This window comes from Rossellomorea vietnamensis (assembly GCF_008180615.1).
GTDB classification, from domain to species: domain Bacteria; phylum Bacillota; class Bacilli; order Bacillales; family Bacillaceae_B; genus Rossellomorea; species Rossellomorea vietnamensis_D.
Genome location: NZ_VTEH01000014.1, coordinates 1 through 57,671 on the forward strand (window position 1 = coordinate 1; position 57,671 = coordinate 57,671).

Consider the following 57,671-nt stretch of genomic DNA (forward strand, 5'->3'; position numbering starts at 1 on the left):
AGGAGGAGAATGAGATCCTAAAAAAGGCCATGCACATCTTCACCAAAAAAACCGAGTAAAGTTTGAGTTCATTGAAGCCCATAGAGATGAACATACGGTAGTGAAGATGTGTGATGTATTAAATGTATCCTCCAGCGGCTTCTATAAATGGCTGGAAAGACAGGCTATGGGCGAGACAGAAAGAGAGAAACGTAAGAAGGAACTCCTTCAGAAAATTAGTAAGTCCTATCATGAAAGCCTGGGGACTTATGGAAGCCCTAGAGTCCATGATGATTTAATTGAGTGGAACTATACGGTTTCCTTGAAAACAGTTGCACGTTATATGCAGGAACTTGGGCTGAGAGCCATTCCGGAAACAAAGTTTGTGGTCACAACGGATTCTAATCACTCGCTCCCTCTATATCCAAACGTGGTGAATCGACAATTTACTGTCGACACCCCAAACAAAGTGTGGGTTGCCGATATAACGTATGTCTGGACACTTGAAGGCTGGCTTTATCTAGCTTCAATTATGGATTTGTTTTCAAGAAAAATTGTGGGCTGGAGCCTAGGAAATACAATGAAAAAGGAACTAACCTTAGATGCTTTAAAAATGGCGTTTGATTCAAGGAAACCTGGCGAAGAACTCATCCATCATTCCGACCGTGGATCCCAGTATTGTTCAAATGATTACATTGATTGTTTAAAGGAAAGAGACATTCAGATAAGCATGAGCCGGAAGGGAGATCCATACGATAATGCCTGTATTGAATCCTTCCACGCCACGATTAAGAAAGAGCTAATCTATCGTTTCCGTTTTGAGACAAGAGAACAGGCTGCCAAGGCCATTAATTTCTATATATCAGCTCGTTATAATGAGAAGCGAAAACATTCGACATTAGGCTATCTTTCGCCTAACACCTTTGAAAGAAAATACCAACTGGACTCTTTGAAAAATATCTCATAAATGTACCATTTGCCTGAGGAATGAATGATTCGATTTTGAATCACTCATTCCTCAGGCCCAGCAAACGAAGTGCGGTAGCAAAGTCAGTTACAAAATACCTTTTTAAATTGTCCATTTTCTTGACAGAAGTCCAAGAAAGGTCCTTTTAACGGTCAGAAGTTCAGATAAGGTGATAAATAGAGGAAGAATATTCCCTTATTGATTGAATAGCGTTAAAAATTTCTTAAATAGAGGAAAAAACTTCCCTTAACAGCCTGAAAAGGTAGAAAAAAGGTGTTTTTATATGGTATAAGGGAAAACACTTCCCTTATTCAACAGCCTAATGAGTTTAAATCGTAATTAACGGAATAAAGTTCCTTTATTTTTTTCCGCTAGCTGCTCGATCAGAGGCATGACTTTAATTTTCACTTTTTGTAAAGGCTCTTTTAAAAGATTATTCCTTTTAAATGCTATTCTATCTTCATCCGCATGTTACCGGAGAAGGAGCGGAAATCCATTACTTTTAAATCAGCAGCAATCCTTGCTGTAATAACCTTTTTATCATAAAGCCCAATAAATAGCGGCTCATGTCCGGATCTAGTGAAAATAAGTATCCAGGCTGTATAAGGAAGTAAATCTCTTTTCAGAGGAATTATCGGTACGTAAACACTTTAGGGCCGTCTCCTATGTTTGCTTTAAGTATATTCTTTAAAAAACTTTCGGGTGATACTACTCCACGTGTCTCTCTACATCGTCCTAAGAGAAACTTCTTGCAAAAGAATGAACCAAGCTGTCTTCTCTCCCTTTCAAAGACTGTTTTTGCATCTATTGTTTCTTTCAAACATTTTCCCGGCTCTAATAGGAATGAGTAACCTGCTTACTAGGTTATTTCCGCCCAGTTATGGTTTTCAAAAATTTATTTGAATAGCAACAAAGTTTACACCAACGCAGCAGTTTGAAGAGTGTGTTCCAAAAGTACAGTTCACTCCTCAGCAGGAAAACCTGCCAATATGTAAAAAGCCCATCTCCTTGCAAGGAAATGAGCCTTCTATCAACCCTGGATGTCCCTCCGGCGGTATCCTGCAAATCCTGCTGCAGCTAGAATAACAGCCAGAATTGTTAGAAGGAAGACCTTCAGAAAATTCATTTCTTCAATCGGAAGTTCAGGTATGTGGGCAAACGGTGAAATATTTGCGACCCATTCATCAAATTGGAACAATCCGCCAAGGTAAACGACAAAGAACGAATAGCCCAAATACAGCCAGGCAAGACCTGTCAATTTTGGCGCGAAGCCGACCAGCAGGACTGCAATGGTGATGAAGATCCACATCGCTGGAAGATACACCATCCCAGCCTGCAGGAAAGTACTGAATTCAATACTGTTTTCCAACGTTGCATTTGCTGCTGCTCCAAGGGCGAGGGAGGCGGCACCTTGCATGACGATAGTAACAATAAAGGAAAGAAAGAGGTAGCTGCCAATCAAGCGGGTCCTTGAAACAGCTCGTGCCAGCAGGTGTTCGGTACGTTGAGCTTTTTCTTCCCCTTTTAATTTCAAAACCGTCATCAGAGCTGGTACTGTGCTGATCATTGCGACTATAGACATGATTTTGGCCAGGAATTGTTCTGTTAGTGAAAACCCATCTGCCGAGGGCAGGAGCTTCTGCATCATTTCAATTTCACTGAAGAAAGATTCCAAATCTCCAAATATCGAACCGTAGGATGCCCCTATTAACAGCATCCCGACTGTCCACGAAATCAGGCCAGTGCGCTGAAGACGTGCTGCCAGCCCAAATGGACTCAGCAATAAAGAAGATGCAAATCGCTTTCCGGGACGAGCAGGAAGAAATCCTGATCCTAAATCCCTTATGGAATTCAAGTAAATAGATATTAAAATCAATGCTCCAGATACAACCGCTGTCATGATGACCGGCCACCAATAATTATTGACATATACTTCTGAGCCCAGCACCCATCCCAGAGGGGAAAACCATGACAGGGTTTCGCCGCTGACATCTCCAATTGCACGAATTAAATAGGCGGCACCTAATACCGTGAAGGAATATCCGATTGTTCCCCTTGAAGTCTCAGATAACTGTGCAAACACAGCTGTAATTCCTGTGAAGAAAAGTCCGGTTACCCCAAGAGCTGCACCATATAGAAGAGAGCCGTTCAAATCCATACTCTCTATTTGAAGGGCATATAATCCCAAACCAGTAACAATAGCTAACATAAAATTGGTAAGAATCAAAGAAAAGTGAGCCGCCCCCAAGTTTGCCATCCGCCCGGCAGGCAGGGCCCTGATCATTTCAATTCGTCCGTCTTCTTCTTCAGCCCTCGTGTGCCGGGCAGTTAAAAGGATGCTCATCACAGCCACGACCATCGCTGTAAAAAGAAGCATCTCATGAGCAAACATCGCTCCATACGTATAATTGTCAATGCCATATGCTTTCCCAAGCATAGCGGTCATGGAGGGATTCATCATTGTTTCCGCAATCGCCTCTCTGCTCTCCTTAGTTGGATACAACCCTTTGAAGGATTGAGCCGTCATAAAGGACAACAAGGATAGTGATAGAATCCAAACTGGAATTCTTATCCGGTCTTGTCTCAGGATGAATCGAAACAGCATTTCGGTATTTTTCAAAGGAAGACCTTTCATTACATTCCACCTCCATCTCCTGTGTCAGATGATTTTGCAGAAGTATCGTAATGACGCATGAACAAGTCTTCAAGCGCAGGCGGAGCACTTTCCAGCCGTGTTACCCCAAAGCCGCTGACATACTGGATGACTTCTGACAGTCTTTCTGAGTCGACTTGAAGAGAAAGTTCAGCTCCATTTTGTTTAAGATTGTGTACCCCTTTTAACTCATTTAATGAAATAACCGGTTCCCTGGTTTCAACAATCAAGTTGGTGCGAGTCAAATGTCTGAGTTCCTTCAAAGACCCTGTTTCAATGATTTCTCCCTGTCTGATAATTCCTACTCTGTCACACAGTTTTTCAACTTCTGACAGGATATGACTGGATAGGAGCACACTTTTACCCTCTGCCTTCACTCCAGCCACACAATCCTGAAACACTCTCTCCATTAATGGATCGAGGCCTGATGTAGGTTCATCCAGAATATAAAGATCTGCACCTGAAGCGAAGGCGGCAGCAAGCGCTACTTTCTGCCGGTTCCCTTTGGAATACGTTCTGCATTTTTTTGTTGGATCAAGATTGAACCTCTCGATCATTTCTTCCCTCTTATTCTTATTTGCGGCTCCTCTTAATTTCATGAATAAATCAATCACTTCACCGCCGGTAAGATTGGGCCAGAGATTTACATCGCCGGGCACATACGCAATTCGTTTGTGAATCTCCACCGCATTCTTCCAGGCATCCAATCCGAATATAGCTGCTTCTCCCTTTGTCGCTTTTAACGCTCCCAGCAGAATGCGGATAGTGGTGGACTTGCCAGCTCCATTAGGACCGATGAATCCATAAACCTCTCCTTGATTTACTTCTATATTCACACCATTCAACGCCGTGAATTTACCAAATGTTTTGGTTAAATTGGTTGTTTCTAAAACGGCCATTCCCCATACCTCCCTTTTTTCAATGCCTATTTATAGAATGATTTCTTCAGGACTTTCAAGTACTCTTCCATTTCCAGAATGGTTTCCTCTATTCCTATCTCCTTTAAGCCCATCCCTTTCACTTTTGCCTGCGTCTTGTTTGAAAAGCCTTCCAATGACCAGGTGATAATATCTTTCGCTTTTTCAACATCTATCCCTTCTCTGAATTTGCTGGTATCGATGTCCCCCATCATTTCTTTGTAATTATTGCTGAGAAATTCATTCTTTCTCTTTTCCAATTCCAGATGAATGACAGGATCTTCTTCAAAAAAGATGCCATTAAAATAATCGAACACATGAGGATACTGATGGAACATTTTAATTTTGACTGATGACATTTCCATATGCCGGTCAAAAATATCCTTAATCTCCCAATCCACTTCTCTTTTCATTTTATCAATAAGCATTTGAACAAAATGATCGAATAGAAATAAATAAAGATCTTTTTTATTATTGAAATAATGGAAAATCAACCCTTTTGAGATCTTTGCTTCTTTCACAATTTCATTGGTAGAAGCATTTTTAAAGCCTTTTTGAGCAAATTCTTTTAATGCTGCATTCAAGATTCTGTCTTGCTTCTCTTGTTCAAGACTGAAAAATTTCTCATCCATATGTTCACCTCCACTGGGTCAAAATTCAAGTTGACCAACCCGGTCAATATCATCATACATCCGTTGACCAAACTGGTCAATAAGATTTTTTATTTTGTAACTTTAACTGCTAAACAAAAAAACAACCCGCATAGAGTTGTTCTTTAAAGCTATTTCTACTGCTTATCTATGAATTATAAGACCTTAACCATCCTCCTCATTAACCTCAACTATCCCGGTACGCTGAAAGAAAAGGGCAGTTCTCCTTGTGCATCTATAAAATCAAGTTTTCTTCCCTGCAGATCTCTCGGAAAGTTTTTTCCGATCAGCTGCGGTCGGCGGTTCTTCAAGCCAGCCATTGCTTATCATCATGGTTAGACCTTCATCCGCATACTTTCCAACTCCTGCTGTTAGAGAAATGAATTGGGCATGGATATCATGCCGAAGAATTTTAGATAAGGCCGCTCCATAATTCATAATTCCAGTCGCACTGGCCATTGAAGCGTGTGTAAGCATCAATCTATCAGAGAATGGGGAGCTGGTTGAATCGGTTACCTGGTCATCCAGGACACGGGGACTTGGAAGGTCTTCCCTCAAGAGAAAGGTACTTAGTTCTCTGATTTGCTTGTCTGCCAATTGAGAGCCTTCCCTGAAGAAATTACGCAGTTTTTCAGATGAGGCAACCTGGCTGAATCCCAGCATAAGGGCTTTTCCAAGCGCGTTCGTGTAGATATTCTTCTGCAAATGCTTGATCTCCAATGCGAGCAGAGGCCTGCTTTTACCCATGACGATTGAAATGAACGACTCCTTTTCGACAAAGTCCACTTTTTGCGGATATGGGATTTCAGGAGAAGTAATATCAAATCCTTTTGCCATCAACAAAGCAATACCTTTTTTATAGACTTCCTTTGTATCTTTCAAACACATCTCGAAATAAGTGATCACATCATGACGATAAGATGTACCTAAAGCAGAACCGTAAGCAGCGAAGGCTGCCCTGGCCATCTCTGTAGTATAAAATACCATGAATATATCACTGAAAAGCCTGGGAGATCCCATTCTGATGTCCTGGTCTCCAAACGCTGAAGGTATAGGGATTCCTTCCTGCTTGAAGATAACCTTGATTTGGTGAAGGTGCTTTTGGGAAATGGATTGTGACATTGAAATAAAATTTCTTATTTCATCGTCTTCGATTATGTCCAGAAAATAATTAAAAACACAATTATATACCGAATCTCCTTGATAATTGGCAAACAATTCGCCTAGCTCAGAAGATACCAGCTTCTTATTCTGCTGGTGTTCCCTTATGATTCTATCTATGGTTTCTTCAGTTCCATTTCCCATCAGGTCTCCTCCTGATTCGCTTCAGATGTGATTATGCTATTTTTGACAGCAAAAATAGAGTTTATTTCAAGCTTTCTTCGTACGTACACATGCTATCGGAAACTTCCATTAGGATGCTTTTTCCTGAGCACTTAACATTTTCTCTCGTCCAAGGGGAGCAGTTATTATCTTCCGTTATTTCACAGTGCATCCAGCTAGTTGTCCTTATTCGGCATCCCGGGCGGATAGTAATATGGCGGCACTTTGAGCCATCCCCGTTTTCTCATCAATGTTTTTAACGTGGTTCCAAAATTCGTCCATTCTGTATAAAAACCAAACCACATAAGCCCTATATCATTCCTGACAGCATCTGCCTGGCCCTTCGCGCATGTAAGCATACATGTGACCAACTTAAAGGCTATTCCATTTGTAATTTCATCATCGGTTAACTTCACTCCCATTGGAATGGAATTAGGCTGTGATTCTGGTTTTGATGAGGTGACGTCCGGCAAAGGAATTCCTTCTGTTTTCAGGAAACTGCTCATCTTCTCTACTTGTGATTCACATAGTCCTATAATATCTGTAAGCATCTCTCTTACTTCATCATCTACTGTGGTGTTCAGCCCGATTTCTTCATAACGGATAAACTCTTCCAACAAAGTGATATATTTCCAGCAATCTCCTGCTTCAATGATATGTAACGGGGCCTTAGGTTCATCTTGGTTATCAACCATGGTTTTAATTGTATTCCATACTGCTTCAAACGGGTTTGCCAATGAATACACCTCCTACTCCTTATTGTTTCTAATTAATTGAAAAAAATGTAAATGTTTTTGAATTCTACCTAGTAAATGTATGTAAAGTTCTCTATCAGGAAAAAATAAATTTAACAGGAGGGATACGATGACATCGATTTTCGATTCAATGAAAGAGTTTATTCAAATGAACCTGGATGATGAACCTAAAAATCCCCTGCATGTCGGTGAAGTAATGAGCTGCTGGATGTATATGGCGCTCATGGATGAAGCTGCAATTTACATCCAGATAGGCCTCAACTCTACCATTGATGATGAAGTAAGAACCATGTTGGTCAAAAGCCTTAAACAATGTGAAGCTCAAGGACAGCGCGTTAAGGAGTTCATGAAACAGGAAGGGGTGCATTTGCCCAGAACCAGTGAACCGAGGCCTGACTCGGATCCGAACAGCGTTCCTTTGGGAGTAAAGATGACAGACGATGAAATCATGAATGGAGTAAGCCTGAAGACAGTAGCGGCAGTCATGCATTGTGCAGCTGCAGCGAGCCAGTCCATCCGTAATGATGTCGGCTTGTTATTCACACAATGCATGCTGGAAAAGATGAAGTATGGCACAGAATTAAAAGGTGTAATGAGAAGCAAGGGCTGGATTAAAGTGCCTCCTTATTACTATCCTCCAGGAATGCCCAAAGAGAAATAAGGAAGAAAAATCCACACTGGGTTTTTCTTTTTTCTTTGGCTTCTTTCTGTATGCTAAATTCATGAATTTAGTTTAATTTCCTAATCATGTAAACAAAACCATCAGTTTAAACTGGTGGTTTGCTCTGCGGCTGGAAGCCTTCCTTACCAGCTTCGGGCTGAAAGGCCCAATGAATTATTTTCTTTGTCTATTTATTCCGTCTGAAAAAACGTTGAGAAATAAGCGGAGAAATTCCGCTTATTTAAGTTTCAGCGCGAAAAACAGCTAGAATAAGCGAAGAAATTCCGCTTATCTGTATAAAAGAGGTAAAAATGGTTCGTTTCGCTGTCCTTAAGCGGAAAAATTCCGCTTATATATCCCAAATCACATACAATTCTGAAGCTTAACCGGAAAAACTCCGCTTATTTTAGGCTTTAGTAATGCCCATCAGCAAGGATACCTCCCCCTCCTGCTGGAATGGCATGATGTGAAAGGGAACCGGCGGCTTATTCAATAGAAGGCGGGTATTCTATACCACGCTATAAGCTCTCTGGCCCCCACGGCATGGGCACGGGTTTTCAAGACAATTTAAAAAAGGAGTCTCTCCGTTTTGGAAAGACTCCTTCGGGCAGAATGATCAGCCGCCCATTTTTCTGCGCGTGACGCTCGCTTTTTTAGACTGCTGGCTCTTCATACGCTGATTACCGGCAAACCCGCCGCTTTGTTGTTTGCCATTTCCTTGTGCTTGTTTCTTTCTCTCAAGCTGCTGTTTCATAGCTTCTTGTAAGCTGACTTTCTTTTGATCCTGCTGTGTATTTTCGTTTTGGTTCATTTCATTTGTCATTATGCTTTTCTCCTTCACACGTAATGCATGTGTATAGTTATTACGTACACATCCATTATAATACAACCATCTGAATAAAACACCTTATATTTCACTACACCGCTTCTTCTCCTTACAGGGGACAGTCCCCTGTTACTTCAGCGCAGCAGAGTGATAGCTGATTGCTATACTTCAGATAGATGCCCGATCTGGTTGTATTCTTTAAGATTCCACTTATTATCCTGGAAGTGGATAGTATTGATGCAGGCGTTAACGAGGCGGGTTTCGCCATAGACAAATTCTCCGGGAGAAAGCTCAGCAAGCAGGAGTCCGATCAAAGCTCCATGTGCGACCAGCAGGACATTTTTATCTGGAAACCTTTGCTGAATTTCTTCCACTCCTCTTATTGCCCGATCTACCACTTCTTCTCTGGATTCCTGCCCAGGGCTTCCTCCATTAGGATACTTTCTACGGCTTTCTTCAATTAATAAGCCTTCAGCTTCACCAAAATATCTTTCAGCGAACTCTTCCATCTCCAGTAATGGAAGCTGCAATCTCTCATTAATGATCTCGGCTGTTCTTTTAGCCCTTTTCAAAGGAGAAGTGATTATTACATCCCACTCTTCGTTATGAAGATATTCTCTTGCATCTGCAGCCTGCCGTTCACCTGTCTCATTTAAGTCAATGTCAGTCCTTCCCTGCAATCTTCTTTCCTTGTTCCAATCTGTCTGGCCATGACGTACAATACAAATCTTTGTCATTCCTTCTCCCCCCCGTTGGTATTTCTGCTTTATAGAATACTTAACTTTCACATAGTACACTATCAAAATATATAAATTTTTTGAAGACCTGACCCTGCTCTATCGAAGACCTTATAAGGGTTTCCCCAACAGTCATAATGTGTGTTCTGCCCTCCATTTACTAATCTCTCCTGCCTCTCAATGATCTCATTGTACCTCAATGGCGGAATTTGATAGACACAAGATACTAGTCCACTATTTTTTTTATTATTCACATATAAATATAGTAATATATGAAAATTTGCTAGATTTTCTTTTCATATAAAACTAATTCATAAGGAGTGAAAGATTTATGTCTAAAAAATATTCCTTCCCTGGACACAGTAAAAAGAAACACTGTCAAAAAGCTAAGGTCAAGGATGTTTCCTGCCAAGCCGATTCTTATAATGTACCCGGGGGAACGTATGTCCCTGTCATTTTGGCCTATGTTAATCTGGAAACGGACATTGCTTCGCATGTGACATTGCCTTCTCCGGCTAAAGAAATTAAATCCATCAAGAAAAATGTATCACTTAAGCAATGTGAAGTATTGAAACATCCCGGTGCACGAGGAAAAGCGAAAATCTTTGTTAAAGGAACCATCCACAAGAATATTCAATATGTAGAATCCTGCAATGGATATTTAAGGGATTACAGTGTGGATGTTCCTTTCACTTGCATAGATGAAATATTCATACCTGGAGCTGACAGGGAATTAAAAAGTCAAAAGAGTTCTCTTACGCATGAATATAAATACTCTTCAAAAAATAAGCTTGGCGGAGACCCGCACAAATCCGGTTCTTATACACACGAATATTTCAATGAGCCTATTGAGTGTGTGTTGAAGTCTGCTGACATTATGGAAATCGACCTTTACAAGGATTATAAACATGGCCGATTTACCAATTTAACAGAAAGAATGGAAGTCAATCTATGGTTGATGCTTGTTCAAAATCAAGAGCGATTTGCTTATCATGATGAAGATGCGCCTGACTGCCCCCTTTTAGAAGATGAGGTGGAGGAAATGGAAGAACCCTCCTCAGAAAGAAAACCATCGAAAACGATTCTGGATCTTATACAAGAAAGAATCGATAGAATGAATAGTTAATTAAATGGGTGTCTATATTATAGACACCCTGTTTTATAGTACCAATGAAACCAATTGTTTCTGGACTGCTTCTATTGAAACTTTTGCTGTTCCTTGGACACCCAGCCGTGTCTTCCCTTCTTTCCCCTTTTGAAGTTCATCATGCCAGATTATGTTAAATGACCGACAATCAATTGTTATGGGCTGAGCCAATTTTTCTTCCCATACTCTGTGAGTGGAGGGGAAATGATCCTCTTTTTCTCTGAAATCATACTCGCCTTTGTTTGAATAAGAGAATTCAGGAGGAGATTTCCAATCAATCGTAACCGTTTTATTCAGAGGTATGAGCATTTTCAGTGATTGAAGGCTTCCATCCCTCTCTGAAACAAAATCAACATTTGCGGAAAGAATCAGTTCAAGAAAAACTTTATTGGAAGGAAGAAGAGCACACCCTTTAAAGCTTTTTACACTCCATTCAACTTTTGAAACGGAGGATAGCGGGCGCATAAGGGTAAAACTGTTAAATAGATCAATCTCCACTTCTTCTTGAATCAGAAGGACTGGAAGTATTACCTGTAATGGTTTACTTGGCAGCACATCTTCTGCTAATGGGCATTCTTTCTCTTCAGGGTGTTTTTCTGCTTGAATAGGGCTGTCACTATGAACAGTGGGTTTTTCCTCTTCTTCTCTTTTATCCTGCATTTCACAATCAATATGTTCTTCATCTTCTTCCGGGAGATCATCTTCTTTCAATTTTTCTATTACCGGTGAATCAATTAGACTAATTTCTTTTTCAAAAAGGAATTCATCATCATCTACTGGCACCGGAATAACTTCATCTTTTCTGCTATAATTCTCCGCCTTATGCTCTTCTTCCTTGTCAACCTTCTTCTGCAATTGTTTTGAAACGATTGGAGGCGGCGGCAGGATAAGGGGACCGCCAGTTTTTTTCTGGATTTTCTGTTGAGGTTTTACCTCGGTGTCTTCCCTGTTAACTTCTTTGCTGTAAAATGCACTCGGGTATACCTGGTCTTGCCCAAGTCCTTTTCTATTTCTTCTTAAGAAATGGGGCATCACTATATTTTCCTTGGATTCCAACATTTTCACCTCCTTCAACTAATTTGAAGCCTTCACTTTTTTCTGCCGCACTGACAGCAAAATCAAAATCTATATATTTTAAAAATGGAATAGGGATTACACTATGATCTAGTATAACCCCTGGCACATTTATTCTTAGTAGTGGTCATCCTCATCACAATCATGACGGTGGTGATGGTCATCATTCGTCGTGGAAGCCACACGTATTTGCTGGTCTTGGATGACTCTAAGGGTGAAATCCAGCACCATTTTTTCTTCGATTGTTCTAAAAACTCCTTCTGCCAGCGGAGCATCTTTTCCAATCATCTTTCTATCGATTGCTTCATCCCACTCGATGATTTTGCTTGAAACCAGCTCACAATATGGAAGTTCGTTGTAGTATTGCGTGCTGGATTGATGAAACTGTGATAAATCGCTTGATAATAATTCATCTTTTTCCGGGAATCCAGATGGAAGGGATTGAGATACGAAGAAATCAAACTCTTCCCTGGAATTCATTTGCGGCTGTACCGGAGAAGAAAGATAACGTTCGATCTCTGTGACCAATTGAAATGGAATGTCTACTGTATAAGAATGCAGGTCGGATGCAATTGATTTACTTGTTGCATGCTCGATGTCACCTGAAGGGCTGGCATATTGGATGTTTTTACGCACAAATCCGCTGACAAACAGCTTATTGGATGGAAGAAGGAGACGGCATTGCGTGATTTTTACCCTTTTCTTTACATCTTTGATCTCCAGCACTGGCTCAGGAAATGTAATTTTTGCTGTCATATCCGCAGTTAAAGCAAGTTCAGCCAGGACGACAGGCACCTTTGTAACCAATTTACCAATATTCACATTCGGATGATGATGTTTAGGTTTGCAGTAGCTTTCATTATTCTCTTTGTATGAATCAGACATTTATAGTCCTCCTTAAAAATCAAGATAATTCACATTATGTTGTGCATTCGTCTATGTATAGGCATGCGCCCATGGGCAAGTTGGAAATTTTTAGACGATTGTCATGACAGCAAAATGTTGAAGATTTGGATGAGCCAGGAAATATCATGAAGATGGCATTGAACAGCAATAAATTTTTGCTGCTCGGTAGAGTGTTGAGTACAACGGAAAGCTCACACTTTTACAAAGTGCTCTTCTGCTACATTCAATGATACAGCACAACCAAATGCATTCATCACATGAAAGTGTTAAGGGAAATTATCCCCCATTCCATATAGCTGCTTTTATCATTGTAATAAAAAAACACTATCCCTATTTAGGAATAGTGTTTTTTGATACATATTGCAGCCTATGCGTCGTCATCGTCGCCCGTTTCAATCACCATCTGTTGGTTTTGAAGCACTTTCACTGTAAATGTAACAATCATTTTCTCCACAATTTTAGTGAAGCAGCCTTCTCCTACCGGCCCCTCATTGTATTGATGACGATTTGTCGCCTCATCCCACTCCAGGATTGTACTGGATAACAGTTCACAGAATGGAAGCTGATTGTAATATTGAGTACTGAATTGATGGAATTGGGAGATATCACTGGATAGGAATTGGTCTTTCTCAGGGTAGCCTCTTCCAAGATCCTGCTCTCTATAAAAATCGAATTCACTGCGGGTGTTCGCCACTGGCAGTTGTACCGGAGCATCTAAAGGAATATTGGAAACGCACTCAAATGGTACTCTTACTGTAAGTGACTTGATATCAGAAGCCACACAATTTCCTTCTTTATTGTAAATAGGTGTAGCGTACTGGATATTTTTACGAACATAGCCTTTGATGACAAGCGGGAATGTTCCGTTATCAGAGAATGCCGGGGCTCCTACTGGAGGTGTCAAAAGACGGCATTGTACAATTTCAACTCTCTTTTTGACATCCTTGATTTCCATAACTGGTTCAGGAAAGTGGATATCCGCTACAAGGTTGGTCGTAACTTCTCTGACAGCCAATTGAACAGGAACTCTGATTGTTCTTAGGACGTCATCTGGTACGATTAATGTTTCGCCTTCAGTATTGGCACACTCCCCAACGTTAGCTGACTTGCTTACTTCGACACAATCACGTTTAGGATGATGATGTTTTTCACTCATTGTATTTCCTCCTTATGTTTTTTCCTTCACTTTATCCTATGCGTACGAGTCTATTAAGCTTGGTTATATGTATCAGGACATGCGTGGATTTTATTAGAAACTTCCCGGATTCAATACATTGTGCAAAAAAAAGCCTCTGGGTACTTGCACAGTGTTTCTCACTCACCCATAGGATTCAAGAGAGGAGGAGATAATGATGAAATCGTCCAATTTTTTCGCGGTTGATATCGGTAACAGCTGGTACAAAGTACTCTCATCAGATTGTGGTATCATCTCGGAATACCAAATGCCTAATGCCATTGCCTTATTCGACGACGAATTTTATGAAATGCCTTATGACGAAGAAGATGTGGAATTAGAAGAAAATCTGATCGTTGAGGTAAAGAGTCCCGCCGTCGATAATAAAAGAGAATTATATTACGCTGGAAAATCAGCAGCGAGGCAAAGAAATGTCAGCCTCACCTCTGTCAACAATCAAAAGGTTGATGAAATTCGTACTTACGTATTGCTTTTCTCTATTGCTGCCTATCACGCCCTGCTCATTCACGAAGATGCAACTGATATAGTTTATGAAATCGATCAACTGGCGGTCTCCCTGCCAACTACCCAATATAAAGAAAAGAAAGAGCAGTTGAAGCAGCGGTTAATCGGAACGCACTCCATCATCCTTCATAAAGTGCCGGGAGTTTCCGAGCCTAAGGAAGTATGTGTAAAGTTGATGATTAAAGATGTGATCGTCGGAGCTGAAGGAGCATGCGCTTACCTTGGAATGACCAGGGACCAGGAAACCCTGGGAATTAAAGACGATGAGCTTGTAAAGGATTCTGTTAAAGGAGTGCTGATTGGTGACCTTGGCGGGGATTCAGTCGATTTTGTAGGAATCAAGAATAATAAACCAGTGGCGTCCGTTGAAGGAGAACATTTCGGAATTAATCAATTTCTTGATATCATCATTCAAAAGGTCAGCAAAAATGAGTTGTATAAATTCGATTCCAGGTCAGAACTTGAAGAAAAACTCGCTGCAGGCCAATCGGAATGGTATGTTGAACCTTTTGCAGGAGTTCGTAAAGATATTAGTAAATATATAACTCCTCAATTAAAATCCATGGCCATCAAATATTTGGAACTGTTTGATAAAGTCAGGAGCAGTTCAAATGAAATTAAAGGGGCTTCACGCTATATAGCAGTTGGGGGTGCCGCCAAGCTGGCACAAAAGCAAATTCAGGAAGCAGCCGTAAGGTGGACAGATAAAGGGCGCCCCATAAACCTTTACTTCCCTGAAGACCTTGAAAAACTAAATGTAATGGGACTCATGATCCTGGCGAAAATGAATCATCTCAAAAAACAACATCAGGAAGAAACTAATGACCTAGCAGCCGCAAGGGGTTGATCGGTATGGGAGAAACGTACACGGATTATGTCAACCGAGTGGCCATCACAATTCCGGAGAAATACATCGATATCAAGACCGGCGATAGTCATACTGTTTCTAAGATTATTCAAGAACAGATTGAATACCATGCTCATAATCACACCCTGGCCCACCTTGTATTTTCCGCCCTCGATCAATACTTTAAACCTAATGCAAGAAACGGTACAAATGCCGAGATCCTTCAAGAACTCGAAACTATAAAAACCCTGCTGCAGCAAGGGTATAATCCTGGAACCGGAACCCCTATCGTCCCAGCTAAAGAGCAGCTTACCCCTAAACCATTGAACATGCGTGACCTGAACGATATACTCGAAGCCTTCGGGGGCTGACACCCTGGAGGTTTTTTATTTAGGCAGTTTTCATAAAGCAAGTTGATAGTCTAGCAGCGTTTCAAAATGCCTCGTCATTATTTACCGGCAATACCCCGGTATGAGAAAAAAGAGCTGCTTTTACCCGATGAGCATGGGAGAATCCGGCTCATCGGATTTTCCGAAGCAACATATATGCCAAAACAGCCTAGTAAAAGAACGAGTATTCAACACCTTTTATAGTAAGACACAAAAAAACCGGCTCCCCATCAGGAACCGGTTTTGTGATTGGTGGTAGTATGTAGGCCGCATTTGCCGTAAATCGTTTAAGAAAGTTTTAAACCACCACTCCTCAAAGTGGGTGTTTGCAGAAACGTTCTTGTCTTCCGCTATTCGAGGCGGCATGACATTCCGGTTTCGATGTAAAACTCCCTATTACAGTTTAAAGGTTAAAACTTTATTATCATTACGAACAACGCAGCTTATAGTAGTATATTACCTCATCAAGATTAGAATTTCAAGCACAGTTTTTTCCATTATTCCGTAATGGAATTTCACAGGCAGTTTCTTCATTACTCTTATGTCTCACTCAGAACTTTTTTCTCAAAACTCGGAGCACAGATTCTGTAAATGGGCAAAAAAAACCGGATCCCCATCAGGAACCGGTTTTGTGATTGGCAGTATGTACAGCCACAGTTGCCGTAAATCGTCTAAGAAAGTTTTAAACCACCACTTCTCAAAGTGGGTGTTTGCAGAAACGTTCCTGTCTTCCGCAATCATGGCGGCATGACATTCCGGCTTCGATGTAAAACTCCCTATTACAGCTTAAAGGTTAAAACTTTATTATCATTACGCACAACGCAGCTTGTATTTAGTATCTTACCTCATCCTTCTACGAATATCAAGCACATTTTCTTCCAGGTTTCGAGATGAATCCCTCACTGGCTCCTGGTTTAGATGTAAAAATTTACATGCTTTGGAGACCAATGATTCGAGACACTAAGGTAAGAGAGTTTCCTTTAAAGCGGTATGTCTGGTTTATTAATTACTAGTGCACTCGCCTAGAGACATAAGTTACCCGAAAATTGACTTCCCATGTACCCACCTCACTCTTCTGGGTACATGAGTTGCATGAAAAATGACTACACATGTATCCACCTCGCCCCTCTGGGTACATGAGTTGACTAAAAAATGACTACACATGTATCCACCTCGCTTCTCTGGGTACATGAGTTACATGAAAAATGCCGACTCATGTATCCAACTCGCTTCTCTGGCTACATGAGTTACTTAAAAAATGACGGCTCATGTATCCACCTCGCCCCTCTGGGTACATGAGTTGCCTAAAAAATGACCACTTATGTATCCACCTCGACCTTCTGGGTACATGAGTTACTAAAAAAATGCCGACTTATGTATCCACCTCACTCTTCTGGGTACATGAGTTGCCTGAAACATGACTACACATGTATCCACCTCGCCCTTATGGGTACATGAGTTCTCTGAAACATGACTACACATGTACCCACCTCGCCCCTCTGGGTACATGAGTTGCCTGAAAAATGCCGGCTTATGTATCCACCTTGCTTCTCTGGGTACATGAGTTGCCTAAAAAATGACCACTTATGTATCCACCTCGCCCTTCTGGGTACATGAGTTACCAAAATTGAGCTCTCTCATGTATCCACCTCGCCCCTCTGGATACATGAGTTGCCTGAAAAATGACCACTTATGTATCCACCTCGCCCTTCTGGATACATGAGTTGCCTAAAAAATGACCACTTATGTATCCACCTCGACCTTCTGGGTACATGAGTTACCAAAATTGAGCTCACTCATGTATCCACCTCGCTTCTCTGGGTACATGAGTTACTTAAAAAATGCCGACTCATGTATCCACCTCGCCCTTATGGGTACATGAGTTGCATGAAAAATGACTACACATGTATACATCTCGCCCTTCTGGATACATGAGTTATCAAAATAGATCCCTCTACTGTATCTACCCTACGCTTGTGGATACAAGAGTTACACCAAAATAAAACCCAGCCCTGTAATCTAAGCTCATTCTTTTATAAACGATAAAACTTAAATTCATATGTATAACGGTTATCCACGAGTACTTGGTGCTTTTAAATAATTCAAAAGCGAGCAGCTGCAAGACAATATATGTGACAAACTCATATAAGGAGGATATTCTATATTATATCCCATTGGAATAGTCTACTTTATTCCCTTTTACCTACAAGATAAGGAGGTGTAGTAAATGAAAGTTGTATTGGCCTCACCTGACTTTCATCAGCAGCGGGGAAATACCGTGACAGTTCAAAGGATTGCAGACGGATTGGGAAACGCGGGTGTAGAAACCGAAATTGTTTCAATAACGAAAGAACCTGAAATTTCTTCTTTTCCTGAAGCGGAGCTGATTCATGGTTTTCACGCTTATAAATTCTTTACATTCAAAAAGAAATTGAGTGAGAACCATATCCCCTTTGTCATCACTATGACCGGAACAGACATTAATCATGATTTATATGATTCACAGAAACGAGAAACTGTCCTAACATGTTTAATGGAAGCAGCCGCCATAACGGTTTTTGACAAAAATGCAAAAGAGACGCTCCTCAAAGAAATCGAGGGCATTGAAGCTAAGATTCATGTAATACACCAAGGAACCAGCTCACTGAATGCATCAAATATTTTTATTCCAAAAGAAGAAAACACCTTTTTATTTGTTCTTCCAGCCGGGATTCGTAAAGTAAAGAATATTCCATTCGCCATCCATGCATTAAAAAAGTTACACTCAACCTATCCTCATATCCGGCTGCTGCTTGTTGGACCTATCATTGAACATGACGAAGGAGAACGAGTAGAGGAACTAGTGAGAGAGAATCAAGAATGGATCTCCTATATTGGACAGCTTCCCCACCGAGAAATGGGAGCCGTCTATGAACATGCGGATGTTGTATTGAACACATCTCATTCCGAAGGGCAGCCCGCAGCCATTCTGGAAGCCATGGAAAGAGGTCTTCCAGTCATTGCCTCTAATAATTCCGGAAATCGGAACATTGTAACACATGGAAAGACTGGCTTGGTGTACACTAATGAGATCGAATTCCTTGATTATGCGGAGGATTTGCTCAATAATAACGAAATGAGGAAAGAATTTGGCAGTTCAGCCAAATCTTTCATACTTCAATATCATTCAAGGGAGTATGAAACGCAAACCCTGCTATCGATTTACAAGCAGGTCCTCTCTAATGCAGTACCTATTTCAAATAGAAATGACTAAGGAGTGATTCCGTTATGACAAATAAAGAAAAGATCAAATTAACATCTTTGTCTTCAAAGGGCGGTTGAGGATGCAAAATTGGTCCTGAAGACCTGGCGCAGGTTCTGCGTCATCTGCCTCGATCTGTAGAAGATCCCAATTTACTTGTCGGCCTTGATACTTCCGATGATGCCGGCGTTTACAAAATCAATGAAGAAACAGCACTCGTTCAAACCCTGGATTACTTTACTCCAATTGTGGACGACCCGTATATGTTCGGGCAGATTGCTGCTGCAAACGCCTTAAGTGATGTGTATGCAATGGGCGGTAAGCCCATCACCGTCATGAATATTGTCGGCTTCCCTATTTCCACTTTGGATAAAAGCATCCTAGCTGATATCCTGTCAGGTGCTTCCGATAAAGTCATGGAATCCGGAGCTGTTCTAGTCGGGGGCCACTCCATTGATGACCAGGAGCCTAAGTTCGGGTTATCGGTCACTGGGGTTGTTCACCCTGACCGGATAAGATCTAATGCTGCCGCTCAGCCCGGCGACAAACTAATCCTGACGAAACCGATCGGCGTGGGAATCTTGACGACAGCTATCAAGAACGACAAGCTTCCTCAGAAAAACATTGAGGAAGTCATGGAGACTATGGCAGCCCTGAACAAGGATGCAGCAGAAGTTATGGACTCCTTCCCTGTTAATGCATGTACAGATGTAACAGGATTTGGACTACTTGGTCATGCATTGGAAATCGCTGAAGGAAGCAAGAATGGCATTACAATTGAAAAGGATTCTGTTCCGCTTCTCCATATGACAAAAGAATTAGCTCAACAGAATATCATCCCGGGCGGTTCTCGTAAAAATCATAAATGGCTTTCAGACAGAGTTGATTATGATGAATCCATATCAGAAATCGACCAGTTAATCCTTTGTGACGCCATAACATCCGGCGGCCTTCTGATCTCTGTTCCTGAGGAACACGCAGAAGCGCTGAATAATGAGTTGAAAAACAGAAACTTAAACTCTGCGATTGTCGGGACCGTAACAGCAGAAAGACCCGGCAAGTTGTTTGTAAAATAAAAAGGGCTCCTATTGAGCCCTTTTTTATGGATATCTGACATGAAAAGACCTTTTTCTCATTGTAAATAAGAAGTATATAACTTTTAAAAGAGGTGCAACACATGAAAAAAAGCTTTTTCCTTACATTATTGATTTTCCTTTCCCTGATTATTGCGGCGTGCGGCAATACAAAGGAAAATAGCAGTGGGAATAATGGAAACACCGATAATGCAAACAATGCTAATGAAGCATCAGAAAGTGAAGCCTTTACCATCGGCGTCATCCCAGCCCAAACGGAAGGATCGATGGAAGGTGCTATGGAAAAATTGCAAACGATCCTTACTGATGAAATGGGCAGAGAGGTCAAGGTGGAAGTCTACCCTGATTACAATGGTGTCGTTGAAGCCATGAATTATGACAAAATCGATATGGCTTATTTCGGACCTCTGTCATACGTTATCGCAAATGAAAAAAGCGGTGCAAAAGCCATCATTACACAATTAATTGACGGAGAACCTTTTTACCACTCTTACATCATTACACATAAAGATAATCCTTGGAATTCTCTAGAAGATTTACTGGAAGACAGCTCTGAAGTGAAATTTGCTTTTGGAGATCCAAACTCTACTTCAGGTTCACTCATCCCTTCCATCGAATTGAAGGACCGTGAAGTTTACCGTTCTGAAGATGATTATGATTTTGAATCTGTCCGCTTTACAGGTTCACATGATGCTACGGCATTAGGTGTCTTGAATAAACGAATTGATGCAGGTGCCATCGACAGTGCAATTTACAACCAGCTTGTCGATTCCGGAAAGGTGGACGGTGAACAAATTAAGACGATTTGGGAATCCGAGCCGCTGTTTCAGTATCCATGGGCGGTTCACCAGGATACCGATGAAGAAACCATTGAAGCTTTGCGTTCAGCCTTTTTGGGTATAGAGGATCAGGAAGTACTTGATGCTTTTGGAGCTACAGCATTCACTGAAGCAAGCAATGAAGACTACGAAAGCATCAGGCAGGCAGCCCTTAAAGAGGGACTTATCGAAGAATAGAGTGATTAGGCGTGTGGTTTAAAAAGAGAAGCATCTTTACTTTCCTTATATTGATGTTCTTTGTTTACGTCAGTATGAGGCTGACAGAATTTGATCTATCCAAATTTAGAGATTTTCGCAATATGATTGACTTTTTATCGCAGTGGTTTCCAATGGATTTTTCACTTTTGCCTAAAATGGTTGAAGATGGATTGGAAACATTGGCAATGGCGTTTTTAGGAAGCTTCTTCGGCCTCCTGATCGCCTTGCCTTTGAGTTTTATTTCAGCCAAAAACACCTCTCCTTCCTCCCTTCTCTATCATATAGCAAGAGTGGGACTGAGTTTTGTTAGGTCGGTGCCTGAGATTGTTTTTGGTTTGATTCTTCTGACCGCGTTAGGTCTTGGTCCCTTCCCTGCGGTCATTGCCATCATGATTCATAATATTGGTGTCTTAGGAAAGCTCATTTCAGAACTCATAGAGGCATCAGATTCCGGTCCTCAGGATGCGATGAAAGCTGTGGGAGCAAAGAAATGGTTCGCTTACTTCTTCAGCATTCTGCCCCAAATCTGGCCAAATGTCCTTTCTCATTATTTTTACCGGTTCGAAGTGGCGATTAGGACTTCCCTTGTTCTGGGGTTTATCGGAGGCGGCGGGATCGGTCAAAGACTATTCAACGATTTTAAAACTTTTCAGTATTCATCCGTTTCACTCGATGTACTGATTATCATGATCATGGTTATTGCGGTCGATTTCCTGGGCAGCTATGTACGAAATAAAGTGATATAGGAGGCAGAGAAAATGTTAACCATCAAGGATGTCAGTGTGCGCTACAGAGGATCTGAACAAGCTGCTCTGTCTTCAGTCAACCTCACCTTTTCAGAAGGAGAATTCGTATGTATTCTAGGAAAAAGCGGTGCCGGTAAGTCTACTCTTATCCGCACGATCAATGGCCTGCAGCCTGTCTCAGAAGGAGACGTATTTTGGAATGGAAAGCCGCTTTCCGCTAACAATGAAGAGGAAGCCCGAAAAGCCAGAAGAGAAATGGGCATGATCTTTCAACATTTTAATCTTGTCCCCCGACTTTCTGTCATGCAGAATGTGCTGACTGGCATGTTCGGCTACCGCCCGACTTTAAAAAATCTGGTCGGCTGGTTTACAACCGAAGAAATTCAGAGAGCCAAAGATGTTATCTCAGAAGTCGGCCTCTCCGATTTTTCAGACAGACGGGTGGAGCACTTAAGCGGCGGCCAAAAGCAGAGGGTCGGAATTGCCCGCGCTCTCGTTCAGAATCCCAAGGTCCTCCTGGGAGATGAGCCGGTTGCCAGTCTCGATCCCGGTACGTCCAATCATATTTTTTCCTTAATTAAACAGATGCATGATCAGCATAACCTGCTGACCATCATCAATGTGCATGATGTGTCACTGGCGAAGAAATTTGCCGATCGCATCATTGCATTAAAGGACGGCTCTGTAATCTTTGATGGCATTGCATCAGACTTTACAGAAAAAGAATACATGGAAACCTACGGATCAGAGAATTACCAGCATGTTTAATAGAAGGTTCTTTTCGTAAACTATGTTGCTACTCTATACTAAATCCCAAAAACATGTTAATAGAGGTAAAACTGGTAAATCCAAAGAGAAAAGAGCTTTTATGCTCTCTAAGAGATTAAACTTTTAGTATCCAGGGATAAATCCGGCTTTGGGATTTTTACGAAAGCAGCAAGATAGGAGAAAAAAGCCTAATGGAAAGGAGCGGGCACCATGCATAGAAGTCCATGAGTGGTAGATTCAACCAGGGTCGTGTACGACTCTAATGATAAAAACATCATAACTATGCTTCCACCCGGCGGCAAAAAGACTGTCATGCTGACTTTTGATGATGGACCAGGAAGAGTTCTTCCTGAAATCCTTGCGATTCTTCAAGAAGAAGAAATCAAGGCTGCTTTTTTCTGGCAGTCACGCCTTCTCCATCCAGGTCGGCCATGGAGAAAGGTTCTGGATCACGGTCATATCATTGGCAATCACTCCTGCTCGCACAAAAATCTCGCCCGGCTTCCTTTCCATGACCAGCTTGCAGACCTATCCAGGTGCAAGGAAAAAATTGAAAGCTTAACAGGACAAAAGGTAGATTATTTCCGCCCGCCTTTTGGTCAATATAACAGCGATACTATTGCAGCAGCAAACCAGCTGGGGATGGAAACCGTACTGTGGAGGATTGCCTCGCTGGACTGGGAGCTGAAAGATGATCCAGTAATGATTTTGAACTACGTAATCGATCATTTGGAAGACAGGGCCATCATTCTTCTGCACGAATTGCCGCAGACTGTAGAAATCCTGCCCGCTTTGATACATGAAATCAAGAAAGCCGGGTATGATTTCGGGCTGCTTGATAGATGATATTTCATACTTCCTTGTTTCTCTGAAATGAACAGAAACCAAAGAATCCAAAAAAGCAGTGTAGACTCAGCAAGAGAATACCCTGCTTTTTTTAAAGGATTTCACGCTAGGCAGAACTTTACATATATTTACATAATTCTATTGCAAAGATTTCTATTAATTCGGGTATAATTGTTTAAATTGCAACAAAGATTAAGAGTTTCCATTCCAAGGGCATACCTTCCTCTTCCCCCTGTGAATAGTGAATGAGAGGGAAATAGTATTCGAAACAACAATCTTTTAAGGCACACACTGTTCTAAGAGAGAAAAAATGTTAGTTTTGGCTGTTTATTTCTTTATCCTGAATAGTAATTAGTTGCTTGTTTTATCTTATTTTGCACATTAGAAATTTACATAGTCAGCTCTTTCAGATTATAATAATTTATTGCAATATTTCTTCCTTTAAATGAAAGAGTTAAATCACTTAAAAGATTTTGCTGGGAGGCTATAGAATGACTGCCTATACTAAAAATGTCAATGGCTCTGATTTTCACTGGGACATGGAAAAAGGAGAATTTCATTTCGAAAATGATGAAGTTGTCTTATTCTGGGTCAATACAGCTTTTAAAACCCTGCTTGATTCTATAGAAGAAATAGCTGGAGAAAATGAAGCAAAGCTGGTCTTGGAAACAGCTGGATACCGTACTGGTAAGACTGTAAGCCAATTCTACAGTAATACCCTTGGTGAACCGGAAGAAATCCTTAAAAAACTCCCTAACACCTACTTGACTGCCGGTTGGGGTAAAACAGATATTATTTCCGTTTCCTTTGAAGACAAGCAAGCTGTAATACGTGTGCAGAACGGCTGGGAGTATAAAGTAAATACTGCTCAGAAAAAAGACCATGAAGGTACCTTCCTCCCTGGTCATTGGGCCGGTGTATTTTCAGGTTTGTTTGGGGAGACCGTCTGGTACGAGGTCACCAAGAGCCAGATTGAAGGTGACCAATTCAGTGAATACAGGTTTTTCCCTTCCTCAGTAACTCCTTCCCTGAATGTATCTACCCTTATTCAGGAACAGAAAAAGGCTGCCCAAGAGGAAATTGAGAACGTTACCCGTGAACGGACAGAATTCTTGTCTGAAATGATTAAAGAAATTTCTTCTCCGATTATTCCAGTTATGGAGTCTATCTTAGTCGTTCCATTAGTGGGGCGCTATAATGAACTTAGAGCTGAAGAACTTCTAGACAGAACGTTACTGAACCTGCCTCTCTATAAGGCCACACATTTAATTGTGGATTTGACAAGCCTTAAAGGGGTGGATGATTACACCCTTTCTTTCATTGATAAATTTATCCATGCCACAGCAATTCTTGGGACAAAATGCATCCTTGTTGGAATTTCAGCAGAGCTGAGCATGCAGATTACTAATCGCGGACACAAAATCAACAGGGTCCCTTGCTACTCTATGCTTCAGAATGGTGTCATGCATGCATTGGACGAACTCGGACTGAAACTCACAAAAAAATAAGTTTTTAATCAAGCATTAAATCTTCCTGATTTAATGCTCTTTTCTGTTTCAGAAGCCTTGCATCTTCCTTATCAAGGTATTGAGAGTTTGGACACATATCTATACACAATCTTTTTAAGCACTTTCACCCCTTTCTTTTTGCCAGACCATCCCGATCGTGTGCCAGCGGCGGCTGCTCGAGCCAGCCATTCTCGATTAAAAGCTGGGCTCCTTCATTAGCATAAAGTCCGATTTCAGCCAACATCCGTGTGTAATCCGCTGCAATATCCCTTCTCTGCGAGACGGCCAAGCCTGCACCATAAAAACCAATTGCAGCAGAAACAAGCAAGACGATATGATTCAGCATCAATTTTTCCGAATAAGGAGAGATAATGCTATCCGTTACTTCCGAGGCAAATGTCGGTGGTGAAGACAAGTCTGCTTTCTGCAAAGTATCCCTGAAAATAGAAAAATGCTTTTCACATATATCCTTTCCAAGTAAAAAGAATTTTTGAACCGCCTTGGATTTACATACTTGTCCAAAAGCTATTTCCAAAGTGATCTTTACAACTGTTTTTTGCATATTATAACTGATTCCGCTGATTTCTGATGCAGTTAGCGGGCGTTTTTTACCAAACCAGCCTGCCATATAACGCTGCTGATCGATCATATCCACCCCATCAGCAATGTCTATATTGGGCGGTCTGGTATACAGTCCTTTTTTCAGCATCAGATCGACAATTCTTTTGTATAGCTTCATCGCCGCCAGATTGCATTCCGTAAAATAATCTATCTGGTCTTCTCTTGCTGAATTCCCGACAGCACCGGCATACCCTGTCATTCCATGAAGGGTCATGACATGTATATAAACCAGTACGAAAGTATCCGTAAATAAAGCTGGAGCATTCATATTGACATCATTCTCTATCGTGAATCCCATAGGAATCGGATGACCCTCTCGGTTAAAGAAGTCGGTAATTTTACTTAGATGAGTCTGAGCCATTGAAATAGACTGGTTCAGCACTTCTTTAATCTCTTCATCTTTCACCTTACTGACTGCATGCGTCAACATACAAATGGAAAGAGAGTCATTTATATACTGTGTCCACAGATTGGCTGTCTCTGCTGAGGAAAGCGAAACGATATGAGTACTTTTTTCCACAAAAACCCTCCACCTCTTCATTATTCTTTTCTATATAATTCTCTCCAGCCAGCCTTCTCATTCACTATTCACCTGGATTTTTTCTCTTTAAGTTATAATGAATCCATATGGGGAAAAGTATTGTGGAAGCTTAGCCAAATCGAACAAACTGTTTGAAGCTGGACTGAAAATACGAAAGCAGATTTACAAAGTTAAGAAATGGAGGTCTTTTCATGAAAAAATGGGCATTTGTCTCAGATTTTGATGGTACTATTTCGGAACAGGATTTTTATGATCTTGTTATTGAAAAATATTACGACGAAGGAAAACAGTTATACACTCAATGGAAAAACGGGGAAATGAAGGATATCGAATTTCTCGGTGAAGTGTTTAAAAATATCAATGAAAAAGAAGAAAACCTTATTGACGAAATACGAAAAATGCCGATTGATGAATTTGCTATGGAATTTATCAAAAAAGTTCAGCAAAACGGCGGTGACTTTTTTATCCTCAGTGCTGGAACCGACTATTACATCAAACACCTCCTCGAAAGCTACGGAATCCAGAATGTGAAAATCTATTCGAATGAGGGCTATTATAAGAATGAAGGTGTCCACTTAAACCTGGATGAATCCCATCCTCATTACCATGAACGATATGGAATTGATAAGTCCATAGTCATTCAAGACCTGCAAAAAAAGTATGAAACGGTTCATTTCATAGGAGACAGCGAACCGGATACGCACCCTGCCGAGCATGCAGATCTCGTATTTGCTAAAAAAGCATTACAGGATATGCTTAAAGAAAAAAAGATTCCTTTCGTGCCAGTGAAAACTTTTGAAGAAGTGGATGCATATCTGAGCAAAGAAGGCTGTTTTCACAACTGAAAATGATAAAAGTTTGAGAGATATAGACCGCTACTTTGAAACCATGACTCGTTCAGGTGAAGAGTCTTCTTTTAAAATTGAGACTTAAATGGATGAGGTAAATGAACAACTGGCGTCTGGTTTCAGGCGCCCCCCCCTTAGTTTTAGATATGCAGGATGGTGCTAGTTTCTACATTTCATAAATAGCTTCTTTTTCAGGAAAAGCTTTTTCTATAAGGCTCTTTTCGTAAACTTTGTTGTCATTTAGGATAAAATCGATAGATTCGCCTACTTTGACCTGAAATATCCCCGCAAGAAAAACACCCCTTTTCTCAACTTAGTCTGAGTATAAGAGGTAATCGCTCAAAACACACATATATTCATCTCATCACCTTTATAGTGTTCAACAACAAAAATCCCCTCTTTTCTTTTCAAAAGGGGAAAACAATATGGATTCACTTAACAACCTTAAGGAGGGTCATTTCTTATCTCGATGAGTAAATTCCTTCGACTTTGTATGCGACTGCTTCAGTGAGTTCTGTTGTCATTTCAGGGAGAATCGAATTCAACAAAGGGTTGACCATCTTAGCAAGCGGACCTTCTGCGTTAATTTCCAGGTACCCTGTCATTGTTGATGAATTGGTTCCTATTGCTTCTGCCTGAAAATATCCCTGCCCATGGAACCTCTCATTGATCCCTGTCAGGTTAAAAGTAACCATTGAAGGCTCCTTCCAGTCCGTTATATTCACCTTTAAATGAATTTTCTTCTTCAAGAAACCCACTTCTGTCTTGAACTTCCATGTAGATTCCTTGTCATTGAAAATCTCATGTTCCATATAACCAGGAACCAAGGGTGCCCAGATATCCATCACACTGACAAATTTCCAAAGCTCCTCTACCGAAGCTTCCACTTGCATTTTATGAAGGCCTGACGGCATACGATCTCCTCCCAGATGTCTTCTTGTGCTACTTTATATCATATTAGAAAGAGCGAAGGTTATTACAGAATTTCCTGCCGTTTATCACGAAAACACTGATTACGAATTCAGCTGCGGAGGAAAAGCAGCTGCTGTGTTCCATTGAGGATCTTTTTAATTTGCTGAAAAAATACAATTTGAAGCAGCCAATTTTAAAGAGATAAGTGCATAAAAAAGAGAGCTGAATGGTTCAGCTCTCTTAAGTGTCTTTATTAGTCTTCAATGACAACCTTTTGCATTACATCGCCATTTCTAAGGCTTCTTGCCGTTTCCAGACCGGAAGTGACTTTACCGAATACAGTATGAACACCGTTCAGATGCGGCTGGGGCTCATGCACGATGAAGAACTGGCTTCCGCCTGTGTCTTTACCGGCATGTGCCATAGAAAGTGAACCAGCTTCATGCTTATGAGGGTTTCCTTCTGTTTCACAAGGGATTGTGTAGCCGGGACCGCCAGTGCCTGTTCCTTGTGGACAACCTCCTTGACTTACAAATCCCGGGATGACACGGTGGAAAGAAAGACCATCGTAGAAACCTTCTTTCGCAAGCTTAGAGAAGTTTTCAACTGTACCTGGCGCTTCATTCGGGAACAGGTCAAATTCTACCTTTTCACCATTCTCAAATTGTATGTATCCTTTTTTAGCCATTGTATAACACTCCTATTCATTAGAAATCAATTATTATAATACCATGATTTTCTTCAGAAGAAAAAGATTGTGAAGGATTAAGAGAAATTTGGTGGACAATCAGCACCAATTACTGCCGTATGCTCATTGTCCGCCCATTCTTTTATCCTCTTCAGGCCACTGCTGGGCATCTGCCTTTACCAGTCCGAGAAGCCGTTCTCTTCTTTTCATTAGATTCGATACTGCAATATTGAATTCTGGCGTAGATTTCAAAGGCAACCCTTCATCACGCAGAGGTTCTAAATTTATTGGCGGCGGTGTATTTACAGCAGGTTTAAAAAATACCTTATGAAGGGTCTCCAGGTAATCATCCACACTGGATCTTGCTTCCTTTAACCACACTCTGTTTGGCTTGTATTCCTCTTCAACCCCGAATTCATAAACCGTTAGAGCTTCATCCAATATCGCCAATGCAACAGCAGAGGACTCACTGTTTTTTTCAGAATGGTAATAATGCAAAATCGGATACGCCTTATGCTGCTGTGTTAGAATACTTAATTGCGAAGACAGGTCTTTCAGCAGTAAGTCGATACTGTGATAGTCCTTTCCGTTCCAGCTTTGTTTAAGTACTGTTACCCAGTTCCCTCCTTGACCAGTGACATTTTTAGCAAAAGAGCGTTTCTGGACAACTCCGGTGAGAACAGAAACTACATAGGAAACAGACAAAGTAATAAACAGCATTCCGCTCCCTGTTGCAAGGGTAGTGACTAACTGCCAGACTCCTTTTTCAGGTATATAATCTCCTATCCCCAATGTGAACAAGGTGAAACCAACATAATAGACCCTTTCCATCCAGGATGTAACGGGCGTCATATCAGGAGTAAGAAGAATGGAACCTGCATCCGCTGTGAACACCAGTGTCCAGCCAATCCATAGCAGCAAAATCCATGTTATCAATGTCAGCGACAAAACCATGGGGCCAGCCAGCCTTAACATATTAAAGTGTTTATTGCTTATTCTTCTTAAAATGAACCAGCACATTTTACCCATTCTTCTTGATAAAGGGCCTCCCCCTCCATCAACCCAGATGGTTGTCCATAATAAGTCGACAGCTACTAGAAAAAGGACTGATATGCCTAAGATAAGATAGAGTTCATTCAATTTTGATCTTCCTTTCCAATGACTCGAGTTGTTGCCGATAGTTGTATAAAATACCCGTCACCCTGCTTTCACAAACATAAATTGGAAAGGTAACGATTTCCCCTTCACATGTTTAAATATCTATGTTAGGGTATACTACAGTAAGGCTCCTCCCGAATTCTATTCGCTTGTTGCGGGACACTTAACCACTGTACGGATCGGGAGGGGCCTTTACTGCCATCATACATACGACAGAAAAAGCTTGCAGCCCATGGGCTGCAAGCTTTTTTGGTATAGATTACCTCTTCTCTAATTTCCAATCTCCCTTTATACTGACTAGTTGGAGGATGGTGAACGGAAATGGCAGAATTGAAGCAATTTATCTTTTTTGACTTTGAAATGAAGTGTGATGACAGGGGCATGCCATATGAAAACATGGAAGCCATACGATTAGGCGCAGTTAAATATGATTTACAAACCCGAAGAATAACCAGCTTTGACCGTTATATCCAGCCCGCCTCAAGAGAGCCGCTCAGCCCTTTTTGCAAGAATCTTACTGGAATCAATGACGGAGATCTTGAAACAGCCGACCCTTTCCCAGTCGTATACAGTGAATTTCTATTCTGGATAGGCGGTGTCAAGAAGTCCCGTTTCTTCTCTTGGTCCAAGAGCGATTTATCCAGACTCAAAATAGACAGCCACCTGCATGGACTGCCTGCTGTCACTCTCGAGAAAATCGAAAAACGATATGTGGACTTTCAAGATATCTTCAGCAAAGGAGTCTCCAAGGTTAATCTTTCAGTTGAAAATGCCCTCGCTATTTATGGTTCACCCTTTGAAGGGGAAACGCATCATCCTATGTATGACTCTTATAATACTCTGCGGGTTTTTCTCCATTATTACAGCGAGCCCGTTACTTCTGATATTGAAATGGCAAGAGCCTTTATTCTGAACGGAGAAGAGATAGAACTTGCCACGATTAACGAGAGGATAAAAGAAGTGCTGACCCTCGATATCGCAGAGCTGACAGACAACCTGCATTTCGCATACCGCATGACAAACGCTAGAAAATTTCTTAAAAAAGTAAGTAAAACAGTTGGAAAGTATGACAATATACTACTTAACCGTTCAGGTATATTTTCAGAAGACGTCCAGCATCTCGTTCATCAGCTCCATGCTTTCAACAAAAATCTTCACGAGTCCTTCCAAGAACATCTTGAATGCTCGTCAAGAATAATGATCATCGATGATTACTCTGAAACCGCATTAAAAAACTTGAAGTGAAGCCATAGGCTGCCTTCTGCATATTCAGGCTCTTTGTCTGATAAGAAGCACCATCATCATACCAAACAACCCAACCACGCCAACCAGCGCACCAGTTAAGGCAAACGGCAGGCTGTCCCATCCGCCAAAGAAAACAGCTGACAACAGGGCAAATACCCCTCCTGCCAAGGCTACTATATAAAATGCAGCAAACCGCTTTGATCTCTTCACATTCCGGCTCAAAGCCAAAGTGACGATCAACAGCAAAATACTTCCTATAACGAGCATTGTAACACGACCCTTCTAACGGTTAGTCTATCAATTTCAGAATAGCAGTGGATTTTATGTAAATGAACTAAGAAAAAGGAATGGAGAAATATCTCCACTCCGTTATTGTATCCATGTCACAGCATCTGTGTGATGGTTCTTATCAAAGTGTTTCACTTCCAGGTTCGGCATCTTATCTTCCATCTTCGCGCCCATCTCGACCCACTTCTTGTCGCTGACTACCGCTACTTTATTGAATTCGTGCATGTGGTCCTTACCGAAAAGAAAATCCTCTTTCAGGGCTTTCATGGAAAAGTCCATATCATTTACAACTAACAGAAGATTCATGTCTTCATTAGGTGTCTTCTTTTCATGAAAAGCTTTTTCAAACTGCTGCATATCGTCTTTGGTGTAATCTCCTGTCACTTCTACTTCCAGCAAGTCATTTCTTCCACTTGGAATAATTGTAATCATATTTCATTCCTCCTTAATCGATGTCTTATTCCGTTTATACCCTTCTTTTCCAAGGAGTTAAACTTCACGGGCACACCAAAAAAGGTGCAGTATGCTAAACTGCCTTAACCCCGGCCTCTACGTAACTTCTGACCAGCATCCATTTTCCGTCCACCTGTTTGAATGTATCAAAAAACAAATTAGCAGTCTCCAATGGCTTTCCGTTAATGTTCATGGAAGCCGATATCACTGCCATCACCTCGTCTTCCCGCAATGAAGAGGTCCACATGGTTTTCAGTATCCAGCTTGAATCGCTTTCCTTCACATATTGAAATCCCTGGTCCCATCCTTGAATCGATTCCTCATACCCAAAATCTACAATCTGCCCATTTGATGTAACTTCTCTTGCCTTGTAGTCTTTAGAAATCAAGGCAGCAAGCTTTTCTATATCTGATGACGCCCAGATCTCTGTAAACTCCTCAATAAATGATTCAAACTTCATGTTCATTCTCCTTTCTTTTAATCTCTTAATAAGACTTTTCTTATATACTTTCACGTTGTGATATATGTTAGTTCTATGAGTGCATCTTGCAACTCTGTCAGCATTACCCTTTCCCAAAAGAAAAACACAGATCAACGTTTTCTTTCACTCTTCTTTAAATTCTGGAGAAAATATCGTAAAAGTTTTCACTTGCTATATCAATCAGAAAAAGGGAAGGAGCATTCATACCTCCAATCACGGAATATTATTAGTTGCGGCGTGCTTTTCACATATCCTTCAGATCTAACTTCACTTAAGGATTCATCATTCTTTGACAATCGATAAATTGTTTACCTTGGAATCTCAGCTTATAAATATCCGGCATCTCCAGCCTCTTCCAAAATTCAAAATCATATCTCTTATCGAAATAATTCATAATCAATACCATAAGATTTCCATGGGTTCCAATGACAATATTCTCTCCCTCATAGTCTTCTAGTACATTAAAAAGTGACTGAACTCCTCTTGTCTGGGCAGCCAGATTGGATTCCCCGCCTTCCCAGGAGAAGTTCCAGTCATTCCACACCTTGTTGATGGCTGACTGAAAATCTGCTGCCGGAGTTTCGGTCAACGTCCGCTCTTTAAATCCCTCAATATGTATAATTTCTTTTCTGTAATGACTGGCAGCTCCTTCTATAGTCTGCGCTGCCCGCACATAGGGGCTGGAAAGGAAAACATCAACATCATTTGCCGACAGTATTTCTGTGATTTTTTCTCTGTCTTCCATTCCCTTCTCTGATAAAGGTCTCGCCAGTTCATCCGGTGTATATACAGAATGAGCATGCCGCACCAAGTAAATTGCAGTAACCATAAAACAGCTCCTTTTCTCTCTCAGTTTTCACATACAATACGAGTAGTTATCTGTTTAGTTAGATCGCACAAATTCATATAAATGGTTGATATTAGAGTGCTGATTAAAATGCTTTTATACAGCACGATATCCTTCTAAACTTCAACTTTATTCTGCTTAACATGGATTTACATTGCGATATCCTTTTAACCCACTACTTCATGCTGATTAAGATGCTGCTGTAAAAAATCTCACGGTCCTAATGTCTCTCCAACCTTTTCAAGAAGGCATAATCCACCTTGTCGACAGGCTCCTCTAAGCAGGATTTATCCCATAAGATGATCTTAGTGGTTTCCTCATTTTCTTGGAAGGGATCAAGGGTTTCCATCTCACCAAGGAAGACAGGATTATACTTTACAAACCCGTCTTCTTTTCTTACTTTCATTAAACCTAAAAAGTTCAATTCGTCCGGCATTTGTCCTGTCTCCTCGAACAACTCCCTGAATGCGCACTCTGATATGGTTTCATTCATTTCCCTTTTCCCCGCGGGAAGTTCCCATTGGTTCCTCCAGTTATTAAAGCAGAGAAGAAAATCACCATTCACCTTAATGACAGCATAAGAACCTGCTATAGGATGAAAGCTGTCTACATCTGACTCCTCAATCGGAATAAAATCAAGGAACTCCTGTCCGTTATTCTTCTCATTGATCAATAGACTTCGCTCCTTTTTCAGCATAATAAAAGGATTTAGTTGGTCTGTTTATTAATCCTATCAAAATAACAGCCACGAACAGCATCAGCAATGATGCGGTGATAATGCTGTACCTAAGCGGGAACAACTCTCCTGTAAAACCAATAAGCATTATGAATATGATCTGAAGTATGCTTTGCAGCACTCCGAATAAACTTGTAAACCTCCCCATCAGATCAAAAGGAACATTATTTTGGTAAAAGGTCATAAAGCCTGTCCCCCAAAAAGGATTGAAGAAACCCAAAACAATGAAACCGGCAGCAGCCGTCCAAAAAGAAAAGGAAAAGGCGTAGAATAGGTACCCGGCAGAAACCAATAAAAATCCTGAGCTCATCAAAAGCTTAACAGACAGCTTTGCTGAAACTGCAGAGACAACCATTGCACCAGCAATCGAACCAATTCCCGTTATACTGATCAAGAACCCGTACTCTGCTTCAGTAAGAAGCAGGATCTGCCGGGTAAATACAACTTCCTGCGCATCCATGGCAAGAGCGGCCACCATGAAAAATTGAGATATGAAGTAGACCGCAGCAATATATCGATGAGTGTAAGAGAATTGGTAAATGACCTTCCAATCTTCTTTCAGTACTGCAAGTGTGATTTTCGTTCTATCCAATCCAGCTTCCACATTTGGCAGTAGATAAAGCACTGCTGCTGAAAACAAGAATGATACTGAATTGATCCAGATTGATGCCTCTACTGACGAAACAAGAATGAGAACACCGGAAACAGCCGGTCCTACCAGAAAGGCACTGGAGGTAATCAAGCTTCTGAATGAATTGAATCGTTTTCTTTCAGCTTCTGGTATCAATCCAGTAATGTAGGCAATAGATGCAGGTTCAAAAAAAGCTTTTGACACCGACAGAAAGAACAATATCATATAAATGAATAAGATCGATTCGCAGAAAGGGATAAGAGCAATAAATAAGGCTCTCACAATATCAGTTGAAATCAGTAAATTGCGTTTATTCATCCGATCAACAAGGCTGCCAGACCAGAATTTTGTAAGAAGCGAAGCAGCCGGACCGATAATCCACAGCCCTGCTACTGCAGCCGCAGAGCCAGTCAACTGCAAAACAAGAATATTAATTGCCACCAGGTAGATGAAGTCTCCAAAAGTGGAAATGCCAAGTCCCAACAATAATAGATTATTTCTATAAGATAGAGTGATAATAAATCCCCCATAAAAAGCGTCATTCTCATCAATTCTGCTATTTCATCAAAGATTCCTTTAGCAAAGAGGAAAATTCACCAATTTGCCATTATCATTATTCCTTTTCACTTAAATATAATCCGATAGATAAGTAAAACCTTCTTAAAAAGACATACTATACAAAAAGTCTAGATCCATTCAGGTGGTTTGGTAACGATGAAAAGAAAACGAAAAAGAAGAAATACCCGTTATTTTGTTTTATTAGGTATATTTCATTGCCTTCTGCTGCTAATAGTTTTGGTTAGAAAAAGACAGCGGATAACCTTGGTGCTGCTGTTCACCAATATTGGTTTCGCCTATTTATTCGATTATCTGATTTTAAATCTATTCAATGCCTACACGTACAAGCCTCAAGTCATGAAGAACCGCTCCCTGGATAACATTTTTGGAGCTATTCTATCTCAAGGTGTTTATGTTCCCGTAGGTGCTACATTTATTACGGCTTTCAGAGGGGACTGGAGATGGAAAATATCCTTTAGTCTCTATTTTTACTTTATAGAAAAACTATTTTTACAGCTTGGACTTTATACAGTCCATTGGTGGAGATCTTACTATACACCAATATTTTTATTTCTGTATTTTTATCTTAGTGATGGTGCGTATATCGTGTTGAAGAATAAAAAGAAATGGGCTTTAATGACCGCACAATACTTATCCTCAGCAGTTGTGGGCGTTTCCTTGTTGTACGCTACAGCAGCGGGCAGAAAATTGCGTTTTGGGTGGAAACAGCGCCATTCTTGGAAGGAACACTTCATGATAGCACCACTGTATAGCATGTTTCTTTCCCTGCTCGGAACACTGGTCTCTTTTCAGGCTAAGTTTATCTACAGGCTTCTACTCTTAGTGTGGTGCACATGTTTGGATTTCATCTTAATGAAGACAGGCATATTAAAAATACAAAGCAGGCAAATTTTAATGAATATCCCTTTCCATGTGTTTATGGTTTACTTATCCAGTTTCCTGAACAGAGCTATTTATAGGTGGGGAAAGTAAGGGCTGATTACTGCTTTTCAGCCCCCATTTATTACTCTCACAGTGTTATCGTCCAAAATTCCCGGTCTTCCAGCACTAAATCATAAGGTGATTGAATGCTTGGCCAGCGGACGGTTCTCTTCTTTGCAATTTCTTTATTTTCCTGTCCGCTCAGGGAAGTGAAGTATTCCAGGATACCGCTGGACTGAATAGCTTCTTCCAGATAGGCACGCAAAATTTTCAAACACTTTTCCTCACCCTGTGTTCCTTTTAAGCGGTACTTAAATGGAATATAATTAGCGTTAGCTGCCACTTCATACTCCAAAGAAAAATGAGTACTATAGGAAATTTTCTTTTTTTGAGCAACATCATAATTATTCTCAAAATCCAAATGAACAAAATCCAGTTCAGTCTTAAAGATATTTGGTTTTTCAGGAGAGACAGGATTAGTACCGAAGGATCCTTGAGGCAGTTTATTTGTTGAGGCAATGTATATGTATTGTGTCAATGCATTCACTTCCCCTGTATTGTAGAATAACTCATTTTTGCAGGTGGTAGTTAAGACAGTTATCCTAGAGTGCCCTCTTCCTTCAGTGACTGTTCTAATAGTGATTGAATTCTTCCTGCCATCTCTTGTGGTCTGATGTCTTTTAAAGGAAATTCTTCAATCAAAATCCATACCGGTTCATAGATTCCTCTGTCAGGCTCCTGGAATTCTGCTGCTTTGCCCTCACCAATTCTTCCTGCCGTGATTTTTGCGTGAAAATAATACTGCATTCCGTTAAATTCAATGATGGAAATACAGTCCTTTAGTTCAACGTCAACACCCAGTTCCTCTTTTGCCTCGCGTATCGCTGCCTCTTCCGGTGTCTCTCCTGTTTCTATTCCTCCGCCAGGAAACACGAAGTACTGTTCATGCCTTTTCACCCTTTTGATCAATAGAATCTTACGACCATCAATGATGACAACGGCCCCTCGGTTTCTTTTGTTCCTCATCATTTCATTCTCCATCACATTAATCTTTCTCCTGCAGAAGCTTATCCAGTTTTTCTTCTATTCTGTTCAAACGGCTTTTCCGGTTTCTTATTCCGACTACTACAATCATTATGATAGCTGCAGGTATACCCAGCATGAAAAGGAACATGAACAATTGAAAAGCTATGTCTCCGCCATTAAATTCTGCTTGTAATAGATACATCCTCATTCTCCTTTGGGATTGAATTTCATCCGGACAAATTCAAAACTGCTGCCATTTGTGTCCTGTATGAACGTTTTGACAGGAATAAATCCTGCTTTTTGATACACCTTGATTGCTCTTTGGTTAAAGGCGGCAACTGAAAGGAAAAGTTCTGCCGGTCCATATTGTTCGAGAGCAAACTCTATCCCCTGTTGAAAAAACTCCAGTCCCAGTCCATTTCCAGTTAACTCCGGCTTCATTCCCAATCCGATTTCGATTTCTCCTCTTCCACTTTCTTCAAAACAATAATAACCGATCCATTCTTCTTCTTTTTTCACGGTGTAATACCCTGTTCGATCTGACTGTAGAAACTCTGCCAAATCCTCTTCATCCTCGGTCATATCATAAAAAGAGAATTCGCCATCATACTTCCAGCGATAGGCGATTTCCTCGGCCATTTCTTGATTCATGGGTATAAAGCTGTACATAATCTCACCTCTTTGAGCAAACTATTCAGAAAATATTTCTCTGTATAATCTTACCATCATTCACGTGATTACTGAAGGTAAAATCACAGTATCTCTTCTACATAATCCTTGCTTACTATAGTCAAACTATCAGAAGGAGGTGTTTTTAGATGCGAAGAAAAAAAGTAAGCGCGTTATTATCCATTATGTTTTTGACATTCACCACCTTAACAGGGGCCATCCTGCTGCCGTTCGCTATTATCAAACAACCCTTCAAAGACTGGCTGATTGTGTTCCTTGTAAGTGTGATCGGTAATTCCACGATAGATCGATATCTTGTTACTCAAGGTTATTTAAAATACACCATCAGGCCACTGAGAGAAAAAGTCAAAATTCATCTGCCATTTGACTACATTCACTACCCATTGATGCTTCTTTACTACAACCAGTGGACCTTGAACAGCAAACCTGCCGGCATCATCTTTAAGATGTTTCCATTTGTCATTCCCCAGGTCGTTATGGAAACAATAGCTGAGAGGAAGACAGACTTGATCACTTGGAGGAAAGGCTGGACATGGTATCATTCTTTTATAAGCCTAGTTCTTAAGTTATTGATTTGCAGGGGAATCATTTCGTTGGTGAGGATCATCAATAATGATACTCTTTCTGTTAAGGACACACCTTTCAAATCAGACAATTAATAAAAAAAACGCTTCTCTAAGGAGAAACGCTAATACTCTTTATTTTGAAAGTCCTCTCTTGAGAACCTTTTTAAATGAATGTCTCTTCCGATATGAATGAACGCACGAGAGATCATAAAGAAACTGCCCGCGAGGAAAAAACTGGTGGAGAGTACCCTGTCTGCATCTGTCATGAAAAGAATACTTCCTATCATATATAAGATACCCAGCATTAAGTCATTCATATATCCGATGATTCGATATCTGTTGCCTATCATTATTTTCTTCTTCCTGCTCAAATGAATCTGAAGCCCGCTATCTTCCAGTTCTTCTGCTCTTTCCTTTAATTTTTCAAACATTATATGCCACCTCTTGTTGTAATAATTTCACTCAACCCACCGGCATTTTCTATTAACATCTAGGTTCTTAATTACCCAATTAGTTTAGATTTAAAATAGAATATGTAAAATAATTGTATTTCGTACAAACGACCTAACTTCTTGGAATGTTCTTAATTTGTTACTAGAGGTGTATTTTATTCTCAGGACAGAAACCTTTTTACTGATTATAAAGAAAAGGAAAGATTCAGCAACGTAAGAACTTAGTGGTTTTCCAATGAAATATGGCATTCTATAACAAGCGAATCTCTTTGGAATAAGGGACGTTATGACAACCTAAAAGCAATGTTTCTTAACAACTAGAATGCTGCAATGATTTTCAAAATTAAACGGCCAGAGGATTACTCTGAACCTTAACGTTTTGCCCTGAAATATAAAAAAATGACCTATGCTTTTAAAATGGCGCTTTTCGTTTATTAATATTTCCTTACTTCTCGAGGAAATACTTGATAAACAAGAAAGAAAAAGTTCCCTTGGGTTTTTCATAAAAGCACCACTCTATGCGAAACAGCCTTTAAAAAGAAATGGTTGAGTGATTTCCACTCCAGGTGCGTGACTCCGCGGGGCGTGTGTTAAAATCCTTTCTCCTTTGCTGGTGTAATTAATTTTGTTTTCTGCTGTATTTCAAGATTCCTCGTATAAATGCTATGGATAAGCATTCCCAATACTATAATTATTAGACCCGCCGTTGCCATTCCGTTTGGGAGGGGAGCTGAGAGAAGAATAACTTCTCCTGCGATCACAAATAAAACCTGTGTGGATTGGGTTGCTTCAACGGCTGCCAGTTTTGTTTGATCACCTTTCGCATTGTCTGTGGCGATAAAAAATAAGGTGGTGGCAATCACCCCAGAGGAAACAGCGACAATGAAAGATTGAAAAATTTGATTGGTATCCGGGATTCCTGCTTTTGCCAACCCAAATCCTCCAATGATCAACCAAAACGGGGTGGTCGCCAACGTCATTCCAAGTACCCTTTGAAAAGTGTCCAGCCTTCCTCCACATAGCTCCATCATCTTCCTGTTTCCCAGTGGATAGGCAAAGGCAGCAATCAAAACAGGAAGAATGCTGACAGCCGCCATCTCAGCAGAAAACCCGCCGGACGCCTGCTGCCATTGAATTAATATGACTCCTGCAATAATCAGAAATGAAATAAGCAAAGCCTTCAACGGGAGCTTTTGTCTGACCATTTTCCTATCTTCTCTACCACCCTCTGCCATAAAGAAAAGAGGTGTCAGCAAGACACCTGCCACAATCGTCAATTGCCAAGTGCCTGCAACAAGCCACCCAGGTCCATAGGCAGCGGCATAGGTTAATGGTGCATAAAATAAGACAAATCCAATAAAACTCCAACCAATCCAATGATAAGGTTGTTGTCTCATTTCAAGAAGAAGCGGCTTAAGATTTTTTCTGGCTAGGACAATTACAAAGAGAAACGGCACCATAAAAAAGAATCTAAGGGATGAGCTCCACATCCAGCTGCCGCCTGCCAGCTCCATCGAACGGTTTAAAATGAACGTAACAGCAAAAAACACCGAGGCCAGAATCCCCAGCAATAACTCCCTCATATGAACACCGCCGCTCTTTTAGTTTTCTATAATAACTAATATATGTTGAAATTGATAAAATTTTCAGAACCCTCGCCCCGGATGACTATCTATTGAGTTTCAGAGGGGAGTATCCACTTTTGCCGGGAAGGAGGTAACTCATACCTACAGGCCACTACTCCCGCTGGTAATATCCTTAAAACACAAAGGACTGTTACTCAGTAACCTTCTCTGAGTAAATGTAGCTTTGAATCAAGGGGGGCAGCAAAAAAAGAACAGGAGAAAAGGCAATGATAACAGACACGGTCTCCTTCACAGGCGGGAGGAATAATACGGCGATCCCTAAAAGCAATTCAGGAATGGACCAGATGATCAGCATCAGGCCCCCGTACTTATTGATCTTATACCATGCTTCCTCCGACTGAAAAGACTTTGGAAACCTGACACCATACAAGTAATTCATTTCCACCTTACCTAGGTACAAGGGGATGCTTAACCCTATACATAAAAGGGCAACTGTGATGAGCGTTAATCCCAATCCAACATTCATATTCCTCACCTCATTATGTAAAGCTGTTATCTTATAAATTGTTACTTTCGGAAAAATCCCAAGAGCCGGATTTTTCCCTGGATACTGAGGCATTACTTTCTGAACGGGGAGAACAGCTCTTTTCTTTTCCTAATAACGAGGTTATACCCGTGTATTAGGTTATTTCTGAGGAATTAGTGTGAAATAGCAACAAAGATTACGAAAAGAGCCTTACGTAAAAATCAAGGAACTGAAACACCGTGGGTCAATGTATCAAAATGAGTAATCATATACACAATAAATCCTGCTAGAATAATAAATACAAGTATCTCGGACACATCAAATTTTTTGTCATAGAAGAAAAATTTACAGACCATAAAAATCATCATTCCTGTCAACATCACTCCCATGTATAACCATTCATCCACTTTGTTTTCAGTGTAGAATGTAAGGACGTGAAAAACAGCAAGGGCTATTATAAACAATACCCTTTTGGTTATAGTATAGCGTTCGTTATCAAAGAGAATTTCCTTCATAGCGCCTCCTACTCATCCATCACTCTCTGGTAGTCATTTGAATGATTCTGCATCATAATCAAGCTGTTAATCCAATCCGTTTTGTTAATATTATTTTTAGAAGAAAGAAATGATTCTGTCTCACTTTCCCATTTACCACTCGTATCTTTTATATGGCGTATGATGCGAATGGAATCTCCCTCCAGGCTCAGATTCTCTCTGTCACCTATCTCACTCGTGAGAAGGGCGATTCGATTCTCCATGTACCTGGCTGTATTATGTGTGATGCTATGTAACTGATCGGCATTATCAAGATTCAGCCCCCGGGCTAAATTTTCAACCTGAAGACTTTTCATCCGGATCATTTCCAGCGACTCTTGGATTTCCAACAATGACTCTTTCGAAATTTCTTTATCTTCAAGAGCACCCGATGTCACTAAATGCAGGGTGTTTACTTTAAGGTTAAGCATTTCCAGCCTTTCGTTAAGCTGCTTATTCAAATATTTTCCCATTTTTTGATTTTCCGTAAATTGAAATCCGGCATAAACCAGAGCGAATAACAGTAATCCTGTTAAAACAATATATCCTTTATTTTTCAAAATGTACCTCCGAGAATCTATAATGAACTAATTATAATCACAAAATCCATTATACTCGGAATTTAAATATTCATCTCCATGGTGCTATAAAAATATCACTTTACTTATCGATGAGTGCAGTTTTTTGTTTCGTTAAAAATTGGGTTACCACTCTTGTGAATTCTTGAGGTGATTCATAGTGTGGGGTGTGGCCGCAATCCTTAAATCTATAAATTCTGCCATTCTTCGTTTCATTGAACACGGCTATTTGTATCGGACATGGAACGGGATCAGAGTCTCCCATCAGCAAAAGCATTTCATGCGGCAAAGCCTTTAGCTCTGCCAGCAGGGAATCGAAAATCTTCCCTTCCTCCCTCAACAGGTTGTAATGTATTTCTGAACGGTCATAGAATGTCTCCCACTCCTCATCGCTGTAAAATGAATAATCTACTCCTGAATCTATATCATGCTTGTAGATCTTCATCCGTTCTCCTCCAAGTAAATCACTGTAGGCCATATATTTTTCAGTCAGCTCACGTATGCTAAATGATTCTTTTGTATCAGCCAACTTCCTGCACTTTCCCGCTTCCTCGTATTTCCCAGACTGCTCCAAAAGAAGAGCCGTTTTTCTTAACAGGTTTCTCGAAGTTAATTCGAAATCAAAGGTGGGGCCCTCAAAAATGATCTTCTCTATGGAATCAGGATATTGTGATGCATACATAACACTAAGAAATCCGCCGAACGAGTGTCCAATCAACGACCACCTTCGAATATTCAGGTGCTCCCGCAGAGTTTCGCAGTCTTCGATTATATCCTTCAATGAAAACTCCTCACCAGAATGAATTTCTTCCGACCTGCAGACTCCCCTCTGATCGATAGATACCACATAAAAGTTTTCTCCCAGTTTTTCAGCCTGTTCAAAAGAAAAATCGTAACAGCTTTCACCTGGACCTCCGTGTAAATATAGTATGGCATCCTGGTCTTCGGCTCCGTAAACTTCGACATACAAATCTTTCTCACGGATATTGATTCTACTTCCTTGTATCATTAAACTGCCTCTTTCATTTTGTATTCCATTCCCTTTTCAGTAAGGAATAGGTATAATGGTCAAAATATTCTCCTCTGTAAAAATGCTTTTCTCTGTATATCCCTTCCCTTTTGAAGCCAAGAGATTCAAGCAGACGTGCTGAACGCAGATTATTCAGCGCCACAAAGGCATTGATCCGGTTTAACTTCATATTATGGAATCCTGAATCGATAGCAGCGATCAGTGCTTCCCTCATATAACCCTGACCCCAGAAATCTTTCCAAAGGTCATAGCCGATTTCCGCAATATTATTTTCCTTGTCCCATGAGTCATATCCGCATGTGCCAAGCGCCTCCTGGCTGCTATTGCTCATGATGCACCACCGGTTATTTCCTTTATGTTCCGGATCAGAATTCCATCGTATGAAATCCTCTGCCTCGTCTATGCTCTCATATATTTCTTCGTCATATAGATACTCACAAACCTCTTCATCACTGTAAAGCTTGAAAATGAACTCTGCATCTTCCAATCTGACATTTCGCAAATGCAGCCTATTTGTTTTCAAATTCGGAAATCTTTGAAATACCTTCTTCATTCATTCACCACTTTTCCGTTAAATAGAGTTGGGCTTTTTATCAGAATGAAAGCAGATAAACATAGCAGCAGGGAAGAATACCTCAGGGCAGCAAGGAAGAGAGCAGTCCCCTGTTCAGCAGGCTGTACAGTTAATGAGACTATAAAGACCAGGAAATAGACTCCCATAACCGGCCAGGAAGTTTTTCTATGTGAAAATGGAAACACTGCCACAAACAACATCAGAAGGATAAACACAATCATGGACGCAGGGAAAAACGGCCTGAATTTAATGGCATACAGGAAGAAGTCCAGCTGAGAGATTTCCGACTTCTCCAAGACCTCCCCTTCGTTCATCATCTGCGAGATGACAGCAGTGTACTTCCACTGCTCGGGGTTATCATTTAACGCACTTCCTTCATAAAGGGAAAAGACCCCTGTCATCAAAACAAAAAGAGCTAATATTGAGAGAATTAAACTTTTATAATTCACGCGGAACGACTCCCCTTTTAATATTCTGCACCTTATATGGTTTTTTTGTTGTTTTTGGAAAACACCCAGAGACGGATTTTCTCCTGGATACTTATGTTGTTCACTTTAAACGAAAAATCTTTTTAGCGATTGATTCCTGCTTATTCAAGCACTTTATATCGACATTCATAGCAGTTAGAAAACAGAGCCTTCATAATAAGCTGCTCACTCTATTAATTTTGAACATTCACTTTATTTTAACATAAACCACTTTCTCTTTTGGTTTAAAATTGGTATTCATTTAGAGATATCAATAGTATCTCTTTTATCAAGGAGAACATTGAAGAAGTTATTTATGAATAATGTATAGATAAAAAGAGACCAACTCACTTAGGAGCTGATCTGTGTATCAGGGAAGCTTATTTCATTCTCAAAACAAACTACGCTGACATGGAAGAATTAATGTTCTTTTTTTTTGAAAAGAGCTGTCCTCAAACCGGAGACTCCGAAAATGCCTGATGCTGCAGGCATCTCCTTCATCAGCCTGATTTCTAAAGGCTCAAAACAATCAAAGATTTCTTTCAGCTTTTCTTCAGCATAACCCAGACCGCCCTTCAAGCTTTTCAGTCTGTACACATCCCAGTCGGATATTTCCGATCCGCCAAGTTCCCCGCCTTCCACGAATGTGGTCAAAGCAAAATAGCCCCCTGGCTTTAATGCACTTTCAATCAACTCCAGGTAACTGCTCCTCCGATGCGGGGGAATATGGTGAAAGCAGCCGGAGTCATAAACAAAATCATATGTACCTGCTTCATAATTCAAGCAAAAGATGTTTTCTTTGATAAAATTTACATCTACGTCCTTCGTAAGGGCACGTTCTTCTGCCCACTGAAGAGCTTCTTGTGAAGAGTCCACGGCATCGACAAGGAATCCTCTCTCAGCAAGATAAATCGCATTCCTTCCTGGTCCACAGCCAAGTTCTAGAACCTTTCCTGTCTCGATCACCCGCTCCGTTACGTAACTGACCAGATTCTCATCCGGTATGTCTTTGAAGAAGGGAACTCTCTTCGTTCTATCTTCATAAAAAGTATCCCAATTAAATTTTTTCTCTTCTTGAAGCAGTTCATCCAGCATCACCATGACATCCTCGCTGGTTTTAATCAATTCCTTCATTTTACCCATCCCCGCTTTCTTCTTTCTCTTCTCAATTTTACTAAATGCAGCAAGCAGGGTTGTTACAACAACATTATTACTGTGTTATTTCAGAGAAGATTGAAAGGGTCTTGCTCGCTTGAAACTAGCTGTTTAAGGAGCGTGGAGCCTTAATGGGATAGATATAATTAATTTTTAGCAGTAGTACCTTCAGTGAACTTTTCACTGAATCTTCGGTCGAATAATTACAATGAGACTAAGTATGCCTCATGAAAACCAAAACAAATGTTACGTTTATTACAAAATGATTACAAGAACTGTCGCTTCATCTGTCCCTTTTCACAGATTTTAATATTTATCGTATTCTACGATTTGTTTCAGATAGTCTGCATCCTGCTTGGAGATAGCGTAATAGATTACATCCTCCCAGCTTTCTCCTGATCGTTCAGCAATGACAGCTCCATCACCTCTGAACCAAATTCTCGAGTCGATTAAACCGGTAAATTGCTTAGGGCTTAGCACTTCTAAGTAAATATCAGGTTTTTCCAGATTAACGTCTGGAGCCGCTATTTTCTCTCTTTTCATAAAAATCATCATTATGTTATCCACTGCACTTTGGTTCTCCGTATTCTTAATGATGTTTTTGAAGTGAATCACATCATCTCTGTCTCTGTCCTGATAACCCACTCGAATTTCCCTTGAAACTTCCTCCTTTGAAAAGTAGATCCCTGCCAAATAGCCACCTATGAATATGATCAGCATCATGAGTGCAGCCTGCCATTTTTTCACTAAATCATCTTCTTTCTTTGAGCTAAGCAACCCGCAAAATTCGGTTTCTTCTCTGAAAAGATACTGCACAGTTCTCTTTTAAAACAAGAATTGCAGTCATAGTTCAAGGTTTTGTAATTTGGTTTCTTTTCTGGTGGATACATGTCTTTCCCTTTTGATCCTACACATGTACCCACACGTCCTCGCTGGATACATGTCTCTGCCTTTTTGACGCAACTCATGTACCCACACTCCACCTCTGGATACATGTCTTGGCCTCTTAGACCCAACTCATGTATCCACTCGACACCTCTGGATACATGAAGTTGCCTTTCTGAGCCCACTCGTGTACTCACTCGACACCTCTGGATACATATCTTGACCTTTTTGACCCAACTCATGTACCCACTCGCCCTCTCTGGATACATGTCTTGGCCTTTTTGCCCCAACTCATGTACCCACTCGCCCTCTCTGGATACATATCCTGGCCTTTTTGACCCAACTCATGTACCCACTCGACACCTCTGGATACATATCTTGGCCTTTTTGCCCCAACTCATGTACCCACATGACACTCCTGGATACATGTCTTGGCCTTTTTGCCTCAACTCATGTACCCACACCACACTTCTGGTTACATGTCTCTGCCTTTTTGATCCAACTCATGTACTCACTCGCCACCTCTGGATACATGTCTCTGCCTTTTTGATGCAACTCATGTATCCACAAACTCCTGCAAGTCAATCCGACGGCATAGTGGCCTCTTTTGAAGTTTCGATTCTCCAGGACAGAATGGTCGTACTATCTCTAACATTATTGTCCCTAATGGATTCCAGAAGCTTTTGAACGCCCTCTTGATTAGTGGTTCCTTCAAAAACAGAAAAAATCTCATGAGGCTGGTCAAAATTAGTTCCCGGACATTCGGTTAAGCCATCGGTTGTCAGGAGAATATGGTTTACCCCGGCCCTCAACTCTTTAATGCCCGAACTGTAAGTGGGCACCGCTTTATTAAAGGTGCTATTCCTGCCAACCCATTCATAAAAACTGCGGTGATTTTGCTGATATTCGCCCATCTTTGCCAGGTCGGGATTGTATAGGTGGAGGAGGCAATCTCCTACTGAAAACCAGTATAAATAGTTATCTTTCCTTATGGCAAACAGGCATGCGGTTTCGCCCTGTATGGTTTTGCAGGCTTCCTTAAAGGCTTTCTCATTAAATATAGAGAGAATTAATTCGTTCATTTTTTCAAAGCAATCTGCAATCTCCAAGGTCATGATTTTGGAAATGATTTCTTTTTGTGAATGAATTTCCTTTATTACCAGTTCTGCGCTTTGAGCAGTACTATGCGCATCTAGCAAAAGGGCAAATTCCCATCCCTTCTTTTTATCAACCCAGACCAGGCAGCCGTCCTCATTTTTCGTCTGGCCGGAAGTTGAATTCCCTCCAAAGTGACCGGCAATGACCCCACCAATCTCCTTCAGATGAATTTGATCTACGAAATGTTTATCGCTTCCTACCCATTTATATTGTTCTATCATGTTGTACCTCACTTTTTTCTATAAAATTTAGTGGCGGATCAACCATCTTCAGGTTTCTATCTAACCTGCCCTGGCCTCCTGTTCTCGGGTTGCTTCAGCCAATATCTTACCCCTTTTCCCGCCAGAGGTTCATCATTATATCGTGGAATGAGATGCAAATGGCAGTGAAAGATAAATTGATTTGAGACCTCTCCCACATTCCAGCCAACTGTATAGCCATGCGGAGAATATCTCTCATCCAGGAAATGCTTTGCTTTTTGAAGCAATTCATATGTATCATTCCACTCTTCCCTTGTCAGTTCAAAGACATTTGCATGATGCTTCTTTGGGACAATTACTCCGCTTCCTATGAGTACACCTTGGTGCATGTTATGTTGAAGAAAATAACATCTTTCATTTTCAAAGATTATATTTTGTTCAGGATCATCATCCGGATGGCAGAATGGGCATTCTGTTTTTTTATTCAAATCAGTTACTCCTCCTCCCTTAGTTCTCGAACGAGGTATGGTATCCTAGATTGTTAACTCTTTTGGCTCATCTTTCTATTTACACAGCTGGATTTCTTGCTCATTTACTTCGCTTAACACAGCTCTTCTCTTATATTGTGATGCTAGAAGAATGAATTAGAAAAAACACCGGCACTATTCTTTAAAACATCGAGGTAAGCAAGAAGGAAAAAGCTGCTCCCTCTGTTAAGTGAGACTCTCTCAAGACCTTATAAAACCCAAAGAATACTATTCTTCTAAATAAAAAGGGAGTGCCCTGCTGATATAAAGCAGCAGAACACTGTCCCTCATTTGAGATCTTTTTATCGAAACGTAATCCCTTTAATAGGCTTAATGGCTTTACCTATTTTTCCTTCTCCAAACAGGAGTATAGTCGGTTTAACAGTGAACGTTTCTCCACTTGAAGCTGACCACTCCTCAGTGGAGGCAGACACGAAGACTTCTTGATTCATATAGAGTTCGGAGAGTTTACGGGAATCAGAGTGAATGAGTGTTACCGCATTCTCACGATCATCAGATCCCACCGACACATAATCCGAATCACCGAGCATGAATTCCTCGATACCAGCGTAATACCTTTCAAACACTCCATCCGACGGCACCTCGGCATAACAGGCAGACAGTTCGTCTCCCGGTTTAAAGAAGGCTTCCATGTCGAGAAGTTCTCCTTTGAAAGTACGGCCTGTTTGTTGATGGACTTCCGCGTAGCAGGCAAGCACCCCGACCTCCGGAAGAGTCAAAGCATACTGTTTTAAGATGATGCCTTTCATCTTCTCATGTTCTTTGAACTTTGTCGTCAGGCACAGCCCCGTCCATGTATGACCATTTTGGTCGGTTCTAGTTACGGGTTCGGCCCTTGTTAGTTCCTTCATCATTGAATAAGAGCTGACATTCTGGAAGAAGTACCGTATTCCCCCTCCCCAAGGATTCCACCATGCTTTGGGGCCGGCCTCCGGGAACTGATGGTGAAGGTTTTCTTTTCCGTCGACTATTAAAGAATAAATTCCTGGAAAATAGGAAGGTGAAGATTTGAAGGACAACATTCCGTTATCCACTGTCCATACATCGTTGGTTTCTTCCACCGTTACTTCTTTCTTTCCTTTTACGAACTGAATCGCTTCGAGCGATGCTCTTTGTCCTGGAGCATGAAAGAAACCAGTAATGCGCTTCAAGCCAGGTGAGTTATGTTCTGCCTGAACGCTTATTTTCGTTGCTTCATCTTCTTTTTGGGAGCACCGTTCAAAGAAGTCACCTTCACTTTTCAACTTCAAACTTCCATGGATGTAAGGTGTCAGCATGGATCTTAACGAGTACTCCACCGTGCCGCCTTCTTCAGAAATGAAATCTCCGCCAGAAGCTTCCAGTGCATAAAGTGGAATTTCCTTCAACCTTGGTGCTTCTTCTCCCATGATGAATTCCCGCCAGCGTTCCCAGGTCGGTGCCGTATTAATGCCGATTGAGATAGGACCAAAGCAGACTTCCTGTTGAGGATTAAGGGTCTCAACAGCATATTCGATACCGAACCGCCAGTCATCTTTTCTTCCCTTCGCTCCCTCAGGCCAGGAGAATCCGGTTGTATCTCCATTATTTCCAGAAACAAAGATCCAGCTTTCGGATATCTCCTTGTCTTTTATATAATCCATAAATGGAATGAAGGCTTCCGAACCGATTATGACTCCGTCTTTTTGCGGAATGGCCATGTTTTTCAGCTCAGGATAAACTGGCTGCATAAGGAAGATATCAACCAGTGATTCTGTTCCCTTATTGATGATTTCATGATTGATTTCTATCAAACCATCACCAAACACCTTAATATAGGTATTCAGTGTTACATTAGGAAAAGCATCCGATTCTAGTGAGGTTTTGATCACCAATCCCTCGACAAGTTCGATGAATTCTACATGACTTGCTTCCTTTTTGGAAAATTCTTCACTGAACGGTTTTCCGAGCTTGGGTGAGAAGACAACCAGCGCTTCTCCTGAAGAATAAATTGACCCCGCTTTGACAATATGATTCCGCTTTTCCACCTCAACATAAAATGCACCGTTAAAGCCAAACCAATGTTCTTCTGTTTCTCCTCCGAATTTGCTTCCGTACCCCGGGAAAGCCAAGGACAAATTAGTGCGAAAGGTGAAGTTCCCTTTATTCTCACGCTCTACCCTTACTTCTATTTCCTCTGACAGGAAAGCGTTTTTCATAAGTTTGGCTGACAACGGAAAGGAGACTCTATCTTTTCCTTTTATATCTGCTGCTATCTCTTTACGATCCCACTCCAGCACCGAGTTATCAGGCAGTAATATATGATAGATGCAGTCCTCTTCCATCTGACTTTCGATATCCAAATGGACCAGGCCTTTTTGTCCCGATCTCCAGTCTTTTCTTACTGTGCGGAGATGAACCTTCGCTGCTTGTTTTGGGAATACACCCATGTTCAAAGGAATAGGGGAACCGTCGATTGTCATGACCGCACTTACAGCCGGATGTGTTTTCCAAGGGTTCGGTTCCTGACTCGGAATGGTAACCTTTACCGGAAATTCACCTGTCCATTCACTATCCACCATGCAGGAATGATAAAAAGAATGTTCAACATTCTCATTTTCCTTCCCAGTAAGAGTGACCTCCATTGGACGGCCGGTTTTATTCACCATTCTGTAAGTCACTGAATGAGTCTGATTTTCAAGGAGCTTAAAATCCTGCAAGCTCATATCGATTAGGAAGTCCTGCGTCTCTATAAGACGGATACCGCGCCCTGTCCGTTCTACCTGGACCCGGACATACTCTTCTCCTGCTCTCCAATTGTACTCAAAGTACGTGTAATCATTATCTCTGATTCCATCAGGTTTCACTTCAATGACGCGCTCGCTTGTCGAGTACCAATCATGCTTTTCGAAAAATGGACGAAGGCAGTCGATGCTCATGACAAGCGGAATGAAATTCATTAAATGCGTACTATCATCTCTTTCCTCCCAGAAGAAACCGCACTTCTTGTAGAGCGGGACTGCTTTGGTGTTTCCTGCCCAAGTGAACAAGTCCAGCCTAGGCCAATCCAATTCGATGGTTCTTTCGAGCGCTTTCAATACCAGCTGTTTGCCGATTTTCAGTCCTTGATATGAAGGGTGGACATTCAGCAGAGGAATGTACAATGCTCCTGTATCTTCCCTGTATTGAGACAATCCGCAGTATCCCACTACTTCATCACCGTACATCGCCAGGAAGAGATGAAGATTCGTAGAGTTCGACTCTTTCTCGATTACATCCGATTCGGTCGTTACACCAGAATCTCCTCCCCAATTCTCACGGCTTTCATTCCACATCTTTGCTATACCCTTTGCTAATCCTTGGTGATATTCCACTATTTTCACTTGTTCTGCTGTTGTTTTCATAAGAACCCCCTGAGCTACGTTTTTATCGATCTAACCTCACTTTTGTTACTCTTTTGATCTGCATGGATGACTTTAAACATCATCATCTCCTCCTTTCAAATTATAGGCTGGAAAATCTTACTTCTCCTTCCACAGTTTAAAATGATATGCAGCACATGTAAAGAATATTCTAATTTGACAGATAATTAATTTTATGTAAATATCTCTATTTCTTGGAGATCATTAATAACTAGTAAATAGATTACTAGAGCAATTACCCTTCCTAAAAAGCCATAAGCCATAGATCCTGCAGCCTGCCAGCCCCCAGCGTAGTAAGTACCCAAATCTAAAAGACTGGATGATACGATAAATAGAAGGACCGGAACAAAGTATCCCCAACTTCTCCTTATCATCCTAATTCCAAAGTAGTACAGCCAAGCGGCAGCAGAGACTGAATACATAATAGTAACAAGTGGGGTATCCGACATGAAATCCCCCCGTTACAATAGCAAATTATTCGATCGTGTCACACAATTCAACCGAAAGTCTATCAGGGTCTTTCCAACTATGATACAGTTCAAGATGCCATCTCGCTTTCAACCTCTTATAGCCGCTCGTTTCAATCCATTTGTGCAGATCCTCATATGCCTTCACTATTTCTCTATTCGATCCCTGATGGCGATAAACAGCATACGATTGAGCTGGTACCGTTAAGGTCACCATATCTTCCGGTACATCCTTAAATGCTGATACCTCCATGCAAACCCAATAACCATCCTCGTCTTCCGTACTTTCTTCTACCCTAAAAGCCCCGATTTGCCGGTTGGAATTTGTAATGTGGCTGATTTCTGACCTACGATTCTCCAAACCCAGCGATGCCTTTGGGATTTCCTTGATATATTGATCTCCTGGACAAAGGACCCGAAATCCTACTAACTTGATTTCTTCTATTTTTATCTTTTTAATTTTCACTGGCGCATTTTCCAACTTGAAGCCCTCCCTTATTGATATACTTCAAATTAAATTAATGGCTCTGTTAATAACTATTGTTTTTAATGGGTATGTTGACTTCCATTCCAGGTATACGACTCCGCGGGGCGGGCGGTGAGCCTCCTCGGCTTCGCCTGCGGGGTCTCACCTGTCCCACTACTCCCGCAGGAGGTCGTACACCTTCCTCTCCAGTCAACATATGCGGAGGAACTGAGAACCCAATATAAACTATCGTATTAACTTTTCATAATAAATTTGGATAAAAATTTACGCTAGACTTAAAAGGAAAAGCAAGTCGATTAACCAGCATTTTTCAAGTTTCTTAATTGGATGACGCCTTATTACTGGCACTTGAACCCAAAATACTCTATAACAACAATAATAACTATCAGAGCCAAAATAAAAACTGACTAACAGCTTTCCTCTGGAAATGCCATCCCCCTTTTCTGATTAAAGCTTCCCTTCTTTTATCCATGTAACAATCTGGACGGAACCAAGAACGGAAACAAAGAGCAAGGATAACAATGTAATCACCCAAATGGAAAGGCGGCCAATTTCCCCTAGAGCGTCCGCAGTGAGTACAACAAATATAAATACGCCAATCAACATTAGATAACAAAAACATTTAGCGCAATATAAGAAGTCCTTAATGCTCTATCCTTCATAAACATCTCCTTCATTTCCATTGCTTTCTATGTACCTTTTTAAATCACTGTTATTCTATTAGTATGGGTTGAATACTTTTAAGCATTTTTAAAATAGATCACGTTATCTGTCCACTCCCCGAACTCATAAATATAACCTTTTCTCACACATTCGAAATCCATTCCGACACTTTCGGCTAACCGGATAGAATTATGATTATCAAGATTGATGTGTGCCTCAACCCGATGATATTTCAGGTCAGAAAAAGCCATATCCAAAGCTGCTTTTACAGCTTCCTTTCCAAAGCCCTTGCCCCAAAACTGATTATGTAGCGTATAGCCGATTCTGCCCCATTGAAAGTCTTCCCGGGTCAGAGTTGAAAAATCGATCATACCCAGATGTTTCCCGTCTGTCTTTCGAAACACACCGAAAACATAGGCAGTGTCATTCTTAGCCAGAGATTGATGCTTTTCAACTAAACTTGCAAACCAACTTACCGTACATTCTTCCATATCCATCTTTCCTTGGTCATGTCTATAATGAGATGGCAATCTATCATTGAAGCCCTTAAGCCACGCAGAATAGTCTTCCTGGATTAACGGCCTGACTATCAAACGGTCTGTTTCATTTAAATATGTAAATGTTTCCAATCTCGCACCTCTTATCTTATAACTGCATGTCTCCCCTATGATATAAAAGAAACACCATTATCTCGGTTGATAACCCGTTTGATTACTATATTGCTGTACTATTTAGACGAAGCAATCAGCCGCAATGTTTCAAATTTTTCGAATTCAATTCTATTATAACATTGCTCAAAAAAAGGCCGGAATTATTTAGATTCCGGCCTTCATTTCTTTATTTAGTTACTATTTTTTTAAAAAAATTTTAATATAAAAAGAGGTAGTTCCCTCTTGGAACTCGTTTACACTCTCCTTCCAAGCAGACATCGTTAATGGTCAAGTTTGATAGAATGTTTTTCTCCTTCTCTTAAAACAACCCTTCAACTCTATGACTTCACTCTTACAAAATCAGCCTTATTGACATTGTTTTTAACAGGCTTTCCTGACGTGTCAAGATTCTTCTTAAATTTCTGTCCATAGTATGAATAACCTGAAGCTGCCCTGATATACCCTTCCATCATAAGCGCAACAGCAAACATGACGAGCGCAAAGGATAGGATGGGGGTCAACGGGATCCATGGTGCTCCTTGCAGATACCGGAAAGTGTCACCTATCAACCCGGACCATTCATTGGTTGATGATTGAGGCGGATCATTGACTAACTGGTAATCTACTTCTGTTCCACCCAAAAACAGTTTCAGCAGCCCTAGGTGAATAAAGATAATCAAGGTCTGCATGACCTGCTGCCCAAAGAGGATCACAATTTTTTCACGCATGCGGGGAGAATATGCTTGATGATAATTCTGAATCTTCCCGCACCCAGCGTCTTCGCGCTTGAAATGAACTCCTCTTTGTTCACTCGAGCAATTTCATTACCCAGAAAAGCAGAAAGCACTGGCACAATCAGGAAGATCAGTACAAGTCCTTCAAGGATAAACCTTTCTGTCATAGTAGTAGAAAAACCTTCAGGAGGTTCCCACAGAATCGGATAAAGCAAGAAATAAGCCAAAATGGACATGGGAATATAGTGAAATGAGTCTACTGCTCCATTAAAAATTTTTTTGTATTTTTGAAGATAGATTCCAATCAGAAAACCAAATGGGAGAGCTATAAACACACGAAGAAACCCTATCGCAAATGAAGCCAGAATGGTATATTTTGCGCCAATAATAACCTTTCCCAGCATATCCAAGCCAAGAGGGTCAGTGCCAAAAGGAAAGGCCAATTTAGGCGATATGGGTGCTGATTCGACCGGCACATTATCAACCGAAATGTAATAAAGTTTCCTGACCTCATTGTCCCAGAGAAAGCTGTAGATAAAGCTGGAGATCAAAAACACGGCAATAATGATCAAACCGGAAAGGAAAAGAGGATTCTTCCAAACTCTTCTCTTCATCACAACTCCTCTCCTCTATTGGCTTTATTGGACAGTATCATTTCTCCCAGATTGTAAAATATATAAAGCGGAATGAATATCGAGAGCAGGGACAACACAAATAGGATCGGCTGCATGGTTGACATTAGAAATCTGGTGATTCCAGGAATGTTGAAAAGCAGTTCGATTACAAAAAGATTGGAGAGCATGAACCAAACCGTTTTTTTGGATTGAAAAAATACACTCACGATTGAGTTTCGAAGTATGTGGGAAATCAGAATGACCAACTTTCCAACACCAATCGACCTTGCGAGAAGAACATAGTCTTTCTGTATCTCCGTTTCAAATGACAGAATGGAAACCCTGAAGAGATGGACAGCCGGCAGAATTGCAAGGAGTAAGATGGGCAGAAAATAGGCCTTTTCTTCATACGTTGAGGCTGTATTGAAAAGCAGGAGGCCGGTTTTTTTGTAAAAATACACAATGGTCAATTGTGCCATTAGAATGATTAAAAGATCAGGCAGTGCCTCCAGAAAATAAAGTGCCAATTTAATTCTGCTGCGAATTCGGTCGTTGAAGAGCATTGCTACGACTGTAAATACCAATGCAAGAATCAAAGCTAAAAAGAAAGATGAGAATAGAACAGTCAATGAATACAGAATCGGATCAAAAAGATAAGGAAATAGATCTCTTTCCTTCTGGCCTCCTATCACTGTATAAGTAAGAGATCCTGGATTTAACAAATCATTTATAATCCCCTGGACGACTTGCCAGTATTGTGTGAAATTCAATGTTTTCTCATTAAGGCCGGATAGTAACGCAGGCAGCCCGCCAGCCAGGACGATGCCTGCTAACGATACTGCAAATAAAATCACTCTCTGATATACTTTCACCATTCCACCCCCTTTTATGGCACGGCACTCTTCAAGCTACCGAACATCATTCTCTCCGTGTTTATCAGTTCACGGTCAATATTTCCATATAACCTGAACCCGGTATGAAGTTCCTTATCTTTAAAGTAGTGATATACACCTGCAACCTGGCTGCTGTTATATAAATTTTCACCTTTTCGCCCGATCAGTTTCTGAACAGACTGCTTTTGTGTGTGGGGAAATAGTTCCAATAAGAGCACATAATCCTTTCTTGCTTCAGGAATACCGAAGGAAAGTGAAAAAGCGCCGCCCTTACCAATTAGAATTTCTTCTTCCCTTATAATGGTTTGCAGTCTGGCATCCACCAGGCTGGCTTCCAAAATTGTCCCATTAGGGAGCGAGCTTTCCCCTATTACAATGGCCTCATGCTTTTTCCTCTGAGTCGTCGCTTGAATAACAGGCTCGCCATTTAAGAGAGACGCTTCAATTGATTTGTCATTAGAAAAGGGGTGGACAAGATAGCTGCCTATAATTGGTGTCAAAATTAAAAGGGTACTCAAAAGAGCAAGGTTATATTTCAAAGATTGTGAATATTTCTGAGTCCATTTCTTCCTGTTCGCCTTCCTCCAGATCATTTCAAATTCTACCGAGGAGCTTTCTTTCCTATCTACCTCGCGGAAAAGTCTTGAGTAATCCTTATCCTTCAACTGCATCCTCTCCCTTCTGTGAAAATTTCTCCAAATCCAACCGCCTTAATTGTTTCAGTGCTGTATTCATCCTGGATTTTGCCGTTCCCTCGGGGATTCTAAGCACATCTGCAGACTCCCTTAAAGTGAATCCTAAATAAAAGTGCAGAATGAGAATCTCCCTGCTTTTAATAGACAATCCTTTGACTGCTTCCCATATTTCCCTTACTTCTTCATTGTGCATAAAAATGTCTTCGAGGGAATTGATCCGGTCATCTTCTATATTGTCCGTAAATATCGAGAGCCTGTCCATCCACTTTTGTTTTCTCATAATCGACCTTGTGACATTGATGGTTATAGTATATATCCAGGGCTTGATTGGCTTTGTTTCGTCATATGTATGGTACTTTGTTAAAATCCTGATGAATGTTTCCTGTGTGATATCATCGGCCAGACTTCTTGACTTGGTCAGCAGCAGTGCAGTTCTGTAAACATAATCCCTGAATTCACTAAATAATTCCTCAGCTTGTGATTCATTCAGATATAAGATCATCTCCTCCTCCTTTCTTAGTGCTCATATGTAATACTCCTTTAAGGCTGAAATGGTTCGGTGTAAATTATATATTTTTGAGACTCCTTGCTTTTGAATCTCTTCACTAAATTTCTTCTAACAAAAATACCCCGTAAGAAGCCCCCGGGGTATTAAAGATTCGACAATTTAGCGGAAATCACTCGAAATTTATTAATTTGCTTTTTATCTCTTCTGCAGAACCTTCTTTAAATTGAAGATAATAGATTTCATCTTTTAAAACGGATTCTAACTGCTCCTCTATTGAAATGGTTCTCATTGTATTCATTTTAGTTGCGGCCAGTCCGCTCAGGATTGTAGTCAAATCGGGACTGCTATCTGTATCGCCAAGGAGGGAATCAATACTTTCCGGCTCTATATGGGAGAGCATATTAACCATCACACTTCGGGAAAGATCCAGTTGATCTTCTTCAGTCCAGTTTGTGCCATTCCCATTTGAGACAGCGGAAGTCGTCAGAAGTGCAGCTGCTTCTTCACCATCCAGGTAATTGGTTCCTTTAGGAAGCTCAATTTGGCTGCCATCAAACGAAAATAACGTTTTTTTCTCATTCAGTTTGAAATTTGTTTCGCCTATAGTGTTCAACAAGTTTGCGAAATCATTTTCCTCCAGAGTTACATAGTGATCGATTTTCATATCCAGTGCTTTTGAGATGGATTTTTTGACGGATTCTCCACCACCCCTAAACGCATAAATATTTGTAAGCTTATCCATGTCCGATTCTCCTTCACCTGCAGGGATAACAGGTACATACATGTCGCTTGGAAGGGAGGTTAAGTTGATACTGCCATTGCTCTTGCTGTAACTGATGAGCAGATGAAGATCTGTTCTGTTATCTCGACCTTCCAACAGAAACAAT

Annotated in this window: 61 protein-coding genes, 2 other RNA genes and 1 pseudogene (1 of these 64 running past the window's edge); 16 read left to right on the top strand and 48 right to left on the bottom strand. The window is 40.8% G+C overall.

Features of this window, described 5'->3' with window-relative positions:
• Window positions 1-34: 34 nt before the first annotated feature.
• A pseudogene (locus tag FZC79_RS15915) lies at window positions 35-946 on the top strand (IS3 family transposase); the annotation flags it as partial.
• A 1,030-nt stretch (window positions 947-1,976) separates the two neighbouring features.
• Here the strand turns inward: FZC79_RS15915 and FZC79_RS15920 are convergent.
• The 5 genes from FZC79_RS15920 to FZC79_RS15940 form a co-directional block, all read right to left on the bottom strand.
• Entirely contained in the window at window positions 1,977-3,581 is a 1,605-nt protein-coding gene (locus tag FZC79_RS15920; RefSeq protein ID WP_148947763.1) for an ABC transporter permease, read from the bottom strand.
• Entirely contained in the window at window positions 3,581-4,498 is a 918-nt protein-coding gene (locus tag FZC79_RS15925; protein WP_148947764.1) for an ABC transporter ATP-binding protein, read from the bottom strand. The genes FZC79_RS15920 and FZC79_RS15925 overlap by 1 nt, the downstream gene beginning before the upstream one ends.
• A 26-nt stretch (window positions 4,499-4,524) precedes the next feature.
• Window positions 4,525-5,148, bottom strand: a complete 624-nt coding sequence (locus FZC79_RS15930) for a TetR/AcrR family transcriptional regulator (RefSeq protein WP_148947765.1) — start codon at window positions 5,146-5,148, stop codon at window positions 4,525-4,527.
• Window positions 5,149-5,409: 261 nt separating this feature from the next.
• A complete protein-coding gene (locus FZC79_RS15935) occupies window positions 5,410-6,471 on the bottom strand; it encodes a DUF3231 family protein (protein WP_148947766.1) in 1,062 nt (353 codons plus the stop codon).
• 194 nt (window positions 6,472-6,665) lie between these two features.
• Window positions 6,666-7,226: a DUF3231 family protein gene (locus tag FZC79_RS15940; protein ID WP_148947767.1), complete on the bottom strand. Its 561-nt coding sequence runs from the start codon at window positions 7,224-7,226 to the stop codon at window positions 6,666-6,668.
• Window positions 7,227-7,353: 127 nt separating this feature from the next.
• On the opposite strand from FZC79_RS15940, the gene FZC79_RS15945 reads away from it, so the two are divergent.
• Window positions 7,354-7,905, top strand: a complete 552-nt coding sequence (locus tag FZC79_RS15945; RefSeq protein ID WP_148947768.1) for a DUF3231 family protein — start codon at window positions 7,354-7,356, stop codon at window positions 7,903-7,905.
• 616 nt (window positions 7,906-8,521) lie between these two features.
• On the opposite strand, the gene FZC79_RS15955 is transcribed toward FZC79_RS15945, so the two are convergent.
• On the bottom strand, window positions 8,522-8,728 hold the full coding sequence (locus tag FZC79_RS15955) for a hypothetical protein (RefSeq protein ID WP_252183361.1): 207 nt from the start codon (window positions 8,726-8,728) through the stop codon (window positions 8,522-8,524).
• Window positions 8,729-8,892: 164 nt separating this feature from the next.
• Complete coding sequence (locus FZC79_RS15960) at window positions 8,893-9,468, bottom strand: histidine phosphatase family protein (RefSeq protein WP_148947769.1); 576 nt, start codon at window positions 9,466-9,468, stop codon at window positions 8,893-8,895.
• A 331-nt stretch (window positions 9,469-9,799) separates the two neighbouring features.
• Between FZC79_RS15960 and FZC79_RS15965 the strand changes: the two genes are divergently transcribed.
• Window positions 9,800-10,594, top strand: a complete 795-nt coding sequence (locus FZC79_RS15965) for a CsxC family protein (protein WP_148947770.1) — start codon at window positions 9,800-9,802, stop codon at window positions 10,592-10,594.
• 33 nt (window positions 10,595-10,627) lie between these two features.
• Here the strand turns inward: FZC79_RS15965 and FZC79_RS15970 are convergent, their stop codons facing one another.
• From FZC79_RS15970 to FZC79_RS15980, 3 genes are all read right to left on the bottom strand, one after another.
• Window positions 10,628-11,674: a hypothetical protein gene (locus FZC79_RS15970; RefSeq protein ID WP_148947771.1), complete on the bottom strand. Its 1,047-nt coding sequence runs from the start codon at window positions 11,672-11,674 to the stop codon at window positions 10,628-10,630.
• Between the two features lie 132 nt (window positions 11,675-11,806).
• The gene (locus FZC79_RS15975; protein WP_148947772.1) at window positions 11,807-12,574 is read right to left on the bottom strand and encodes a CsxC family protein; all 768 of its coding nucleotides are present in this window, start codon (window positions 12,572-12,574) and stop codon (window positions 11,807-11,809) included.
• A gap of 388 nt (window positions 12,575-12,962) precedes the next feature.
• Window positions 12,963-13,751, bottom strand: coding sequence for a CsxC family protein (locus FZC79_RS15980; protein ID WP_148947773.1), 789 nt, complete (start codon window positions 13,749-13,751; stop codon window positions 12,963-12,965).
• Window positions 13,752-13,947: 196 nt separating this feature from the next.
• Here FZC79_RS15980 and FZC79_RS15985 point away from each other — a divergent pair, with 196 nt between their 5' ends.
• Together FZC79_RS15985 and FZC79_RS15990 are read left to right on the top strand one after the other, a co-directional pair.
• Window positions 13,948-15,141, top strand: coding sequence for a ParM/StbA family protein (locus FZC79_RS15985; RefSeq protein ID WP_148947774.1), 1,194 nt, complete (start codon window positions 13,948-13,950; stop codon window positions 15,139-15,141).
• 5 nt (window positions 15,142-15,146) lie between these two features.
• Window positions 15,147-15,512, top strand: coding sequence for a hypothetical protein (locus tag FZC79_RS15990; RefSeq protein WP_252183362.1), 366 nt, complete (start codon window positions 15,147-15,149; stop codon window positions 15,510-15,512).
• A gap of 278 nt (window positions 15,513-15,790) precedes the next feature.
• Here the strand turns inward: FZC79_RS15990 and ssrS (FZC79_RS15995) are convergent.
• Window positions 15,791-15,978: non-coding RNA, 6S RNA (ssrS, locus tag FZC79_RS15995), on the bottom strand.
• Window positions 15,979-16,174: 196 nt separating this feature from the next.
• Window positions 16,175-16,361: non-coding RNA, 6S RNA (gene ssrS / locus FZC79_RS16000), on the bottom strand.
• Between the two features lie 1,396 nt (window positions 16,362-17,757).
• Here ssrS (FZC79_RS16000) and FZC79_RS16005 point away from each other — a divergent pair.
• The 7 genes from FZC79_RS16005 (at window position 17,758) to FZC79_RS16035 (ending at window position 24,770) form a co-directional block, all read left to right on the top strand.
• Window positions 17,758-18,783 (top strand): glycosyltransferase, encoded by a 1,026-nt coding sequence (locus FZC79_RS16005; RefSeq protein ID WP_187442824.1) that lies wholly within the window; start codon window positions 17,758-17,760, stop codon window positions 18,781-18,783.
• A gap of 14 nt (window positions 18,784-18,797) precedes the next feature.
• The gene (gene selD, locus FZC79_RS16010; RefSeq protein ID WP_187442825.1) at window positions 18,798-19,847 is read left to right on the top strand and encodes a selenide, water dikinase SelD; all 1,050 of its coding nucleotides are present in this window, start codon (window positions 18,798-18,800) and stop codon (window positions 19,845-19,847) included.
• A 101-nt stretch (window positions 19,848-19,948) separates the two neighbouring features.
• Window positions 19,949-20,881 carry a phosphate/phosphite/phosphonate ABC transporter substrate-binding protein gene (gene phnD, locus FZC79_RS16015; RefSeq protein ID WP_148947777.1) on the top strand — a complete coding sequence of 311 codons (933 nt, stop codon included), beginning with the start codon at window positions 19,949-19,951 and terminating at the stop codon, window positions 20,879-20,881.
• Between the two features lie 11 nt (window positions 20,882-20,892).
• A complete protein-coding gene (gene phnE, locus FZC79_RS16020; RefSeq protein ID WP_148947778.1) occupies window positions 20,893-21,648 on the top strand; it encodes a phosphonate ABC transporter, permease protein PhnE in 756 nt (251 codons plus the stop codon).
• Window positions 21,649-21,660: 12 nt separating this feature from the next.
• Window positions 21,661-22,416, top strand: a complete 756-nt coding sequence (gene phnC / locus FZC79_RS16025) for a phosphonate ABC transporter ATP-binding protein (protein WP_148947779.1) — start codon at window positions 21,661-21,663, stop codon at window positions 22,414-22,416.
• Window positions 22,417-22,644: 228 nt separating this feature from the next.
• On the top strand, window positions 22,645-23,262 hold the full coding sequence (locus FZC79_RS16030; RefSeq protein ID WP_252183363.1) for a polysaccharide deacetylase family protein: 618 nt from the start codon (window positions 22,645-22,647) through the stop codon (window positions 23,260-23,262).
• A gap of 491 nt (window positions 23,263-23,753) precedes the next feature.
• Window positions 23,754-24,770 (top strand): STAS domain-containing protein, encoded by a 1,017-nt coding sequence (locus FZC79_RS16035; protein WP_148947780.1) that lies wholly within the window; start codon window positions 23,754-23,756, stop codon window positions 24,768-24,770.
• 124 nt (window positions 24,771-24,894) lie between these two features.
• On the opposite strand, the gene FZC79_RS16040 is transcribed toward FZC79_RS16035, so the two are convergent.
• Complete coding sequence (locus FZC79_RS16040; protein WP_187442826.1) at window positions 24,895-25,911, bottom strand: DUF3231 family protein; 1,017 nt, start codon at window positions 25,909-25,911, stop codon at window positions 24,895-24,897.
• Window positions 25,912-26,123: 212 nt separating this feature from the next.
• On the opposite strand from FZC79_RS16040, the gene FZC79_RS16045 reads away from it, so the two are divergent.
• Window positions 26,124-26,777: an MtnX-like HAD-IB family phosphatase gene (locus FZC79_RS16045; protein ID WP_148947782.1), complete on the top strand. Its 654-nt coding sequence runs from the start codon at window positions 26,124-26,126 to the stop codon at window positions 26,775-26,777.
• 464 nt (window positions 26,778-27,241) lie between these two features.
• Here FZC79_RS16045 and FZC79_RS16050 read toward each other — a convergent pair whose 3' ends face one another.
• From FZC79_RS16050 to FZC79_RS16060, 3 genes are all read right to left on the bottom strand, one after another.
• Window positions 27,242-27,694, bottom strand: coding sequence for a CoxG family protein (locus tag FZC79_RS16050; protein ID WP_148947783.1), 453 nt, complete (start codon window positions 27,692-27,694; stop codon window positions 27,242-27,244).
• Window positions 27,695-27,945: 251 nt separating this feature from the next.
• Window positions 27,946-28,380, bottom strand: coding sequence for a peptidylprolyl isomerase (locus FZC79_RS16055; RefSeq protein WP_148947784.1), 435 nt, complete (start codon window positions 28,378-28,380; stop codon window positions 27,946-27,948).
• Between the two features lie 123 nt (window positions 28,381-28,503).
• A complete protein-coding gene (locus FZC79_RS16060; RefSeq protein WP_252183364.1) occupies window positions 28,504-29,520 on the bottom strand; it encodes a potassium channel family protein in 1,017 nt (338 codons plus the stop codon).
• Window positions 29,521-29,859: 339 nt separating this feature from the next.
• On the opposite strand from FZC79_RS16060, the gene FZC79_RS16065 reads away from it, so the two are divergent.
• The gene (locus FZC79_RS16065; protein ID WP_148947786.1) at window positions 29,860-30,783 is read left to right on the top strand and encodes a 3'-5' exonuclease; all 924 of its coding nucleotides are present in this window, start codon (window positions 29,860-29,862) and stop codon (window positions 30,781-30,783) included.
• A gap of 24 nt (window positions 30,784-30,807) precedes the next feature.
• Here the strand turns inward: FZC79_RS16065 and FZC79_RS16070 are convergent, their stop codons facing one another.
• The 6 genes from FZC79_RS16070 to FZC79_RS16095 all read right to left on the bottom strand — a co-directional run bounded on the left by FZC79_RS16070 (window position 30,808) and on the right by FZC79_RS16095 (window position 34,705).
• Window positions 30,808-31,050, bottom strand: coding sequence for a DUF412 domain-containing protein (locus FZC79_RS16070; RefSeq protein ID WP_148947787.1), 243 nt, complete (start codon window positions 31,048-31,050; stop codon window positions 30,808-30,810).
• 102 nt (window positions 31,051-31,152) lie between these two features.
• A complete protein-coding gene (locus FZC79_RS16075) occupies window positions 31,153-31,503 on the bottom strand; it encodes an STAS/SEC14 domain-containing protein (protein ID WP_148947788.1) in 351 nt (116 codons plus the stop codon).
• A gap of 94 nt (window positions 31,504-31,597) precedes the next feature.
• The gene (locus FZC79_RS16080; protein WP_252183365.1) at window positions 31,598-31,984 is read right to left on the bottom strand and encodes a nuclear transport factor 2 family protein; all 387 of its coding nucleotides are present in this window, start codon (window positions 31,982-31,984) and stop codon (window positions 31,598-31,600) included.
• 292 nt (window positions 31,985-32,276) lie between these two features.
• The gene (locus FZC79_RS16085; protein ID WP_148947790.1) at window positions 32,277-32,834 is read right to left on the bottom strand and encodes a histidine phosphatase family protein; all 558 of its coding nucleotides are present in this window, start codon (window positions 32,832-32,834) and stop codon (window positions 32,277-32,279) included.
• A 238-nt stretch (window positions 32,835-33,072) separates the two neighbouring features.
• Window positions 33,073-33,525 carry an NUDIX domain-containing protein gene (locus FZC79_RS16090; protein ID WP_148947791.1) on the bottom strand — a complete coding sequence of 151 codons (453 nt, stop codon included), beginning with the start codon at window positions 33,523-33,525 and terminating at the stop codon, window positions 33,073-33,075.
• A complete protein-coding gene (locus FZC79_RS16095) occupies window positions 33,515-34,705 on the bottom strand; it encodes an MFS transporter (protein WP_286365375.1) in 1,191 nt (396 codons plus the stop codon). The genes FZC79_RS16090 and FZC79_RS16095 overlap by 11 nt, the downstream gene beginning before the upstream one ends.
• A 228-nt stretch (window positions 34,706-34,933) precedes the next feature.
• On the opposite strand from FZC79_RS16095, the gene FZC79_RS16100 reads away from it, so the two are divergent.
• Window positions 34,934-35,770, top strand: a complete 837-nt coding sequence (locus tag FZC79_RS16100; protein WP_148947793.1) for a hypothetical protein — start codon at window positions 34,934-34,936, stop codon at window positions 35,768-35,770.
• 37 nt (window positions 35,771-35,807) lie between these two features.
• Here the strand turns inward: FZC79_RS16100 and FZC79_RS16105 are convergent, their stop codons facing one another.
• The 4 genes from FZC79_RS16105 to FZC79_RS16120 are packed head-to-tail and all read right to left on the bottom strand — an operon-like array spanning window position 35,808 to window position 37,414.
• Window positions 35,808-36,266 (bottom strand): hypothetical protein, encoded by a 459-nt coding sequence (locus FZC79_RS16105; protein ID WP_252183367.1) that lies wholly within the window; start codon window positions 36,264-36,266, stop codon window positions 35,808-35,810.
• Between the two features lie 50 nt (window positions 36,267-36,316).
• Window positions 36,317-36,760 carry an NUDIX hydrolase gene (locus tag FZC79_RS16110; RefSeq protein ID WP_252183376.1) on the bottom strand — a complete coding sequence of 148 codons (444 nt, stop codon included), beginning with the start codon at window positions 36,758-36,760 and terminating at the stop codon, window positions 36,317-36,319.
• A 4-nt stretch (window positions 36,761-36,764) separates the two neighbouring features.
• Window positions 36,765-36,947: a hypothetical protein gene (locus FZC79_RS16115; protein WP_148947795.1), complete on the bottom strand. Its 183-nt coding sequence runs from the start codon at window positions 36,945-36,947 to the stop codon at window positions 36,765-36,767.
• A gap of 2 nt (window positions 36,948-36,949) precedes the next feature.
• A complete protein-coding gene (locus FZC79_RS16120) occupies window positions 36,950-37,414 on the bottom strand; it encodes a GNAT family N-acetyltransferase (RefSeq protein ID WP_148947796.1) in 465 nt (154 codons plus the stop codon).
• Between the two features lie 149 nt (window positions 37,415-37,563).
• Between FZC79_RS16120 and FZC79_RS16125 the strand changes: the two genes are divergently transcribed.
• Window positions 37,564-38,094, top strand: a complete 531-nt coding sequence (locus tag FZC79_RS16125; RefSeq protein WP_148947797.1) for a CBO0543 family protein — start codon at window positions 37,564-37,566, stop codon at window positions 38,092-38,094.
• 29 nt (window positions 38,095-38,123) lie between these two features.
• Here the strand turns inward: FZC79_RS16125 and FZC79_RS16130 are convergent, their stop codons facing one another.
• The 22 genes from FZC79_RS16130 to FZC79_RS16235 all read right to left on the bottom strand — a co-directional run.
• Window positions 38,124-38,432: a YrhK family protein gene (locus FZC79_RS16130; protein WP_148947798.1), complete on the bottom strand. Its 309-nt coding sequence runs from the start codon at window positions 38,430-38,432 to the stop codon at window positions 38,124-38,126.
• A gap of 611 nt (window positions 38,433-39,043) precedes the next feature.
• The gene (locus FZC79_RS16135) at window positions 39,044-40,036 is read right to left on the bottom strand and encodes a DMT family transporter (protein ID WP_148947799.1); all 993 of its coding nucleotides are present in this window, start codon (window positions 40,034-40,036) and stop codon (window positions 39,044-39,046) included.
• A gap of 193 nt (window positions 40,037-40,229) precedes the next feature.
• On the bottom strand, window positions 40,230-40,565 hold the full coding sequence (locus tag FZC79_RS16140; RefSeq protein ID WP_187442827.1) for an SdpI family protein: 336 nt from the start codon (window positions 40,563-40,565) through the stop codon (window positions 40,230-40,232).
• Between the two features lie 221 nt (window positions 40,566-40,786).
• Complete coding sequence (locus FZC79_RS16145) at window positions 40,787-41,080, bottom strand: hypothetical protein (RefSeq protein ID WP_148947801.1); 294 nt, start codon at window positions 41,078-41,080, stop codon at window positions 40,787-40,789.
• Between the two features lie 8 nt (window positions 41,081-41,088).
• Complete coding sequence (locus tag FZC79_RS16150; protein ID WP_148947802.1) at window positions 41,089-41,658, bottom strand: hypothetical protein; 570 nt, start codon at window positions 41,656-41,658, stop codon at window positions 41,089-41,091.
• Between the two features lie 100 nt (window positions 41,659-41,758).
• A complete protein-coding gene (locus FZC79_RS16155; RefSeq protein WP_148947803.1) occupies window positions 41,759-42,685 on the bottom strand; it encodes an alpha/beta fold hydrolase in 927 nt (308 codons plus the stop codon).
• Between the two features lie 13 nt (window positions 42,686-42,698).
• Window positions 42,699-43,259 (bottom strand): GNAT family N-acetyltransferase, encoded by a 561-nt coding sequence (locus tag FZC79_RS16160; protein ID WP_148947804.1) that lies wholly within the window; start codon window positions 43,257-43,259, stop codon window positions 42,699-42,701.
• A complete protein-coding gene (locus tag FZC79_RS16165; protein WP_148947805.1) occupies window positions 43,256-43,729 on the bottom strand; it encodes a DUF4306 domain-containing protein in 474 nt (157 codons plus the stop codon). Before FZC79_RS16165 ends, FZC79_RS16160 begins: the two co-directional genes overlap by 4 nt.
• A gap of 438 nt (window positions 43,730-44,167) precedes the next feature.
• Window positions 44,168-44,881, bottom strand: coding sequence for a class I SAM-dependent methyltransferase (locus FZC79_RS16170; protein WP_148947933.1), 714 nt, complete (start codon window positions 44,879-44,881; stop codon window positions 44,168-44,170).
• 327 nt (window positions 44,882-45,208) lie between these two features.
• The gene (locus FZC79_RS16175) at window positions 45,209-45,649 is read right to left on the bottom strand and encodes a hypothetical protein (protein WP_148947806.1); all 441 of its coding nucleotides are present in this window, start codon (window positions 45,647-45,649) and stop codon (window positions 45,209-45,211) included.
• Between the two features lie 719 nt (window positions 45,650-46,368).
• Window positions 46,369-47,166 (bottom strand): protein phosphatase 2C domain-containing protein, encoded by a 798-nt coding sequence (locus FZC79_RS16180; protein WP_148947807.1) that lies wholly within the window; start codon window positions 47,164-47,166, stop codon window positions 46,369-46,371.
• A 56-nt stretch (window positions 47,167-47,222) separates the two neighbouring features.
• Window positions 47,223-47,633: an HIT family protein gene (locus tag FZC79_RS16185; RefSeq protein ID WP_148947808.1), complete on the bottom strand. Its 411-nt coding sequence runs from the start codon at window positions 47,631-47,633 to the stop codon at window positions 47,223-47,225.
• Window positions 47,634-47,974: 341 nt separating this feature from the next.
• Entirely contained in the window at window positions 47,975-51,055 is a 3,081-nt protein-coding gene (locus tag FZC79_RS16190) for a GNAT family N-acetyltransferase (RefSeq protein ID WP_148947809.1), read from the bottom strand.
• A gap of 191 nt (window positions 51,056-51,246) precedes the next feature.
• Window positions 51,247-51,522 (bottom strand): hypothetical protein, encoded by a 276-nt coding sequence (locus tag FZC79_RS16195; RefSeq protein WP_148947810.1) that lies wholly within the window; start codon window positions 51,520-51,522, stop codon window positions 51,247-51,249.
• A 25-nt stretch (window positions 51,523-51,547) separates the two neighbouring features.
• Window positions 51,548-52,021, bottom strand: coding sequence for a GyrI-like domain-containing protein (locus FZC79_RS16200; RefSeq protein ID WP_252183368.1), 474 nt, complete (start codon window positions 52,019-52,021; stop codon window positions 51,548-51,550).
• Window positions 52,022-52,767: 746 nt separating this feature from the next.
• Window positions 52,768-53,319, bottom strand: coding sequence for a GNAT family N-acetyltransferase (locus FZC79_RS16205; RefSeq protein WP_148947811.1), 552 nt, complete (start codon window positions 53,317-53,319; stop codon window positions 52,768-52,770).
• 359 nt (window positions 53,320-53,678) lie between these two features.
• Window positions 53,679-54,068 (bottom strand): hypothetical protein, encoded by a 390-nt coding sequence (locus FZC79_RS16210; protein WP_148947812.1) that lies wholly within the window; start codon window positions 54,066-54,068, stop codon window positions 53,679-53,681.
• Window positions 54,050-54,688 carry an ABC transporter permease subunit gene (locus FZC79_RS16215; RefSeq protein WP_148947813.1) on the bottom strand — a complete coding sequence of 213 codons (639 nt, stop codon included), beginning with the start codon at window positions 54,686-54,688 and terminating at the stop codon, window positions 54,050-54,052. Before FZC79_RS16215 ends, FZC79_RS16210 begins: the two co-directional genes overlap by 19 nt.
• Window positions 54,688-55,563 carry an ABC transporter permease subunit gene (locus tag FZC79_RS16220; RefSeq protein WP_148947814.1) on the bottom strand — a complete coding sequence of 292 codons (876 nt, stop codon included), beginning with the start codon at window positions 55,561-55,563 and terminating at the stop codon, window positions 54,688-54,690. Before FZC79_RS16220 ends, FZC79_RS16215 begins: the two co-directional genes overlap by 1 nt.
• An 11-nt stretch (window positions 55,564-55,574) precedes the next feature.
• Window positions 55,575-56,252, bottom strand: coding sequence for a hypothetical protein (locus tag FZC79_RS16225; RefSeq protein WP_187442828.1), 678 nt, complete (start codon window positions 56,250-56,252; stop codon window positions 55,575-55,577).
• Window positions 56,236-56,778 (bottom strand): RNA polymerase sigma factor, encoded by a 543-nt coding sequence (locus FZC79_RS16230; protein WP_148947816.1) that lies wholly within the window; start codon window positions 56,776-56,778, stop codon window positions 56,236-56,238. The genes FZC79_RS16225 and FZC79_RS16230 overlap by 17 nt, the downstream gene beginning before the upstream one ends.
• Window positions 56,779-56,953: 175 nt before the next feature.
• On the bottom strand, window positions 56,954-57,671 hold the 3' portion of the coding sequence (locus FZC79_RS16235; protein ID WP_148947817.1) for an LCP family protein. Its footprint extends 290 nt past the window's final position; only the last 718 of its 1,008 coding nucleotides appear in the window; its start codon lies beyond the right edge, outside the window; its stop codon occupies window positions 56,954-56,956.

Excerpts from the sequence above, each read along its gene's own strand:
- FZC79_RS16075 (WP_148947788.1), bottom strand. The coding sequence starts at position 31,503 with ATGATTACAATTATTCCAAGTGGAAGAAATGACTTGCTGGAAGTAGAA.
- FZC79_RS16130 (WP_148947798.1), bottom strand. The coding sequence starts at position 38,432 with ATGTTTGAAAAATTAAAGGAAAGAGCAGAAGAACTGGAAGATAGCGGG.
- FZC79_RS15920 (WP_148947763.1), bottom strand. The coding sequence starts at position 3,581 with ATGAAAGGTCTTCCTTTGAAAAATACCGAAATGCTGTTTCGATTCATC.
- FZC79_RS15955 (WP_252183361.1), bottom strand. The coding sequence starts at position 8,728 with ATGACAAATGAAATGAACCAAAACGAAAATACACAGCAGGATCAAAAG.
- FZC79_RS16220 (WP_148947814.1), bottom strand. The coding sequence starts at position 55,563 with ATGGTGAAAGTATATCAGAGAGTGATTTTATTTGCAGTATCGTTAGCA.
- FZC79_RS16215 (WP_148947813.1), bottom strand. The coding sequence starts at position 54,688 with ATGAAGAGAAGAGTTTGGAAGAATCCTCTTTTCCTTTCCGGTTTGATC.
- FZC79_RS16035 (WP_148947780.1), top strand. The coding sequence starts at position 23,754 with ATGACTGCCTATACTAAAAATGTCAATGGCTCTGATTTTCACTGGGAC.
- FZC79_RS16225 (WP_187442828.1), bottom strand. The coding sequence starts at position 56,252 with ATGCAGTTGAAGGATAAGGATTACTCAAGACTTTTCCGCGAGGTAGAT.
- FZC79_RS15980 (WP_148947773.1), bottom strand. The coding sequence starts at position 13,751 with ATGAGTGAAAAACATCATCATCCTAAACGTGATTGTGTCGAAGTAAGC.
- FZC79_RS16085 (WP_148947790.1), bottom strand. The coding sequence starts at position 32,834 with ATGGTTACTGCAATTTACTTGGTGCGGCATGCTCATTCTGTATATACA.
- phnC (WP_148947779.1), top strand. The coding sequence starts at position 21,661 with ATGTTAACCATCAAGGATGTCAGTGTGCGCTACAGAGGATCTGAACAA.
- FZC79_RS16045 (WP_148947782.1), top strand. The coding sequence starts at position 26,124 with ATGAAAAAATGGGCATTTGTCTCAGATTTTGATGGTACTATTTCGGAA.
- FZC79_RS16110 (WP_252183376.1), bottom strand. The coding sequence starts at position 36,760 with ATGGAGAATGAAATGATGAGGAACAAAAGAAACCGAGGGGCCGTTGTC.
- FZC79_RS15930 (WP_148947765.1), bottom strand. The coding sequence starts at position 5,148 with ATGGATGAGAAATTTTTCAGTCTTGAACAAGAGAAGCAAGACAGAATC.
- FZC79_RS15945 (WP_148947768.1), top strand. The coding sequence starts at position 7,354 with ATGACATCGATTTTCGATTCAATGAAAGAGTTTATTCAAATGAACCTG.
- FZC79_RS15935 (WP_148947766.1), bottom strand. The coding sequence starts at position 6,471 with ATGGGAAATGGAACTGAAGAAACCATAGATAGAATCATAAGGGAACAC.
- FZC79_RS16135 (WP_148947799.1), bottom strand. The coding sequence starts at position 40,036 with ATGAGGGAGTTATTGCTGGGGATTCTGGCCTCGGTGTTTTTTGCTGTT.
- FZC79_RS16190 (WP_148947809.1), bottom strand. The coding sequence starts at position 51,055 with ATGAAAACAACAGCAGAACAAGTGAAAATAGTGGAATATCACCAAGGA.
- FZC79_RS16180 (WP_148947807.1), bottom strand. The coding sequence starts at position 47,166 with ATGATAGAACAATATAAATGGGTAGGAAGCGATAAACATTTCGTAGAT.
- FZC79_RS16100 (WP_148947793.1), top strand. The coding sequence starts at position 34,934 with ATGAAAAGAAAACGAAAAAGAAGAAATACCCGTTATTTTGTTTTATTA.
- FZC79_RS15985 (WP_148947774.1), top strand. The coding sequence starts at position 13,948 with ATGAAATCGTCCAATTTTTTCGCGGTTGATATCGGTAACAGCTGGTAC.
- FZC79_RS16160 (WP_148947804.1), bottom strand. The coding sequence starts at position 43,259 with ATGAAGAAGGTATTTCAAAGATTTCCGAATTTGAAAACAAATAGGCTG.
- FZC79_RS16120 (WP_148947796.1), bottom strand. The coding sequence starts at position 37,414 with ATGTACAGCTTTATACCCATGAATCAAGAAATGGCCGAGGAAATCGCC.
- FZC79_RS15925 (WP_148947764.1), bottom strand. The coding sequence starts at position 4,498 with ATGGCCGTTTTAGAAACAACCAATTTAACCAAAACATTTGGTAAATTC.
- FZC79_RS15960 (WP_148947769.1), bottom strand. The coding sequence starts at position 9,468 with ATGACAAAGATTTGTATTGTACGTCATGGCCAGACAGATTGGAACAAG.
- FZC79_RS16210 (WP_148947812.1), bottom strand. The coding sequence starts at position 54,068 with ATGCGTGAAAAAATTGTGATCCTCTTTGGGCAGCAGGTCATGCAGACC.
- FZC79_RS16155 (WP_148947803.1), bottom strand. The coding sequence starts at position 42,685 with ATGATACAAGGAAGTAGAATCAATATCCGTGAGAAAGATTTGTATGTC.
- FZC79_RS16005 (WP_187442824.1), top strand. The coding sequence starts at position 17,758 with ATGAAAGTTGTATTGGCCTCACCTGACTTTCATCAGCAGCGGGGAAAT.
- FZC79_RS16140 (WP_187442827.1), bottom strand. The coding sequence starts at position 40,565 with ATGAATGTTGGATTGGGATTAACGCTCATCACAGTTGCCCTTTTATGT.
- FZC79_RS16080 (WP_252183365.1), bottom strand. The coding sequence starts at position 31,984 with ATGAAGTTTGAATCATTTATTGAGGAGTTTACAGAGATCTGGGCGTCA.
- FZC79_RS16195 (WP_148947810.1), bottom strand. The coding sequence starts at position 51,522 with ATGTCGGATACCCCACTTGTTACTATTATGTATTCAGTCTCTGCTGCC.
- phnD (WP_148947777.1), top strand. The coding sequence starts at position 19,949 with ATGAAAAAAAGCTTTTTCCTTACATTATTGATTTTCCTTTCCCTGATT.
- FZC79_RS16065 (WP_148947786.1), top strand. The coding sequence starts at position 29,860 with ATGGCAGAATTGAAGCAATTTATCTTTTTTGACTTTGAAATGAAGTGT.
- FZC79_RS15975 (WP_148947772.1), bottom strand. The coding sequence starts at position 12,574 with ATGTCTGATTCATACAAAGAGAATAATGAAAGCTACTGCAAACCTAAA.
- FZC79_RS16125 (WP_148947797.1), top strand. The coding sequence starts at position 37,564 with ATGCGAAGAAAAAAAGTAAGCGCGTTATTATCCATTATGTTTTTGACA.
- FZC79_RS15990 (WP_252183362.1), top strand. The coding sequence starts at position 15,147 with ATGGGAGAAACGTACACGGATTATGTCAACCGAGTGGCCATCACAATT.
- FZC79_RS16230 (WP_148947816.1), bottom strand. The coding sequence starts at position 56,778 with ATGATCTTATATCTGAATGAATCACAAGCTGAGGAATTATTTAGTGAA.
- FZC79_RS16115 (WP_148947795.1), bottom strand. The coding sequence starts at position 36,947 with ATGTATCTATTACAAGCAGAATTTAATGGCGGAGACATAGCTTTTCAA.
- FZC79_RS15965 (WP_148947770.1), top strand. The coding sequence starts at position 9,800 with ATGTCTAAAAAATATTCCTTCCCTGGACACAGTAAAAAGAAACACTGT.
- FZC79_RS16050 (WP_148947783.1), bottom strand. The coding sequence starts at position 27,694 with ATGCCGTCAGGCCTTCATAAAATGCAAGTGGAAGCTTCGGTAGAGGAG.
- FZC79_RS15970 (WP_148947771.1), bottom strand. The coding sequence starts at position 11,674 with ATGTTGGAATCCAAGGAAAATATAGTGATGCCCCATTTCTTAAGAAGA.
- FZC79_RS16145 (WP_148947801.1), bottom strand. The coding sequence starts at position 41,080 with ATGAAGGAAATTCTCTTTGATAACGAACGCTATACTATAACCAAAAGG.
- FZC79_RS16170 (WP_148947933.1), bottom strand. The coding sequence starts at position 44,881 with ATGAAGGAATTGATTAAAACCAGCGAGGATGTCATGGTGATGCTGGAT.
- FZC79_RS16055 (WP_148947784.1), bottom strand. The coding sequence starts at position 28,380 with ATGGCTAAAAAAGGATACATACAATTTGAGAATGGTGAAAAGGTAGAA.
- FZC79_RS16070 (WP_148947787.1), bottom strand. The coding sequence starts at position 31,050 with ATGCTCGTTATAGGAAGTATTTTGCTGTTGATCGTCACTTTGGCTTTG.